At 71.1% G+C, this 56,709-nt stretch carries 51 protein-coding genes and 2 pseudogenes (1 of these 53 running past the window's edge); 32 read left to right on the top strand and 21 right to left on the bottom strand.

The genetic code is table 11. The features are described from left to right. A protein-coding gene (locus ACLZN2_RS01160; protein ID WP_416976400.1) for a helix-turn-helix domain-containing protein crosses the window boundary here: on the bottom strand, positions 1-970 show its 5' portion. The gene continues 143 nt to the left of window position 1, outside the view; 970 of the gene's 1,113 nt are visible here — the first part of the coding sequence; its start codon is at positions 968-970; the stop codon falls past the left edge of the window. Positions 971-1,201: 231 nt separating this feature from the next. On the opposite strand from ACLZN2_RS01160, the gene ACLZN2_RS01155 reads away from it, so the two are divergent. From ACLZN2_RS01155 to ACLZN2_RS01125, 7 genes are all read left to right on the top strand, one after another. After that, entirely contained in the window at positions 1,202-1,660 is a 459-nt protein-coding gene (locus ACLZN2_RS01155) for a hypothetical protein (RefSeq protein ID WP_416976399.1), read from the top strand. 4 nt (positions 1,661-1,664) lie between these two features. Next, a complete protein-coding gene (locus ACLZN2_RS01150) occupies positions 1,665-2,204 on the top strand; it encodes an ATP-binding protein (RefSeq protein WP_416976398.1) in 540 nt (179 codons plus the stop codon). 219 nt (positions 2,205-2,423) lie between these two features. Beyond that, positions 2,424-3,542 carry a radical SAM protein gene (locus ACLZN2_RS01145; protein ID WP_416976397.1) on the top strand — a complete coding sequence of 373 codons (1,119 nt, stop codon included), beginning with the start codon at positions 2,424-2,426 and terminating at the stop codon, positions 3,540-3,542. A gap of 2 nt (positions 3,543-3,544) precedes the next feature. Continuing rightward, positions 3,545-3,745 carry a hypothetical protein gene (locus ACLZN2_RS01140; RefSeq protein ID WP_416976396.1) on the top strand — a complete coding sequence of 67 codons (201 nt, stop codon included), beginning with the start codon at positions 3,545-3,547 and terminating at the stop codon, positions 3,743-3,745. Between the two features lie 94 nt (positions 3,746-3,839). After that, a complete protein-coding gene (locus ACLZN2_RS01135; protein ID WP_416976395.1) occupies positions 3,840-4,709 on the top strand; it encodes a GNAT family N-acetyltransferase in 870 nt (289 codons plus the stop codon). Positions 4,710-5,059: 350 nt separating this feature from the next. Then, a complete protein-coding gene (locus ACLZN2_RS01130) occupies positions 5,060-7,171 on the top strand; it encodes a zinc ribbon domain-containing protein (protein ID WP_416976394.1) in 2,112 nt (703 codons plus the stop codon). A 102-nt stretch (positions 7,172-7,273) separates the two neighbouring features. Then, positions 7,274-7,531 carry a hypothetical protein gene (locus ACLZN2_RS01125; RefSeq protein WP_416976393.1) on the top strand — a complete coding sequence of 86 codons (258 nt, stop codon included), beginning with the start codon at positions 7,274-7,276 and terminating at the stop codon, positions 7,529-7,531. On the opposite strand, the gene ACLZN2_RS01120 is transcribed toward ACLZN2_RS01125, so the two are convergent. Further along, on the bottom strand, positions 7,519-8,142 hold the full coding sequence (locus ACLZN2_RS01120) for an HAD family hydrolase (RefSeq protein WP_416976392.1): 624 nt from the start codon (positions 8,140-8,142) through the stop codon (positions 7,519-7,521). The two genes, ACLZN2_RS01125 and ACLZN2_RS01120, sit on opposite strands and share 13 nt — an antisense overlap. Positions 8,143-8,242: 100 nt before the next feature. Next, positions 8,243-9,163 carry a hypothetical protein gene (locus ACLZN2_RS01115; RefSeq protein ID WP_416976391.1) on the bottom strand — a complete coding sequence of 307 codons (921 nt, stop codon included), beginning with the start codon at positions 9,161-9,163 and terminating at the stop codon, positions 8,243-8,245. A 103-nt stretch (positions 9,164-9,266) separates the two neighbouring features. On the opposite strand from ACLZN2_RS01115, the gene ACLZN2_RS01110 reads away from it, so the two are divergent. Next, positions 9,267-11,807 carry a helicase-associated domain-containing protein gene (locus tag ACLZN2_RS01110; protein WP_416976390.1) on the top strand — a complete coding sequence of 847 codons (2,541 nt, stop codon included), beginning with the start codon at positions 9,267-9,269 and terminating at the stop codon, positions 11,805-11,807. Between the two features lie 89 nt (positions 11,808-11,896). Here ACLZN2_RS01110 and ACLZN2_RS01105 read toward each other — a convergent pair whose 3' ends face one another. The 7 genes from ACLZN2_RS01105 to ACLZN2_RS01075 all read right to left on the bottom strand — a co-directional run bounded on the left by ACLZN2_RS01105 (position 11,897) and on the right by ACLZN2_RS01075 (position 21,454). Further along, a complete protein-coding gene (locus tag ACLZN2_RS01105; protein ID WP_416976389.1) occupies positions 11,897-12,442 on the bottom strand; it encodes a hypothetical protein in 546 nt (181 codons plus the stop codon). Positions 12,443-12,480: 38 nt separating this feature from the next. Further along, entirely contained in the window at positions 12,481-13,578 is a 1,098-nt protein-coding gene (locus ACLZN2_RS01100; RefSeq protein ID WP_416976388.1) for an aKG-HExxH-type peptide beta-hydroxylase, read from the bottom strand. Between the two features lie 69 nt (positions 13,579-13,647). After that, a complete protein-coding gene (locus ACLZN2_RS01095) occupies positions 13,648-14,853 on the bottom strand; it encodes an FxsB family cyclophane-forming radical SAM/SPASM peptide maturase (RefSeq protein ID WP_416976387.1) in 1,206 nt (401 codons plus the stop codon). Between the two features lie 174 nt (positions 14,854-15,027). Beyond that, on the bottom strand, positions 15,028-19,068 hold the full coding sequence (gene fxsT, locus ACLZN2_RS01090; RefSeq protein ID WP_416976386.1) for an FxSxx-COOH system tetratricopeptide repeat protein: 4,041 nt from the start codon (positions 19,066-19,068) through the stop codon (positions 15,028-15,030). Then, positions 19,058-20,467 carry an FxsC protein gene (gene fsxC, locus ACLZN2_RS01085; RefSeq protein WP_416976385.1) on the bottom strand — a complete coding sequence of 470 codons (1,410 nt, stop codon included), beginning with the start codon at positions 20,465-20,467 and terminating at the stop codon, positions 19,058-19,060. Before fsxC ends, fxsT begins: the two co-directional genes overlap by 11 nt. 200 nt (positions 20,468-20,667) lie before the next feature. Beyond that, a complete protein-coding gene (gene fxsA, locus ACLZN2_RS01080) occupies positions 20,668-20,850 on the bottom strand; it encodes an FxSxx-COOH cyclophane-containing RiPP peptide (protein WP_416976384.1) in 183 nt (60 codons plus the stop codon). 214 nt (positions 20,851-21,064) lie between these two features. After that, positions 21,065-21,454, bottom strand: a complete 390-nt coding sequence (locus tag ACLZN2_RS01075; protein ID WP_416976383.1) for a hypothetical protein — start codon at positions 21,452-21,454, stop codon at positions 21,065-21,067. Between the two features lie 311 nt (positions 21,455-21,765). On the opposite strand from ACLZN2_RS01075, the gene ACLZN2_RS01070 reads away from it, so the two are divergent. The 4 genes and pseudogenes from ACLZN2_RS01070 (at position 21,766) to ACLZN2_RS01055 (ending at position 24,238) form a co-directional block, all read left to right on the top strand. Then, entirely contained in the window at positions 21,766-22,662 is an 897-nt protein-coding gene (locus ACLZN2_RS01070; protein WP_416976382.1) for an aminoglycoside phosphotransferase family protein, read from the top strand. A gap of 306 nt (positions 22,663-22,968) precedes the next feature. Further along, positions 22,969-23,350: pseudogene (locus ACLZN2_RS01065) on the top strand (helix-turn-helix domain-containing protein); the annotation flags it as partial. Then, positions 23,340-23,882: pseudogene (locus ACLZN2_RS01060) on the top strand (hypothetical protein); the annotation flags it as partial. The pseudogenes ACLZN2_RS01065 and ACLZN2_RS01060, both read left to right, overlap by 11 nt. Continuing rightward, complete coding sequence (locus tag ACLZN2_RS01055) at positions 23,879-24,238, top strand: ASCH domain-containing protein (protein ID WP_416976381.1); 360 nt, start codon at positions 23,879-23,881, stop codon at positions 24,236-24,238. The pseudogene ACLZN2_RS01060 and the gene ACLZN2_RS01055, both read left to right, overlap by 4 nt. Before the next feature lie 145 nt (positions 24,239-24,383). Here ACLZN2_RS01055 and ACLZN2_RS01050 read toward each other — a convergent pair whose 3' ends face one another. Beyond that, on the bottom strand, positions 24,384-25,592 hold the full coding sequence (locus ACLZN2_RS01050; RefSeq protein WP_416976467.1) for a recombinase family protein: 1,209 nt from the start codon (positions 25,590-25,592) through the stop codon (positions 24,384-24,386). Positions 25,593-25,701: 109 nt separating this feature from the next. Between ACLZN2_RS01050 and ACLZN2_RS01045 the strand changes: the two genes are divergently transcribed. After that, positions 25,702-27,342, top strand: a complete 1,641-nt coding sequence (locus tag ACLZN2_RS01045; protein ID WP_416976380.1) for a DNA repair helicase XPB — start codon at positions 25,702-25,704, stop codon at positions 27,340-27,342. Between the two features lie 251 nt (positions 27,343-27,593). Here the strand turns inward: ACLZN2_RS01045 and ACLZN2_RS01040 are convergent, their stop codons facing one another. Next, complete coding sequence (locus ACLZN2_RS01040; protein WP_416976379.1) at positions 27,594-27,776, bottom strand: hypothetical protein; 183 nt, start codon at positions 27,774-27,776, stop codon at positions 27,594-27,596. Positions 27,777-28,109: 333 nt separating this feature from the next. Between ACLZN2_RS01040 and ACLZN2_RS01035 the strand changes: the two genes are divergently transcribed. The 6 genes from ACLZN2_RS01035 (at position 28,110) to ACLZN2_RS01010 (ending at position 36,667) form a co-directional block, all read left to right on the top strand. After that, positions 28,110-28,820 carry a hypothetical protein gene (locus ACLZN2_RS01035; protein WP_416976378.1) on the top strand — a complete coding sequence of 237 codons (711 nt, stop codon included), beginning with the start codon at positions 28,110-28,112 and terminating at the stop codon, positions 28,818-28,820. Positions 28,821-28,856: 36 nt separating this feature from the next. After that, positions 28,857-29,264: a hypothetical protein gene (locus tag ACLZN2_RS01030; protein ID WP_416976377.1), complete on the top strand. Its 408-nt coding sequence runs from the start codon at positions 28,857-28,859 to the stop codon at positions 29,262-29,264. A 305-nt stretch (positions 29,265-29,569) separates the two neighbouring features. Beyond that, positions 29,570-30,121: a hypothetical protein gene (locus ACLZN2_RS01025; protein ID WP_416976376.1), complete on the top strand. Its 552-nt coding sequence runs from the start codon at positions 29,570-29,572 to the stop codon at positions 30,119-30,121. 168 nt (positions 30,122-30,289) lie between these two features. Beyond that, positions 30,290-32,380 (top strand): HelD family protein, encoded by a 2,091-nt coding sequence (locus ACLZN2_RS01020; RefSeq protein ID WP_416976375.1) that lies wholly within the window; start codon positions 30,290-30,292, stop codon positions 32,378-32,380. Between the two features lie 4 nt (positions 32,381-32,384). Further along, positions 32,385-32,834 carry a hypothetical protein gene (locus ACLZN2_RS01015; RefSeq protein ID WP_416976374.1) on the top strand — a complete coding sequence of 150 codons (450 nt, stop codon included), beginning with the start codon at positions 32,385-32,387 and terminating at the stop codon, positions 32,832-32,834. After that, positions 32,831-36,667, top strand: a complete 3,837-nt coding sequence (locus ACLZN2_RS01010; protein ID WP_416976373.1) for an NACHT and WD repeat domain-containing protein — start codon at positions 32,831-32,833, stop codon at positions 36,665-36,667. Before ACLZN2_RS01015 ends, ACLZN2_RS01010 begins: the two co-directional genes overlap by 4 nt. A 26-nt stretch (positions 36,668-36,693) precedes the next feature. On the opposite strand, the gene ACLZN2_RS01005 is transcribed toward ACLZN2_RS01010, so the two are convergent. After that, positions 36,694-37,374, bottom strand: coding sequence for a copper homeostasis protein CutC (locus ACLZN2_RS01005; protein WP_416976372.1), 681 nt, complete (start codon positions 37,372-37,374; stop codon positions 36,694-36,696). Positions 37,375-37,489: 115 nt separating this feature from the next. Between ACLZN2_RS01005 and ACLZN2_RS01000 the strand changes: the two genes are divergently transcribed. From ACLZN2_RS01000 to ACLZN2_RS00990, 3 genes are all read left to right on the top strand, one after another. Continuing rightward, complete coding sequence (locus tag ACLZN2_RS01000) at positions 37,490-38,137, top strand: hypothetical protein (protein ID WP_416976371.1); 648 nt, start codon at positions 37,490-37,492, stop codon at positions 38,135-38,137. Then, positions 38,134-38,622: a GNAT family N-acetyltransferase gene (locus ACLZN2_RS00995; protein WP_416976370.1), complete on the top strand. Its 489-nt coding sequence runs from the start codon at positions 38,134-38,136 to the stop codon at positions 38,620-38,622. Before ACLZN2_RS01000 ends, ACLZN2_RS00995 begins: the two co-directional genes overlap by 4 nt. A 129-nt stretch (positions 38,623-38,751) precedes the next feature. Next, positions 38,752-39,543, top strand: coding sequence for a hypothetical protein (locus ACLZN2_RS00990; RefSeq protein WP_416976369.1), 792 nt, complete (start codon positions 38,752-38,754; stop codon positions 39,541-39,543). 4 nt (positions 39,544-39,547) lie between these two features. On the opposite strand, the gene ACLZN2_RS00985 is transcribed toward ACLZN2_RS00990, so the two are convergent. Together ACLZN2_RS00985 and ACLZN2_RS00980 are read right to left on the bottom strand one after the other, a co-directional pair. After that, positions 39,548-39,844, bottom strand: coding sequence for a DUF4031 domain-containing protein (locus ACLZN2_RS00985; protein WP_416976368.1), 297 nt, complete (start codon positions 39,842-39,844; stop codon positions 39,548-39,550). A 7-nt stretch (positions 39,845-39,851) separates the two neighbouring features. After that, positions 39,852-40,256 carry a hypothetical protein gene (locus ACLZN2_RS00980; RefSeq protein WP_416976367.1) on the bottom strand — a complete coding sequence of 135 codons (405 nt, stop codon included), beginning with the start codon at positions 40,254-40,256 and terminating at the stop codon, positions 39,852-39,854. Positions 40,257-40,310: 54 nt separating this feature from the next. Here ACLZN2_RS00980 and ACLZN2_RS00975 point away from each other — a divergent pair, with 54 nt between their 5' ends. The 4 genes from ACLZN2_RS00975 to ACLZN2_RS00960 all read left to right on the top strand — a co-directional run bounded on the left by ACLZN2_RS00975 (position 40,311) and on the right by ACLZN2_RS00960 (position 44,079). Then, positions 40,311-41,264: a MurR/RpiR family transcriptional regulator gene (locus ACLZN2_RS00975; protein WP_416976366.1), complete on the top strand. Its 954-nt coding sequence runs from the start codon at positions 40,311-40,313 to the stop codon at positions 41,262-41,264. Between the two features lie 136 nt (positions 41,265-41,400). Further along, positions 41,401-42,333, top strand: a complete 933-nt coding sequence (murQ, locus tag ACLZN2_RS00970) for an N-acetylmuramic acid 6-phosphate etherase (RefSeq protein WP_416976365.1) — start codon at positions 41,401-41,403, stop codon at positions 42,331-42,333. Between the two features lie 16 nt (positions 42,334-42,349). Continuing rightward, positions 42,350-43,765, top strand: a complete 1,416-nt coding sequence (locus ACLZN2_RS00965) for a PTS transporter subunit EIIC (protein WP_416976364.1) — start codon at positions 42,350-42,352, stop codon at positions 43,763-43,765. Then, the gene (locus tag ACLZN2_RS00960) at positions 43,753-44,079 is read left to right on the top strand and encodes a hypothetical protein (RefSeq protein ID WP_416976363.1); all 327 of its coding nucleotides are present in this window, start codon (positions 43,753-43,755) and stop codon (positions 44,077-44,079) included. The genes ACLZN2_RS00965 and ACLZN2_RS00960 overlap by 13 nt, the downstream gene beginning before the upstream one ends. Before the next feature lie 8 nt (positions 44,080-44,087). Here ACLZN2_RS00960 and ACLZN2_RS00955 read toward each other — a convergent pair whose 3' ends face one another. Continuing rightward, entirely contained in the window at positions 44,088-45,611 is a 1,524-nt protein-coding gene (locus tag ACLZN2_RS00955) for a subtype B tannase (protein ID WP_416976466.1), read from the bottom strand. Positions 45,612-45,778: 167 nt separating this feature from the next. Between ACLZN2_RS00955 and ACLZN2_RS00950 the strand changes: the two genes are divergently transcribed. After that, positions 45,779-46,348: a hypothetical protein gene (locus ACLZN2_RS00950; protein WP_416976362.1), complete on the top strand. Its 570-nt coding sequence runs from the start codon at positions 45,779-45,781 to the stop codon at positions 46,346-46,348. A gap of 18 nt (positions 46,349-46,366) precedes the next feature. Here the strand turns inward: ACLZN2_RS00950 and ACLZN2_RS00945 are convergent, their stop codons facing one another. The 3 genes from ACLZN2_RS00945 to ACLZN2_RS00935 all read right to left on the bottom strand — a co-directional run bounded on the left by ACLZN2_RS00945 (position 46,367) and on the right by ACLZN2_RS00935 (position 49,724). Continuing rightward, positions 46,367-46,744, bottom strand: a complete 378-nt coding sequence (locus ACLZN2_RS00945) for a peptidase inhibitor family I36 protein (RefSeq protein WP_416976361.1) — start codon at positions 46,742-46,744, stop codon at positions 46,367-46,369. Positions 46,745-46,853: 109 nt separating this feature from the next. After that, positions 46,854-48,320, bottom strand: a complete 1,467-nt coding sequence (locus ACLZN2_RS00940) for an MFS transporter (RefSeq protein ID WP_416976360.1) — start codon at positions 48,318-48,320, stop codon at positions 46,854-46,856. 270 nt (positions 48,321-48,590) lie between these two features. Then, positions 48,591-49,724 (bottom strand): NADH:flavin oxidoreductase, encoded by a 1,134-nt coding sequence (locus ACLZN2_RS00935; RefSeq protein WP_416976359.1) that lies wholly within the window; start codon positions 49,722-49,724, stop codon positions 48,591-48,593. Positions 49,725-50,053: 329 nt separating this feature from the next. Here ACLZN2_RS00935 and ACLZN2_RS00930 point away from each other — a divergent pair, with 329 nt between their 5' ends. Genes ACLZN2_RS00930 through ACLZN2_RS00920 form a run of 3 tightly spaced genes read left to right on the top strand, consistent with a single transcriptional unit; the run spans position 50,054 to position 53,975 of the window. Then, positions 50,054-50,926: a glycerophosphodiester phosphodiesterase gene (locus ACLZN2_RS00930; protein ID WP_416976358.1), complete on the top strand. Its 873-nt coding sequence runs from the start codon at positions 50,054-50,056 to the stop codon at positions 50,924-50,926. A 47-nt stretch (positions 50,927-50,973) separates the two neighbouring features. Next, positions 50,974-53,265 (top strand): WD40 repeat domain-containing protein, encoded by a 2,292-nt coding sequence (locus ACLZN2_RS00925; RefSeq protein ID WP_416976357.1) that lies wholly within the window; start codon positions 50,974-50,976, stop codon positions 53,263-53,265. Continuing rightward, positions 53,262-53,975, top strand: coding sequence for a class I SAM-dependent methyltransferase (locus ACLZN2_RS00920; RefSeq protein WP_416976356.1), 714 nt, complete (start codon positions 53,262-53,264; stop codon positions 53,973-53,975). The genes ACLZN2_RS00925 and ACLZN2_RS00920 overlap by 4 nt, the downstream gene beginning before the upstream one ends. Here ACLZN2_RS00920 and ACLZN2_RS00915 read toward each other — a convergent pair. Together ACLZN2_RS00915 and ACLZN2_RS00910 are read right to left on the bottom strand one after the other, a co-directional pair. Then, on the bottom strand, positions 53,956-54,330 hold the full coding sequence (locus ACLZN2_RS00915) for a VOC family protein (RefSeq protein WP_416976355.1): 375 nt from the start codon (positions 54,328-54,330) through the stop codon (positions 53,956-53,958). The two genes, ACLZN2_RS00920 and ACLZN2_RS00915, sit on opposite strands and share 20 nt — an antisense overlap. A 342-nt stretch (positions 54,331-54,672) precedes the next feature. Further along, positions 54,673-54,900 carry a hypothetical protein gene (locus ACLZN2_RS00910; protein WP_416976354.1) on the bottom strand — a complete coding sequence of 76 codons (228 nt, stop codon included), beginning with the start codon at positions 54,898-54,900 and terminating at the stop codon, positions 54,673-54,675. Between the two features lie 114 nt (positions 54,901-55,014). Between ACLZN2_RS00910 and ACLZN2_RS00905 the strand changes: the two genes are divergently transcribed. Continuing rightward, positions 55,015-55,851, top strand: coding sequence for a helix-turn-helix domain-containing protein (locus tag ACLZN2_RS00905; RefSeq protein WP_416976353.1), 837 nt, complete (start codon positions 55,015-55,017; stop codon positions 55,849-55,851). Then, entirely contained in the window at positions 55,838-56,089 is a 252-nt protein-coding gene (locus ACLZN2_RS00900; protein WP_416976352.1) for a DUF397 domain-containing protein, read from the top strand. The genes ACLZN2_RS00905 and ACLZN2_RS00900 overlap by 14 nt, the downstream gene beginning before the upstream one ends. The last annotated feature ends 620 nt before the right edge of the window (positions 56,090-56,709 follow it).

Raw genomic sequence — 56,709 nt, 5'->3', positions numbered from 1 at the left:
GGATCTGGAGCAGTGCCCACACGCTGTGGATGTTCAGGTCCACGTAGCCGTGCTCGGGCGCGATGCCGTCCACCAGGTGGGCAAGGAGCTTGCCCCCGTGCCAGGGGCCCAGGGAGCCGTCGGCAATGAAGTCGTCGGACAGCTGCGGGAGGGGCGCCTCGCCCACCCAGTACGCCCAGTAGGCGAGGTTCGCGGCCTCGCCGGCGTCGTCCTGGAGCGCGGCGCCGATGAACCATTCCATGCGGTCCCGGTCGCCGTGCCGGGCGGCCACCGCGGCCACCGAACGGTTGTTGAGCCAGGCGGTCAGCCAGTCGTCAGGGCGCTCGGTGCGCTGCTGGTGGGCAAGCCAGTCCCCGGTGTCCGCCTCCCGGTCGTAGCCGGACAGGTAGAGCGCCTGGCGGCGCAGCAGAAACTGTTCGTGCCCGCGCGCCTGCTCGGCCGTGACGCGCATGCGCGTGAAGAAGGTGCGCAACTCCGTCGCGGTCAGCCGCGGCCCGGACGCGGCCGGCCCTCGGCGCGAGCGGGGCGGCGTGGGCAGCTCCCGCAGAGGGCGCGGAGCCACCTGGTTGAGCGGCCAGACCAGGACCTCCGCGAGTTCCCGCTGCATGACCATCGCACCCAGCGGGCTCTGCTCGACGCTAGCGTCCTCGTCCAGTGCACTGGCCAACAGGACGTCCGCCTCCAGGGCGCGCTCCAGCGCCTGAAGCAGGGCGGGGGAGGTGCCCATCTGCATGAGCCGGTGCCGTAACCCGAGCATCTGGCCGACCGGCACGGCCGTGAGCGGGCGTCGGCCGGTCTCCCACCCGGCGATCGTGTCCGGGGAGACCCTGAGCTGTTCGGCGGCCTCGTCCTGGGTGTAACCCTGCTGCTCACGGATCACCCGCAGGACGTAGCCGCTGAGCAGGCCCGTCCGGGGCCGCGAGCCCCGACCCGTACCAGCGGTCAGGGTATTGCGCGAGGTCGGCCGCATGGGGAGTCCAATCCCGGTGGTTTGCCCAAAACCACCTGTACTCACGGTCACTTCAGGGGCGGCATCCGACTACGTACGGTCGTGGGTGTCCCTGATGTGAGACTACTTGGGAGGCCGCGAGACATGGGCCCCGTTCAGCATGTTCACCACCCGACGGTGTCACCGCCTGCTACCAGAACCGACGTTGCGAGGGCCGTTGAGCGGCGCCTGGCCGTCGAGCACTGGCTACTTATGGCGACCGAGGACCGAGACCGGTCCCGGCGGGAGTGGCAGGAGGACGGCAAGGCGCTGCTGCGCTGCGGGGGCGTGTCTGGCGCCGTCCGTGTCAGGGCGGACCTGGTCCACGCTGCGGCCGGGACCGACGAGCCGGCGGCCGTGGGCCACTACCTGAGGCGGGCCCTGCTCGGCAGCGCCGTCTTCGCGGACCTGACGAACCAGCAGCACTACGTGCTGGTGGGCAACACGACCGGCCTGCGCGAGGAATGGGAACGGCCTCGGGACGATGCGGAGTTCATGGGCCGCGGCCACTTCCTGGGCGTGCCGCCAGCGGGGGCCACCAGCGCGGACAGCCGCTGTTACTGGGCTGTGGAGATGGAGAGCCTCGGTGTCCTGGCCGACCCGAATGCCGTGTCACAGCTCGTCCGGGATGGCCGCAAGGCGGTGCATCGTGAGAGGCCGCTCAGTGGGTGACACCGTGCTCAGTAGCCGCAGCCCGTCCAAGGCCCTGGTGGCCGCAGATGAGAAGCCGTCAGTCAGCCAGAGCCTGCCCCGGCGGGCGGAGTCCGTGCCCGCCGCCCGTCGCCTGGTACAGGCCGCCCTCGCCGACTGGGGGCTGCCCGAGTTGAGCGACGCAGCCGAACTCGTCGTCGCCGAGCTGGTGGCCAACACCGTCCGCCACGCGCGCGCCACCACGATCCGGGTGACCGTCCGCCGCCTGGCCGACACCACCGTGCAGGTGGCCGTCGTCGACATGAGCCGCGACATGCCAGTGCTGCTCCTCCCGACGGAGGACGCCCTAAGCGGCCGGGGGCTGGCCATTATCGACGCCGTCTCGGTCCGATGGGGCACGGACCGCCTGCCATGGGGCAAACGCGTCTGGGTCGACCTGCAGCCGGAGCGCCGAGAGCCCGTCCCCGTAGTCCCCGTATTCGCCACCCTGCGGGGCCAGGCGATCTACGTACTCACAGTGCTGGCGCTCGTGGCGCTGCTCGTCGCGTCCGTAGCGCACGGCTAGCTGCGCCTTCCCAGACACCCGCCCCGGGCCGGTCGTGGCACACGATCGGCTCCCCCTGCCCGGACCCGCGCCTCGCTCGCGTGGTCCCCGGCCCGGGGCGGGCACCACGTCCCGGCTGTCCCTCCGTGGGGGAGTGAAGGGAGCCCGGGACACCGGTCCTGGCCCCTGGTGGCCGGGATCAACACCCCAGACTCCGCCCGTCGACCGATGGAGCCCGCCATGCATGCCCTGATCGCCAGCCCATTCCTGGACCACCACGTGCTCGTCCGGCCGGGAAGCCGCGGCGGCGCCCTCCTGCCCGTCGACCGGTACGAGGAACTGCGCGCCCTCGACCCGGACGGGCCGCTCCCCGCCTGGCTCGCCGACGCCGTCCGCGAACAGTGGGACGACCTGGACGTGACCGGTGGCCCGGCCGGTGACTTCCTGCTCATCCGGCAGCCGTCCGCCTGGGGCTACTCCAAGGCGAGCTGGGAGGTCAACCTCGGCTGCAACTACGCCTGCAAACACTGCTACCTGGGGCTCAAGGTGAACTCGGGCATGCCGCTGGCGGACAAGCTTCGCTGCCTGGACCTGATGGCCGAGGCCGGCGTGCTGTGGCTCCAGATCACGGGCGGCGAGCCCACCGTGGACAAGGACTTCATGCGCTCGTACCGCCATGCGTTCGAGCTGGGCATGATGCTCACGGTCTCCACCAACGGCTCCCTGCTGTGGCGGGAGAACCTGTTGAAGCTCTTCAAGGAGTGCCCTCCGTACCGCGTGACGGTGTCCATGTACGGGGCGAGAAAGGCCAGTTACGACGAGCTGACCCAGCGGGAAGGCGCCTGGGACCTGTTCGTCCAGGGCATGAACGCCGCCCGCAGGGAGCGGCTGCCGCTGCGCATGAGCGTGATCGTGACGGAGGACAACGCCCACGAAGAGCAGGCGATGGTCGAGCTGTGCGACCGGTGGGGCGTGGAGCGCGAGATCTACACGAACATGACGCCCACTATCTACGGCGGCGGTGAAGTCCTCACCGCGCAGTCCAAGGAGCACCTGCGGGTGCGGAAGCCGTTCCAGGGCTGCAACGCCGGACACACCTTCTTCCATATGGACCCGCACGGGCTGGTGTCCATCTGCAAGATCGGCCGCGACGACCAGATCAGCCTTCCCCAGGAGGGGATCGAGGGCCTTGCCCGGCTGGGTGCGATCGCGGACCGCCTGATGCTTCGCACCGGAGGCTGCTCGGGATGCACGCTCTCCGGTTCCTGCCGAGTGTGCAGGCCCCTGGCAAAGCACTACCAGGAGGCGAAGGCCCCGCTGGCGGCTTACTGCCAGCACGGAGATGAGAAAGCAGGGTGAAGATGACCGCAGTAGCAGTCGAGATCTCCCCGAGGCGCCCCTTGCCCAGTGACGGGCCCGGGCGCACCGGAGAGCCGTACTTCACGCGGCCGGTCCTGACCCCGGCGCCGGTGGTGATGTCCATCACCGGCGTCCCCGACCTGGACGCGCTGATGGAGAGCGCGAAGTGCTCGTGCAGCGCGGGCGACGACAACCCGCACTGACCTGATCTGTGCCTGATCCGGTCGTGACCGCAGGCCCCGGCGGCACCTCGCGTCGGGGCCTGCGGCGCGTGAGAGACATGAGTAGCGTGCGGCCATGCGCTTTCACTGGGGCTGGATCGAGCCCGTGATGCCCGTGCCGTACGTGCCGACCCTTGGCCCTGTCCACCAGGGCGATCCGCTGTCTGACCTGTTCGAGGCCGTCGTGGAGATCGCGGGAACCGGCCGTTTCCTCCCGTACGACAAAGACAGCCGCTGGTCCGACACCAAGCCGGAGCGCGTCCTGGTCGACGCGATCGAGCATGACCAGCGGCAGACCCTCGTACCCACGCTTACCGGGCGCGGCGCCGGGACGGTCAAGGTCCACGTGTACGGATCGGCGCCCGACAGCCTGTCCGCCGGCGCCTACCTGGCCCGCAAGCTCGCCGCCGTTCATGGCGCCGCCAAGGCCCGGGTTGTCTGGTTCCTCGCCCCCGACCAGCCCGAGCCGTGTGCCCAGGGCGCGACCCGCGTCCAGTTCAAGGACTTCAACGACGGGCCCGGGCAGGCCCCGGACGCTCGGGTGCTGGACTGCAAGCAGCTCCCCGAGCCCGAGCGGTTCGCCGTCTTCGCCGAGCTGATGGCCGCAGATGGCTTCGCCTTCCTCTACGAGCAGATGCGGGCCGGGACGGTCGGCCCGGTGCTCACCGTGCTCGACGAGGGCCGCGTGGCCGGCGCCATCGGACCCATGGAGATGATGAGCGACCCCAGCGGACGGGCCCGGCTGCTGCCCCAGTACTTCTGTGTCCTGCCGGAATACCGCGGCCTCGGCTACGGGCGGGCCCTGTGGCGCGGTGCGATGCATTGGGGCCACCTGCACGGCGCGGCGTACCAGCTCCTCCAGACCGAGGTAGGGGGCGCATCTGACCGCCTGTGTTTGGCCGAGGGGCTGACGTCGCTCGGATTCGTCAACCAAAGGACCGCCTGACCACCGCTTGCTGTCCGCACTGGTCTGGTTGGCCATTGCAGGCGGTTGCAGCGGAGAGACATACGCCCTGTGTCCGCACCTAATTTCAGGTCGCTCGCTTGAGTGACGTACAGCAAGCTCTCGCATACACCTGGTCATCCGGGTCCTTAACGGGGTTGATTAACATACGCGTTTCGGCCATATGGCCCTGAGTGCGTCGCAATCCCGTCGTGCGCGTGGCGGGGTTTGACTGCGGTTTCGTCGTCGGCGTGCGTGCCTTTGCGTGGTGGTCGATCGTTAGGTCGATCGGATGCGGGAAGCGTGTTCGGTTCACCGTCGTACGGGAGGGCGTCGTGGGTGTGGGTCGGGTAATGGCGACGGCACCGTGCACCGCCTTCCGCGGTGTGGTCGAGGGCAATGGTGAGCGCGTGGGTGGGCGGCTCCTGTTGGAGCGGGTGTCCTTCCTGACCGGGCTGTGCCAGGACCTCACCCGGCAGTTGGTGGCGTCCCGGTGGGACGAGGGCTCGTTGGAGGTGCTGGCTGCCGGGGTCGACGGGCAGGGTGAATCACTGCCGTCGAAGGGGTGGATGGCGCTGCGGCGACTTGGCTGGGCGCAGGCCGTCGTCCCGGCTGCGGGAGTGTATGTGTCGGATCGGGTACGCCGGGCTGCGGAGGAGTACGCGGCGCGCATGCTGCGGCTGGCCGTGCACCGGCGGACCCTGGTCGCGGCCATCCTGGCAACCTGGCCCGCCGATGCCCGCCGCCGCACGGAGGCGGAGTGGACGGCGCTACGGGCTGCTCTGCCGACGGGGGCGAGCAACGCGGAGATCCGTAACCGCACCCGGCAGGTGAGCGCCTGTCTGCGCGAGTACGGACGCCTTCCGGTGGGGTTGTGTGAGCTGGAGGATCCGCCGGAGGCGGCGGGTCTGGTGTTGTTGGCGGCGATGGACCGCCAGCAGGTCACCTTGGAGCGGGTGGATGGGGTCACGGCCCGGCTGCGGGTGAAACTCCCCCTGTGTGCAGTGCCGGTCTCTGCGCGCGACTGGGCCTGGCATGTGATCGACATCCGCCTGCCGGGCACCGTGGCTGCGGATGCGGTCCTGCACACCCCGACGCTGCGCCCCACCCGTGGTGGGCGGATCGCGGTGGACCTTCCCCACTCACACCCCGCCCCCACCACCACAGCCTCCGGTCACCGGGTGGCCATCGGGTTCGACTGGGGCGTCAACACTCTCCTCACTGGCACGGTGGGCCGCCTGACCGGCCACGGCCCAGACCGCCGTGTGGTCACCGACGGCCGCCCCCTGGTCTTCGACGCCACCGCGGTCAGTGGGAAGCTGCACCGGCTGCGCGCCCATCGCGAGCACCTGGCCGCCAAACGTGACCACTGCCAGCAGCTCGCCGACGGACTCGGCGCCCCGCACCGCACATGGGCCGAACTACTGGACAAGGCCACGGTGTTGGAGGTGGAACATCAGCGGGTGTGCGCCCGCATCCGGCACCTCAACCAGGCACTGGTCTGGTCGGCGGCCCGCTGGGCCGTCGACCAGGCCACCGCGCTCGGCGCGAGGGTCATCTATCTGGAAGACCTCGCCACGCTGGAGGCGCGCGGCCGCAGGCGCGGTAACGCCCGGCTGTCCGGACAGGTCCGCGGCGCACTCGCCGCAGCGATCCGGCACCTGGCCACCAAGGCGGGTATCGCGATGGTCACCGTCCCGGCACGCGGCACCTCCGCCCGCTGCCCCGCATGCCTGCACCCGTTGGGCCACCACCCGGCACCGGACCGGCTCGCAGAGCGCGGCTGGACCTGGGCCCACTGCACTCGCTGCGGCCTGTCGATGAACCGCGACCACGCCGCCGCCCGGCGGATCGTCGCACGCGGCCTGCTCGCCCAAGCGGACACCGTCACCGAACGCGCCACCGGCACCCGCACCATCCGCACCACGGTGGAGGGCACAGTCCGCCCGGTGCGCCGGAACAAGAAGACCACTCGCAGCCTGCGCCGCGCCCGCCAGGCATCCACGGCCCCGGCCCGGCCACACGGGCCGAAGACCACGCCCGGCAAGGGCCACCCCACCGCCGGCAGGCCGCTCGGCCCGCACCGAAGGCGGCACACCCCACCCAGAGCAGGACAGCATGCCGCAACCTCGGCTGCGGCTGTGAAGGCTTCCCGCCGTCTGCCCGATGTGCGTACGGTTCCCGCCACCACCCCTACCGGGGTGGTCCAGCGTCCGGCGGGACATGACATCCAGACACCAGCCCATCCCGGACCGGTGTCAGGTCATGGAGTACCCACCCCAGCCCACCCGGAGACTCCTCCGGCAGGGCGAAGGCGGCTCTCCCGCGGAACCTGTCGACGGCGTACCCACGCCGCCGAGCGGACCGGCTTCCACCACCTGCACGCCACCGAAGTCCACACCCTCACCCCGAGGTTCGGACCCCACGTCGGCGACAGACGGCCACGCCGCGCCCGAAAAGCCTGAAACCCACAGGCACACACAGAGTTCCAGAGACGCTAATGGTCTTGGGGCGGCTGACAAGACGTCGCCCGGTTGTTCCTTCGCGGTGGGAACTACCCTGGTCCGGTGCGTGACAAAACCCAAACGAATTCCGCCGCTCCCGGTGACCGACTGATCCGTGCCGGTGCCATCGTCTTCTTCGTCGGCGCCGTGGCCACCCTCGTCACGGTCGCCCCGTTGTTCCTCGGTTCGACACCTTTTCCGACCTACATGTTCGGACTGAGCATGCTCATGGGCGTCGGATTCCTCGTCGCGGGCGCGGGGGTGCTGCGGTCGATCGCGGCGGGCCGGCGTCAGGCGCGGGCGGGAACTCAGCCCTCGTAGTCGGCGAACCACTCGGCGAACCGGGTCAGGTCGTCGAGCACGACGTCCGCCCCGGCCTCGGTGAGTTCCGCCGCGCTGCACGGCCCCGTGGCCACGGCCACCGAGAACGCATCGGCGACCTGAGCCCCGCGCACGTCCCCGACATGGTCGCCGACGTACACGGACGCGCCGTGCTCGCGCAGCGCGTCCGCCTTCTGCGCCGCCCACAGGCCGCCGATCACCGCGTCGGGCCGCATGCCCAGGTGCTCCATGTGCAGCCTGGCGTTCGGCTCCCACTTCGCGGTGACGACGATCGCCTTCCCGCCGGCCCGCTGCACCGCCGCGACCGCCTCATGGGCGCCGGGCATCGCGAGCGTGCCCGCGACCGCGTACGCCGGGTAGAGCTCGCGGTAGAGGTCGGCCACGGCCGGTATGTCCTCGGCCGGGAACCAGTGGGCGATCTCCTCCACCAGCGGCGGCCCCAGCCGCGTGACCACCAGGTCGGCGTCGACGTACGTCCCCGTCCGCGCGGACAGCTCCACCCAGCAGGCGTGGATACCGGGCCGGGAGTCGATGAGGGTCATGTCCAGGTCGAAGCCGACGGTGCGGGCGGGAGCCGGGGTGGCGGTCATGGGGGACATTGTGCCGGTTCGGCGCGGTCGGCCGTGCGGCTTGTTTCCGCCGCTTGCAGGCTACTTCTGCCGCTTGCCGGCTACTTCTGCCGCTTGCCGGCTACTTCTGTCGCTGCGAGCGCCAGACCAGGAACAGCGCCGAGGCCACGGCCGCGCCCCGCACGACCCACGGCCAGGTCTGGGCGATCGCGTCGTTCATGTGTCCCTCGACGATGGGCGCGCCCCAGCGGCCCTCGCCGCGGCCCCACAGCCACACCAGCCCGGCGGCGACGGACAGCCCCGGCAGCCACATGACCGCCAGCTTGGTCTCCCGGTCGCTCAGCCGACGCGAGGCATAGGCGATGGCCCAGCCCGCGACCAGCAGCAACAGATTCCCGAGCACGGCACCGACGAGGAGGGCGACGGCGGCGAGGAGCAGCAGGGGGTTGCTCCAGCTGCCGCCGCCGGGGAGGGCGGGCAGAAACCGCCGCCGCCCCTTCGGCGCCGCCTCGGCCTCGGGCTCGGCCTCGGCGGCAACCGGCTCCTCCTCCGGCTCCCGTTCCTCCTCGGGCTGCGGAAGTCTGAGCATCTCCGGGATCTCGACCCCGCCGACGAACCCGGGCACCTCGTCGCCGACCCCGAACGGGTCGGACTCCCGCTGCCACCAGTCGGGCACCTGTACGTCGTCGGCGGGCGAGCCCGACCGGGGCCCGGGCACCTTGCGCAGCCCCTTCGGAGTCGGCGGCGGCCGGTCCTCGTCGTCCCGCTGTACGGGCACGGAGGGCGTCGGCGCCTGCGGGGCAGCACCCCCACCGCTGTCGGCCGCGGCGGCGACGACGTCGTCCGGGCTGCCGAGGCGGTCGATGATGCGGCGGACGGCGGCGGGCGAGTCGACGGGCGCCTTGGACCGGCGCCGGTCGATCTCGTTGCGCAGCTCGGACACGAGCCGCATCCGCGTGGCCGACGACAACTGCTGTTGCTGCGCGATGTCCCCGACGCGGCTCAGATACTCGTAGACGACCTGGTCGCTCTCGATCCCCACGGGGAGGACGCTATCGCGGGGGCCCGACGATCCGGCCCAGCCCGGCCGAAGCGGGGATCCGGGGCGCGGCCCCCGGCGACGGCGACCCGCTAACGTGGGCAAGATGAGCACCGAGGACCACCCGGCCCCCCGGTCCCTCGCGGAAGCGCTCCGCGGCAGGGACGACGCCTCGCTGGCCGCCCTCCTGCGCAGCCGCCCCGACCTCATCACCCCGGTCCCCACCGACCTCACCCAGCTCGCCACCCGCGCCGGCACCCGTGCCTCGGTCGTACGGGCGCTGGAGCGGCTCGACCGGTTCGCCCTGCAGACCGCGGAGGCGCTGGCGGTGGCGGGCGATCCGTCGTCGTACGACGAACTGCTCGGCCTGATGGCCGGGGACGCCCGTGAACCGGAGGTGTCGGCCGCGCTGCCCGCCGCCCTGGCGGCCCTGCGCGAGCAGGCCCTGGTGTGGGGCGCCGACGACCGCCTCCGTCTGGTCCGCACCGCCCGTGAGCTGCTCGCCCCGTCGCCGCAGCACCCGTCGCCCACCGGGCTCGGCCCGAGTGTGCGGGAGGCGACGGCGGGGATGTCGCCGGGCCGGATCCAGGAGATCGTGGCGACGGCGGGGCTGCCGTCCACGCACGACTCCGTGTCCGCCGTGGACGGGCTGACCGCGCTCTTCACGCACCGCAGGAAGATGAAGTCCCTGCTGGCCAAGGCCCCGGCGGAGTCCCTGGAGGTGCTGGAGCGGCTGGTGTGGGGCCCGCCGTACGGCCAGGTCACGCACGATCCGGCGCCCCGGCTGCGCTGGCTGCTGGACCGCGGCCTGCTGCTGCCGACGACGCCCGGCACCGTCGTACTCCCCCGCGAGGTCGCGCTGCATCTGCGGGCGGGCCGCGCGCACCGGGTGCCGGAGCCGCTGCCGCCCGCCGTGGAGCCGGCTGCCACACACCGTCCACAGGTTGTGGACAGTACGGCGGCCGGGCAGGCGTACACCGCGCTGGCGACGGTGGAGGAGCTGCTGAAGGACTGGGACGAGGGCGGCCCCGCGGTGCTGCGGGCCGGCGGGCTGAGCGTGCGGGACCTGAAGCGGACCGCCGTCGCCCTCGACGTACCGGAGCCGGTCGCGGCGTTCTGGGTGGAGCTGGCGTACGCGGCCGGGCTGATCGCCTCCGACGGCGAGGCCGACGAGCGGTACGCGGCGACCCCGGCGTACGACGAGTGGCTGGAGCGGCCCGCCGCCGAACGCTGGGTGCGGCTCGCTCAGGCATGGCTGGCGGCGACGCGCACGTCCGGGGTGGTCGGCGGCCGGGACGCGAAGGAGCGGGCACTGTCGGCGCTCGGCCCGGGCCTGGACCGCTCGGCGGCGCCCGAAGTACGCCACCGGGTGCTGTCGCTCCTGGCCGGGCTGCCGGAGGGCGCCGCTCCGGCCCCGGAGGCGGTGCTGGCCCGGCTGCGCTGGGAGCGCCCCCTGCGCGGCCCCCAGGCCGAGGACGATCTCCGCTCCCGGCTGGCCCGCTGGACGCTCACCGAGGCCGAACTGCTCGGCGTGACCGGACGCGGCGCGCTGTCGGCACAGGCCCGCGCCCTGATCGGCGCGTCACCGACCGACCCCGACAAGCGCCCGGAACCGGAGGGCCCCGGCGACAAACTGCCGGTCCACCACCACCGTACGGCCGCTTCGCTCGCCTCTCTGACGGCACCCGAGCAGGCGGTGGCCGCCGCGGCCGCCACCCGTCTGCTGGCCCCGCTGCTGCCCGAGCCCCTGGACCACGTCCTCCTCCAGGCCGACCTGACGGCGGTGGCGCCCGGCCCGCTGCGGCGCCCGCTCGCCGAGGTGCTGGGCGTGCTCGCCGACGTGGAGTCCAAGGGCGGCGCGACCGTCTACCGCTTCACCCCCGGCTCCGTACGCCGCGCCCTGGACGCCGGCCGCAGCGCCTCCGACCTGCACGCCTTCCTCGTCCAGCACTCGCGTACGCCGGTTCCGCAGCCGCTCGCCTATCTGATCGACGACGTGGCGCGCAAACACGGCCATCTGCGGGTGGGCGCGGCCTCGGCGTACGTCCGCTGCGACGACGACACCGTGCTGAACGAGATCCTCGCCGACAAGCGGGCCGACGCCCTGCGGCTGCGCCGCCTGGCCCCGACGGTCCTGGCCGCCCAGGCCGACCCGGCGACGCTCCTCGAAGGCCTGCGCGCGATGGGATACGCCCCCGCCGCCGAGTCCGCCGAGGGCGACGTCCTGATCACCCGCGCCCACGCCCACGCCCACCGTACCCCGCCCCGCACGGCCCCCGAGCCGGTCCCCGAGGGCCCCCCGATCCCCGACGCGACCCTCCTCACGGCGGCGATCCGAGCGATCCGGGCCGGCGACCTGGCGTCCACGGCCCCCCGCAAGCCCACGGACACGGCGTCCCCCCTGGCCCCCGGCGAACTCCCCCGCACCAGCTCGGCCGAGACCCTCGCCACCATGCAGGCGGCCGTCCTGACGGGCGATGCCCTCTGGATCGGCTACGTCAACGCCGAGGGCGCCGCCAGCCAACGCGTCATCGCCCCGGTACGAGTGGAGGGCGGCTTCGTCACGGCATACGACCACACGGCGGACGAGGTGAGGACGTACCCGCTGCACAGAATCACGGGGGTGGCGGAACTAGCGGACGACTGAAAACCCCGGCAAGCGGCAGCGCCCCGATAGGGGCGCGGGGAACTGCGCGACCAGCCCAAACGGCGCGGCAGCCGAACGACAACAAACCCCTAACAGTCGCCGACAGGCACACCAGAGGCCACTCCGAAGTGGACACGCGCCGCACTCTCCAGCCCCGCCGAACTCACCGCGTCCCCCAGCCGGGACTCGGCGAAAACCGAGAAGTGGTCCTTCTCCCAGTCCGCGTACCCGGCGCCGTCCGGCGGCTCCTCCTGAGCGACGACGCGATACCCCTCGCCGTCCCGCTCCAACCGCATCACCTGCGGATAGTGCGAGCCGCCGCACTCCAGCAGGGCGCCCTCACGCACCCCGTACTCCACGCACAGGGTGTCGACGCCCGCCCGTACCCGGCCGTCGTCCTCGCGCAGGTCCAGTGCCGACGCCTCGCAGAACCACTTCGCCCTGAGGGCGGGCTCGCTCTCGCCGTACCCGTCCCCCTTGGACTGTGCCACCAGCCGCGCCTCGATCGCGGGCCGTACGTCCGCCCACAGCCCGGCGTCCACGGCGGCACCGGTCGTCCCCCGCGCCCACGCCCCGGTCGCCACCAGCACCACCACGGCCCCCACACCGGGACCCCAGACACGTACGGAAGTCACCAACCCCCTCCTCCCCCGGCCGCGCGGCCGCCGAAGGACTAGACAGCCATGGGCCGCTCATGGTTGCCCGGCTCTGCCCCCGGACGTGCCAGAGTCCGCCCCATCTCCTCGGTGAACCGGCGCCCGGCCGGAAGGAGTTCACCGCTGCCGAGGAGGGTGTCGACGGCGCCCCGGGTGTGTCCGTGCCAGGTGGTGTACTCACGCTCGGCCCGGGGGTCGGGTGGGGTGAGGGTCCGTTCGGTGTGCCAGAAGTCGCAGACGCCCAGATGGGCGTACGTCCCCTGGAGGAGCGCGTCCAGCGGGCGGGGGTCGGGGCGCCAGGGGGCGTGGTAGCGGGCCGGTGACACCGGGCCGTGCAGCGGGACCAGGTCGAGCAGGGCGCCGAGCTGGACGTGCAGGAACTCATGGACCAGGGTCAGGGCGAACAGCACCGGATCGCCGGGCGGGGAGAGGGCGACGGCGCCGTAGGCCCGGCGGGCCGCCGAACTCACCGAGGTACCGCCGGGGCCGGGGCGCAGCGGCACCAGGGTGGTCAGACAGGCGGCGACGGCCCTGGCGTGCCAGGGGTGGCGGCGGACGAGGACCTGCCAGGCGCCGTCCAGCGCCCGCTGCCAGCGCTGCACCTCGTCGGCGGTCTGCGCGGCGGCCGGTGGGTGACCGTGGCTGTCGCGGAAGGGGCCGCGGTCGGCCAGCCGTACCCGCAGCACGGCGCCGTCGCACTCGGTGTGGAGCAGGTGCGGGCCGGACAGCGCGGCCGGTCCGCCGTGGACGAGTTCGCCGAACCAGGAGAGGGCGGGCCGGCCGCCGCCCGCGCAGTCGGCCAGTGCGCGGGCCAGGCCCTCGTCCAGGTAGGGGTGGAGCATCGTCTCCTCCCAGCGGTCCGGGTCCTCGCGGTGCATCCGGGTGAGTCTCCGGTACGGCTCCTCGAAGTCCGCGACCGCGGCTGCGGGCAGTGAACGGCGTACGGCCACTGTCAGGAGCATGCGTTTGCTGAGCTGGCCGCGCCGCAGCGCTGCCACGGCCGCGGCGCCGCCCCGGGCGCGGGCGACGGCGTCGAACATCTCCGGCGCGAGGGCGTGCACGGGGAGGGCGTCGGCGGAGGCGGAGGCGGAGGATTCAGGGTGCGATACAGGCACTGCCGGCTTGCTCCTCGCGGGTGGGACGGGTGGGACGGGTGGGGCGGTGGGACGGTTGGGGCACCGCCGTCAGCCCGGGACCGGGTGTGCCGCCGCGCCGAGTGCCGTGACGTCCCGGCGGAGGCGGTCGGCGACATGGTCGACGAGGACGGCGAGGTCCGGGCAGTAGACGGACGGGGCGGCGAACGGGTTCGGCGCGGCCCCGGGGTGGTAGCGGTGCGCGTACAGCCCGCCCCCGCAGACCGCCGAGCGGGGGCAGGCCGCGCAGACGGGGGCGAGACCGGCGCGCCCGCGCTGGCGGGCCCGGAACGCCTCGTGCCGTGCGGCGTCGGCGAAGGTGTGACGGAAGACGTCCAGACCGGTGGCGGGGGCTCCCGGGTAGGTCACCTTCAGCGAGTCGGCCTGTTCGATGGTGCCGTCGGTCTCGACCACGACGAGGTCGACGGGGGCAAGGCCCACGGCCTCGCTGTTGGCGGTGCCGCCGAGCAGCAGGACCGCGATCTCCTCGAAGAGGCGGATCCCGGTCTCCCGGCGGGGCGCGTCGGCCCAGCGGTCGAACACCGCGCACAGCCACCGCGCGTAGGGCACCGGCCCGGCCGGGGCGGCGCCGGGTGGCGTGCGGGGCGGGACGGCACGGGTGGTCACGCCGGGCGGCGGGGTGTGCCACGTGGCGTGCGGCAGGAGCAGGTCCAGCCGGGGCGGGGTGAACTCCAGCAGGGCCTCGTAGGTCTCCACCGGGTCGGCGGCCAGGTCGATGGTGCACAGCACGCCCGCGTACACCTCGCGGTAGGGGCCGGCGAGGAGTCGTAGCGCCCGTGCGACGTCGGCGTGACTGCCCCGGCCGTCGGGGCGCCGCCGGTGGCGGTCGTGGGTGGCGGCGGTGCCGTCCATGCTGACGCCGACGCTCACCGAGTGGCTCCTCAGGACCGGCAGCAGGGCCGGGTCCTCGGCCAGCCGTAAGCCGTTGGTCTGGAGCTTGAACACCGGGCGCGCCACCCCGCGAACGGCGGCGGTGAGCTCGTGCAGGATGGCGTCCAGCCGCGCGGCCCCCACCAGCAGCGGTTCGCCGCCGTGCAGCACGACATGGACCTCGGACAGGTCGTGGGCGCGGGCGTGTTCGGCGATGAGTCCGGCGGCGCGGCGCACGGTGCCGGGGTCCATGAACCGGGGGCGGTCGCGCCAGCTCTGGTCCGCGGACTCGTAGACGTAGCAGTAGTCGCAGGCGAGGTTGCAGCGGCTGTGGATCTTCAGCAGGAACTGCCGGAAGGGAACCATGGGCCAGCCTCGCTCGATCGCGCCGGTGCCGGAGCCGCTCCCGCCGACGGCCGGGTCGACGGGAACGGCGACACGGGAACGGGGGGCTTGGCGGGTGGCGGCATCCTACAGCCCGTCAGCAGCCGGGCACGCCCGGTCGCGGAACGGCCGGACCCCGCCGGCGGCCACAGGCTCTCAGGTGGTCGGCGGTTCGATGTCCGAGTCCAGGCGGACTCCGTGGGTGATCGCCAGTGTCGTCGGGTGCTCGGCGCCCAGGGTGCGTCTGGCGCGTTCCAGGGCGTCCCGGTGCAGTGCGTCCGCCTCCGCGGTACGGCCCAGGGCGCGCAGGCTGAGCGAGAGGTTGGAGGTGATGCCGATGACGTCGTAGTGGTCGGGCTCCAGCGCGGCCAGCAGTCCCTGCCGTGCCCTGGTCTCCAGGTCGGCGGCCTCCCGGGTGCGGCCTGCGGTCACGAGGTCGTTGGCGTGGTTGAGCATGCAGATGAGGGTGTGCGGATGGGACTCGCTGAGGACGGTGCGGAGTTGTTCCGTGGTGCGGCCGGAGAACGCGAGGGCCTCCTCGGTGCGGCCGATGAGTCTCAAGTACACCGCCATGTTGCTGGCGCAGACCAGGGTGACCGGGTGTTCCTCGCCCAGGTAGTCCTTGTAGCGGGCGAGGGCCCGGTCGGCCAGTTCCAGGGCCTGTGCGGTGTCGTCGAGCGCGGCGAGGTCGCCGGCCAGGCTGCAGGCGGCGGCGAGGGTGTCGTAGTGGTCGGGGCCGTGGGCCACGAGGTACCGGTTGTAGATGTCCTGGTTGATGTCGCGGGCCTCGGCGTAGCGGCCGGCCCGGCGCAGGGCGACGGCCAGGTTCTTGCGGGCCCGCAGGGTGTCGCTGTGTCCGTCGCCGAGGACCTGCTGGTAGAGGCGGGTGGTCGTCTCCAGCAGGTGCAGCGCCTCGCCCAGTTGTCCGGTCTCGCGCAGGTCGCGGGCCAGGTTGTTGGCCAGGTTCAGGGTGCGCGGCTTCATGCTGCCCTGGTTCTGCCGCTGGCGGTCGTAGGCCGTGCGGTGCAGCTCCAGGGCGGCCCTGCGGTCGCCGGCCAGGTACTCGGACATGCCCAGGTTGTTGGTGTACATCAGGGTCCGCTGGTGGTCCTCGCCGAACTCGCGGAGCGCCACCTGGCAGGTGATGCGGTCCAGTTCGCGGGCCTCCTGGTAGCGGCCGAGGGCGCGCAGGTCGGCACCGACGTTGCAGGCCGCGGCGAGTGTGGCGGGGTACTCGTCCCCCTTGGTGGCGGTGAACCGCCGCAGTACGTCGGAGTCGAGCTCGTACGCCTCCACGAACTGTCCCTGTGAGCGCAGCACGTTGCCGAGCTGGGTGCGCAGCAGCAGGGTGTGGACGTCGTCGGAGCCGCCGCCGGGGAAGTCCGGCCGCGCCCAGCGGGCCAGGGTGCGGGTGGCGAGGTCGTACGCGGTGCCGTAGAGGCTGCGTTTCCACAGGTAGCGCACCGAGTCGATGATCAGTTTGCGGACCTCGGGGTGGGCGTCGGCGGACGCGCGTGAGGGCTCCAGGTGCGGGAGGAGTTCGTCGTACTCGTCCCAGTCGGCGATGGCCTCCGGGTTGCCGGGGTTGGCGCCCGCGAGTGCGGCGTGCACCACGGTGCGCAGTTCCACCCAGCGCCGGCTGGAGACTCCGTCCCGGATGACCGCCTGGACCAGCCGGTGCACGGTGAGGGTCTCGCTGCCCTGGTCACTGCGGGCCAGCCCGAAGCGGTTGAGGGCGCGCAGCAGTTGGGCGACGGCCATCTCGTCGCGGGGTTCGTCGGTGTCCATGGTGAGGGCCTGGGTGACGGCCCGGCTGTAGAGCAGCCGCATGGGGATCGGGTCGGGGCCGAAGAAGGCGCAGATCTCCAGCATCTCGACGGCGGCATGGTTGCGTTCGCGCAGTTCCTCCACCGCGATCTGCCAGGTGCGGGCGGCTGAGTTGGGGTACTCGCGGGGCGGCAGCGGGGTGTGGTCGAGGATGTCGATGGGGCGCTCGCGCAGCCGGGCGAGGTAGATGTCGACGGGCATGCTGCTCTGGCTCAGCCAGACCGCGGCCTGGCCCACGGCGAGCGGCAGGTCGCCGAGTTCGAGGGCGATCTGGTCCGCGTCCTCGGGAGCGAGCAACGGGCTGAATCTGCGCAGCAGTTCGACGCTCTCCTCGCGGGCGAACACCTCCACCTCGGCTCGGCCCGCGCTGTTGACCCAGGCCCGGTCCCGGGAGGTGATCAGCACATGTCCGCCGGGCGGCCCCTCGGGGAGGAGGCCGTCGAGTTCGGTGGGGTTGCCGGCGTTGTCGTACACCAGGAGCCAGCGGTCGTACGGCCGGCCCTGTCCGAGGGCGCGCAGCACGGCCTCGGCGGTGGAGCCCACGTCCTCGCCCTCCTCCAGGTCGAGGTAGGGGGCGAGGTCGGCGAGGGCGGAGCGGATCAGGCCGGGCTGGGCGGCGTTCATCCACCAGACCACGTCGTAGGCGGATTTGTAGCGGTGCGCGTATTCCAGGGCGGTCTGGGTCTTTCCCATACCGCCGAGGCCGTACAGCACCTGGCTGGGTACGGCGGCGCCCGGTCCGGCGGTGAAGTGGTCGCGCAGCCGCTCCAGGAGGGGCCCGCGGCCGGTGAAGGACAGGTTGCGCGACGGCAGGCGCTGGGCCGCCGGGATCGAGCCGGGGAAGCTGGGCAGGGCGGTGCCGACGGGTGGGGTGGTGCCGTCCGGGAGGCGGCGGCCGGGGGGCGTTCCGAGGACGGCGAGGAGTTGGTCGGCGGCCTCGGCCGGGCCGCTGCGGCCGAGGTCGGCGAGGGTGCTGTCGAGGTAGGGCTCCGCGGCGGCCGGGTCGAGGTCCTGGAGGCGGACGGCGACCAGTCCGGGGCCGCCGGGCGTCTCGTGCCCGGTCAGCTGGAAGCGGATCGCCGCGGCCCGCGGCTGGGCCGCGTACTCCGGCGACAGCAGGGCCAGCACCCGGCCCTGACCGCCGAGGGTGCCGGTCACCTCGGGCAGGTCGGCGCCGTCGGCGGCGACCGTGCTGTGCAGGGAGACCTGGTAGCCGGCCGCCTCCAGGGTCTCGGCCGCCCACTCCGCCCACATGCGGCCCAGCGGGGCGTAGCTGACGAAGATCTGGGTGGGCAGGGTGCGGGGAACGCGCAGGTAGGCGGCGCGCAGTTCGGCGCGCCGGTCCGCGGGCAGCGGGGAGAGCCGTCGTACCCGGCCGTCCGAGATCCACTCCGTGAGCCGCTCGAACGCGGTGAGCAGCGAGCGCTCCTGGCGGGGCCGGTCGGCGACGGTGGCGGGAATCTCCTCGTAGGCGTAGAAGGCCTTGTACGGGATCTCGATCTCGCCCCAGTAGCGGCTGCGCTCCTCCTGCGCCAGCCAGGCGAGGAAGGGGTCGAACTCGGTGCGGGAGAAGTCCCGTCCGGCCTCCAGCCGTTCGGTCTCGGCCTCCTCGACGCGCATCGGGACGGGCAGCACCTTGATGGGCCGGGGCGCGGAACGCTGGACGGCGGCCGCCGCGTCCACGCCGCCGCGGATGCTCTGGACACTCAGGGTGAAGCAGTCGACCAGGATGTCGGGCAGCAGGATGGTGCAGATGCCGGATGTGTCGCTGACGCCCGTACGGCTGTCGATCAGCACATAGTCGTAGGAGGAGATCATCTCCTCGCGCAACGCCTGGAGGAAGTGCCCGCCGCCGTGCCGGTCGTAGAAACTGTGCCAGTTGAAGCTGGTGACGGCGGCCGAGTAGGCGGCCGACTGGCGTCCGGCGGGCAGGAAGTCCAACCGGCCGCCGGAGGGGAGCTCCAGCAGGAGTCCGATGGTGTAGGGCGTCGGGTCCGCGGCGGTGCGCAGCCAGTCGTCGGTCTCGGTGGCCCGGTCGGTCCCGGTGGCCGCCGCGGCGGATCGCGGCTCCGGGCCCTGGGCGGCGGCGGCCGTGCGGACCGGGGGCTCCTGGGGGCTCAGCACGGTCCGGACGTAGGCCTGCACCATGTTGATCAGGCCGTTGGACGAGCGCAGCTCCGGATCGACCAGCAGCGGGTGCAGATAGCGGTGCAGGCCGGGAGCCTCCAGGTCCCAGTCGACCAGCAGCACCCGGTGGCCGCCGGCGGCGAGGATCCAGCCCACGTTGGCCAGCGCCATGGTGCGTCCGGTACCACCCTTGTACGAGTAGAACGTGACGATCTTGCCCGGTCCGGTGGGCCTACTGGTCATCGTCGGTGTCCTTAGCAGCGGGCGGTCCGCCGGGCGGCTCCCCCGGGCCGCCGGCCACCGGCCCGCCGAAGCCCGGGGGCGGCTCCTGCGGCGGAGGGACGGCGTCCGGACGGAAGACGGGTAAGGCGCCGGGGAACGGGGGCGGGGGAAGCGGGCCGCCGGGGTCGGGCGGCGGGCCCGGGACGGTGAGACCGCCCAGCGGAGGCGGGGGCGGGCCACCGGGGAGCCGGAAGGGGGTGGTGCTCTCCATCTCCATCAGCCGGTTCTGCGCCACCGCCAGCATCACGGCGAGCTGGGCGTCGAACTCGTCCGCGGCCACCCTCACCCGGAACAGCTGGTCGTGCGGATCGTTCTGCCGGCGCCAGTTGCGCCAGAAGACCTGGCTCAGTTCCTGCCAGATCGCGTCGCCGCCGGATTCCTCGTCGGCCTCGTGGCAGGGCACCAGGACGCCCGTGGCCGGGCGGTTCTGACCGTCGTAGTCGGCGAGCGCGTCCCGGTAGGCCGCGGTGCGCACGGCCCACGGGTCGACCAGCAGGATGCTCGTCTGGTTGTTCACCATCGTCTCGTCGAGACGGCCGCTCAGTCCCGGGTCGACGACGTCGATGTTGCTGGTGTACCCCTCCTCCGCGATCACCTTCTGCGCCCGGAGGGCGACCGTGGGGTGCCGGGGCGGGTGGTACGGCGTCCACTCGCGCGGTGAGCGTCCGTAGTACTCCGGCCGGTGCCGCCCTTCCGGCAGCGGGTCGGCGACACCGGCGGCGAGGAAGACCTGGACGTGCCCGGTGCCCGATCCGGTGGCCCGCTGCTGCTCGGCCACCGGGAACAGCCCGCGTACGTCGGCGAGGTCGAGGCCGTGCGTGAACGGCAGCCGGAACCGGTCGGCGGCGATCCGCACCCGGGCGGCGACCTTCTCGACCACCCTGCGGTACACCGGGCCGGTGGGATCGGTGCGCAGGATCTGCATCAGCCCCTGCGCGGCGTACTCCTCGCCCATGCCCGCCTCGTGGTACTGGAAGCGGGCGATCTCCGCCGGGATGTCCCCCTCCATGGGGGTCCACAGCACCGGGACCAGCGCCGGTACGTCGATCTCCGTCTCCCGGCGGTACTCCTGCAGCCGGTCCCAGAACGCCGTCCACTCCTTGCCGCAGAACTCGCTGTTGAGATACGCGGGGGAGTACAGCGCGACGAAGGCGCGGCAGTGCCCGACCGCCGCGCCGAGCACCCGCGCCCAGTTCGAGCCCAGCCCCAGCCGCTCGACGTCACGGAACGGCGGCTGCGCGGCCGGGTCGGCACCGATCCGGCGGAGCTCCAGCACGAGGTCGTCGTAGAACCGCTTCACGAACTCGTCGCGGTCGTCCTTCCGCGCATAGCTGAGGAAGAAGTACGGCTCCTGTACCAAGGCGTCCCCCGATACCTCCCTGGCCGACCTGCCTGCATGCCACATGTATGCCGGAGCACGTACGGGTCATACCCACAGCCGTGAGGCCTCAAGCTGTCGGCTTCGGACATCCGCCCGGGGACCGTCCGGGTGCCCGGGGACGGCCCGGGACCTGCTCGGATGAAGGACCAGGAGAGGACCAGGAGAGGACCAGCGGAGGATCAGATGGAGGAGTCGAAGGCGGCGAACGGTTCCCCGACGGGGTGGACCGCCTCATCGACCACGCGACGCAACACGGCACCCAGGGCGGTGTCGGGCAGTCCTTCGAGCAGCTTGTCCAGCGCGTCCATGCCCAGGCCTGTGACGTCCAGCAGGCATGAGTCGATCCGGGCGCTCGCGTCCATCGGCATCCTTCGTACACACGCGTGCTCGGGTCGGTCCTGGGCACGCGAAACCTACCGCACCCTATAGGGATCCGACCGCCCGATTCCAGGCACCACAGCCCACCCCGCGCGGCCCCCTCACCCGGGATCCGCGGCTCTTGGACCGTATGGGGCACACTGGACGTTTGGCCGCCTCGGAAAGGATGGCCCTGGTTGTCGAGGTGGCAGCGGGCGGTCAGGCGTCAGGGTCGACTTCGGGGTGCGTGAACCGCACGGGCTTGCTCAGCGACCGGGCGTAGGCGATTTCGGCTCGGGTGCTGTCTCCGATGTAGTCGCCGACTACGAGCACCTCATCAGCGAGCCGGATCTTCGCCCGGTGCAGATCGTCGAGTCGAACCTTCAGCGCCTCGGCCTCGCCAGGATCGGACCAAAGTTCGTGCGGCGACTTCATGTCACAGCCCGGTTTGACGACAATCCTTCCGGCTCTGGTCTCCCGCAGATCGGCCTCGTTCATCTCGGTCATGAAGCGGGTGGAGCCGCAGATCACGACGATACGCGGGAGGCTCAACAGCTTCTTCGCGTCGGCGAGCTTCTCCTCAGGGGTGAGCAGTTGCGGGTATGACACTGGTTCCTCCTGGTGGTGTGGTCCAAGGGGTGCCTGCGGAGACGAGAACGAGGGTGTCCAAGAACGTTTCGTGATGAACGACGTGCCCACCTTCACGGGGGGAAGGCCCGTCCATCCTTGACGATCCGCACCGTCCGCTTCGCCGGCCTCGTGCCGCGACCAGCCGGAAACTGGCCTACCCCGGATGGGGTTCCATGATCTACTCCCGGTCATGCCGTTGTTGCCGCTGGACCTCGACAACACCCTTGTCGACCGGGACGCAGCCTTCCGCGCAGCCGTTTCGAATTGGACCAGTGGAAAGCCCTTCGAGAATGACCATGCACGATGACCAAGTGGACGTGACCACCGAAATCGTTGCGACCTTGATCCAAGAACAGTTCCCTCAGTGGAGCGGCAAGGCGATCCAACTCGTGTCGTCGACCGGGACGGTCCACGCCATCTTCCGCATTGGGAACGACCTCTCTGCCCGATTTCCACTGCGTCTGGCCGATGCTGCCGAGGCTCTGGCGGTTCTGGAACAGGAAGCCCAGGCGAGCGCGGAGTTGGCTCAGGTGTCTCGGTTCCCCGCCCCGGAACCCGTCGCCTTGGGAAAGCCTGGAGCGGGTTACCCCATGCCGTGGTCGGTCCAGACATGGCTGCCGGGAACGGTCGCCTCTGATGCCGACCCGAGTGGGTCGGACGCCTTCGCCGAGGACCTTGCGGCCTTCATCGCATCCCTCCGGGACGCCGAGACGCGGGGACGATTTTTCAGCGGCGAAAATCGGGGCGGCGTTCTCACTCACCACGACGATTGGATGACGAAGTGCTTCGAGGAGAGTGAGGAACTACTCGACGTACCCCGGCTGCGCCAGGTGTGGAGCTACTTTCGGGAGTTGCCACGCACGGGTGCCGACGTGATGAGCCATGGTGACCTGATTCCCGGCAATGTACTGGTGGCGGGAGACCGGCTCAGCGGCGTACTCGACACCGGCGGCTTCGGCCCGGCCGACCCCTCGCTGGATCTGGTCAGCGCCTGGCACCTGTTGCAACCAGGCCCGCGGGAAGTGCTCCGGCGGACACTGGTCTGTGACGATCTGGAGTGGGAGCGCGGCAAGGCATGGGCGTTCGAACAGGCCATGGGTCTTGTCTGGTACTACGTCGAGAGCAATCCGACGATGAGCAGAATGGGGCGCCGGACACTCGACCGCATTCTGGAGTCGATGGAGTGATCATGAGGCTTTCCACCTCATCGCTCCGGCGCCCGTACACGTCTACGTAGCTCTCTACGCGCTTGAGTAAGAGCCGATACTCAGTGATCCAGTCCTGCTCAGATGAGCTCACCTCGGACAGGCTTCTCCCCCTCGCTGGCATGCACCGCCGGTACCGTACAAGCATGAGACGGACTTCCTGACCTGTACCACTGCACATGCGCCACGCGGCCTGGGTACCGTCAAGGGGACAAGCCCTGATGGATGGAGCACGATGCCTCGCCGCCCGCTGGAATGCCGGCGCCTCACCCCTAGGGGGGCGCGCTGATGCTGGAAGAAGCCGAAGAGATCGGCCGTCGCGCACGCCGCGCACGGCTCCGCCTCGGCATGACGCAGGCCGACCTCGCTGCCGCCCTGGGCAAGACACAGGGCTGGGTGTCCAAGATGGAACGCGGGCACATCGAACTCGACCGCGTCGGCCTGCTCAACGTGCTCGCCTCGGAACTGCACGTACACCCGAACGACCTGATCGGGCGTCCGTACAACAGCACCGCCCCGGCCGAGAACCAGTGGCAGGTGTCTGCCGCCGCGATCATGCGAGAGCTGCGCCGTTACGACCTCGCTCCCGTCTTCGACGGCACCCCCCGCCCAGCCGGTCAGCTATGGCAGGAAACCACCCGCCTGCACCGCCTCCGCGACGCACCCACGTCCGTGACGACGGTTTCGAGCGGGCAACCATCTCGGCTGTGTGCCTGCACCACGGCGAATACGAGGTCGTCATCGAACCCGCGACGGGCGGATACCTCGACCTCGCCACGCTGTACCGGAACCTCGTCAAGGAACTGGCGAACGTTGGAGCACGCGGCACGCTGTACGTCATGGTCAAGGGCGGCGACTGGATGCCCGGCTGTCTTCTCGTCGACGGCGCCCTACAGGCTGTGGGCCTCGCTCGCGGACAGATGACCGCCCGGCTCTTCTGCCCCCAGGTCGTCACGGAGACGGGCGCGAAGCTGTCCAAGTCCCTCATCCGCGAGGGGTGCGCGCCCTTGCCCGACGGTGCGGCCCCGTGGATGCTCGACACCCGCGAGTGGCCCGGCTCGTTGGGAGAGTACGTCGATCGCTTGCTCGGTCTGACCGACGTGCTACTTGCCGACCCACGCCATTTCTTCCGCTCGTACTCGGCCGGTGAGCTCGGCCGGCTCATGTCCGCTGCAACAGCAAGGAGCGTTCCCGCCCCATGACGGAGACTGCCGCCGCGCACGTCCGTGAACTGAACCTCTACCGCCGTTACTTCGACCTCGTTGCCGCTGGTCAGAAGACGATCGAGGTGCGAGTGAAGTATCGCCACCTCGAAGACCTGGCCGCTGGAGACATCATCCGCTTCCGCATCAAGGGCACCGAAGAGACGTGTGACGTCCTGGTGAAGCGGGTCACGGAGTACAAGACGTTCGAGGAACTGCTTGACGGGGAGGGCCCGGCGAACGTCAACCCGGCCTCCCCCCGCGAGCAACAGCTCGCCAACATCCGCGACATCTACCCGGCGGAGAAGGAAGCGCTCGGCGCGCTCGCCATCGAAATCGAGCCGGCGCCCCGGTAAGCCCGCCGCACGGTCCTCGCTCCCCCTTGGTCAGGACCCCGGTGCCGATGGTGCCGAGGCGGTCGGCGTGCCAGAACGCGGCAGCAGCGCCCCCACCTCGTCCGTCCGGTGGGGGCGCCACTGCGTGTGTCCGGTGACGTCGGCGTCAGCCCTGGCTGTCAGCCGCCTGGGGCTCCTGTTCGCTCTCCTTCGCCGCTGCCGCCCGCCGCATGTGTCCCTCCTCACCGAAGTACACCGACAGACGCGACGTGTCGAGCTTCTTGCCGCCGCGCCGCGCGGGTGCCACCTCCACGTAGCCACCCGCGTTCAACAGCAAATCTCGCTTACCGGCCACGTCCGAGCGCTTCCACTGCTCGGCGTGCGTCTCTCCGGTCGGCTCCGCCTTCACGCCGCCCGGCTTCGCCGTTCGCTGCCTCTCCTTGAGGGTCGCCAGTCGCTCTTCCAGCTTGGCGTACTGCTCCGCGTACCGAATCGCTCCGTCGTCGCCCCTGAACAGGCCCCGGTCGTAGCGGCGGCGCTCCAACTCGTCCTGGAGCGCCTGCCAGGTGTCCGTGTCGAGGATCGGCGGCCGGTTGACCAGCGGCAGGCCGTCCGTCCGCAGGATCGGCTTGCCGTCCTCGATGACCTGGCCGAGCAACTGGGGGCTGCCCAGCAAGCTCCGCAGCGTCGTCGTGTACCACTGCTTGGAGTCGCTGCGCTTGCCCGTGGTCTGGCGTGAGGAGTGGCCGGGCGACGGGGCGCCCTCCTTGTTGAGGTCGTTGATGATCTGCATGAGCGAGTCCTTGGCCAGGACCCGCTCCACGATCCGCTTGATCGTCTTGGCCTCGACCTCGTTGACCGCGAGGACCTTGCCCGCACCGTTGGGATTGGAGACGACCAAGTACCCGTACGGGACCCGTCCGCCGGTGTAGCGACCCTCGCGGCGCAGGTGCTCATGTGCGCTGGACACCCGCATGCCGATGGTGTCGGATTCCAGCTCCGCGAAAACCGCGATGACCTTCGCCATGGCTCGGCCCATGGACGACGTAAGGTCGAGCGGTTCCGTCGCCGACGCGAGCGCCACGCTCTGGTGCTCGGCGAGTCGCATGATCTCCGCGAAGTCGACCGTCGAGCGTGCAAGCCGGTCGATCTTGAAGAACACGATCACGTCCAGCTCCGCGAGCCTGGTCAGAATGCGTTGCAGACCTGGCCGGTCGAGGCCCCGCGAGAAGCTGGAGACATCGATGTCTTCCTCGACGACTATGACGTTCCAGCCACGTGCCTCACACAACGCCTCGCAAGCCGCTCTCTGGCGCTCAGGAGAAGTCGTCTCGTCCGTTTCACGCGATAGGCGAACATAGATAGCGGCGCGCATCCCCGGCGCGCTGGCCGGTACGCCCTTTCGGCGCCGGGCATGGGGCATGGCCCGAGCCGTGGCAGGTGTGGTGTCTGTCACGCTGACGATCCTATCTGCGGAGGTATGCGTGTCCTGCCTAATCGTCCAGTCGGACAAAACCCTGCTCCTGGAAGTGGACCATGAGCAGGCCGACGACTGCCGACGCGCCATCGCGCCGTTCGCCGAGCTGGAGCGGGCGCCCGAGCACATCCACACCTACCGGGTGACCCCGCTCGGCCTGTGGAACGCGCGGGCGGCCGGGCACGACGCCGAGCAGGTGGTGGACGCGCTGGTGCAGTACAGCCGCTACCCGGTGCCGCACGCGCTGCTCGTGGACATCGCGGAGACGATGGACCGCTACGGTCGGCTGACGCTCAGCAAGCACCCGGCGCACGGGCTGGTGCTCACCACCACCGACCGGCCGGTGCTCGAGGAGATCCTGCGCTCCAAGCGGATCACCCCGCTGGTCGGCGCCCGGATCGACCCGGACACGGTCGTGGTGCATCCCTCGGAGCGCGGGCAGATCAAGCAGACCCTGCTGAAGCTGGGCTGGCCGGCCGAGGACCTCGCCGGGTACGTGGACGGCGAGGCGCATCCGATCGAGCTGGCCGAGGACGGCTGGGCGCTCAGGCCGTACCAGAAGCAGGCGGTGGAGAACTTCTGGCACGGCGGGAGCGGGGTCGTGGTCCTGCCCTGCGGCGCGGGCAAGACGCTGGTGGGGGCCGGATCGATGGCCCAGGCGAAGTCGACCACGCTGATCCTCGTCACGAACACGGTCTCGGCGCGGCAGTGGAAGCACGAGCTGGTGAAGCGGACCTCGCTGACCGAGGACGAGATCGGCGAGTACAGCGGGACGAGGAAGGAGATCCGCCCGGTCACGATCGCCACCTACCAGGTGCTGACGACCCGGCGGAAGGGCGTCTACCCGCATCTGGAGCTGTTCGACTCCCGGGACTGGGGGCTCATCGTCTACGACGAGGTGCACCTGCTGCCCGCGCCCGTCTTCAAGTTCACCGCCGACCTCCAGGCCCGCCGCCGCCTCGGCCTGACCGCGACGCTCGTCCGGGAGGACGGCCGTGAGTCGGACGTGTTCTCGCTCATCGGCCCGAAGCGGTTCGACGCGCCGTGGAAGGAGATCGAGGCGCAGGGCTACATCGCGCCGGCGGACTGTGTGGAGGTACGGGTCAATCTCACCGACTCCGAGCGGCTGGCGTACGCGACCGCCGAGACGGAGGAGAAGTACCGCTTCTGTGCGACGACCGCGACCAAGCGGAAGGTGACGGAGGCGATCGTGCGGCGCTTCGCGGGCCAGCAGATCCTCGTCATCGGCCAGTACATCGACCAGCTGGACGAGCTGGGCGAACACCTCGGGGCGCCGGTCATCAAGGGCGAGACGTCCAACGCGCAGCGCGAGAAGCTCTTCGACGCATTCCGGGAGGGCGAGATCAGCGTGCTGGTGGTGTCGAAGGTGGCGAACTTCTCGATCGACCTGCCCGAGGCGACGGTCGCCGTCCAGGTGTCCGGCACCTTCGGCTCCCGTCAGGAGGAGGCCCAGCGCCTCGGCCGCGTGCTGCGTCCGAAGGCGGACGGTCACCAGGCCCACTTCTACTCGGTCGTCGCCCGCGACACCATCGACCAGGACTTCGCCGCGCACCGGCAGCGGTTCCTGGCGGAGCAGGGGTACGCGTACCGGATCATGGACGCGGACGAACTGCTCGCCGAGGGCTGACCCGGCGGCCACCGGCTAGGACCTGTCCGGCCGATCAAGTCGCAGGAAAGCGACGGCGCCTTGGCAGCGCCGGGGAGCGTGCAGCTGCAAGGCGGAGGAGGGCGTCGACGCGATGGGGGTCCCTCCCGCGCGAGCGCAGCCGAGCGTGGGGGAGTCGGCAACCGACGACAACGCGGCTGGGGGCACCCCCTCTGGGGGAGGGCGTACCAGACCCCGCGTCTGCGGCATGATCGGCCGGACAGGTCCTGGGGTCACCGCCTGCGGCGGACTCCGGCCTCCTCGCCGTACTCACCGAGGACGATCACGTCGAAGGCGGCGCCCACGAACACCCTGATCGCGTGCAGGGCGTCGCCGACGGTGTGGCGGTGGACATCGGACAGGGGGGTCGCGCCGGACGGGCGACCGGGGGCTGGGGTGATGGTCGCTGCACTCATGTATCCATGGTGCGCCGCGAGGCATAAAGGGGGCATCGGTCTGGCGGGCGAACCTGCCCTGAACCCACGTACGACTCCCGACCGACGGACCCCCCTCAGGGAGGACGCGGATCCCCTAGGGGGGCCGTCGGGGGGCGGCCGGGGTCCGTCGGGGAGCGGCCGGGGGCCGTCGTGCTGACGGCACGTCATCCACCGATCGCCGCAACAGGCCAGTGAATGCTGGCGATATGCGTTCCGACCTGGTCCGCTCCGCTTTTTTGAGGCTCCGTTTTCCGGTGGGAGTAGCTTCCTTACCGAGCTCCCATCGGAAACTTGAGTACCAGGAGGCCCCTGTTGTCGGCGAGCCGTTCTTCGCAGGATCTGTCGGGCCTGCTGAACCCTCACGCAGCCCGGCTGAAGCTCGAGATCTGGCCGCAGTACGGGCACCCCTGGTGGCCTTTCGATCCATGGCTCAGCGCGTGCCTGCAGGAGGCGTTCGTCGGCGGCCGGTACAGGGCACGCCCCCGCCGTCCGCCCGTACGGAAGAACCCGCTGGTCAGGAGATGGCCGGAGCGATCACCGGAGGAGAGGCTCAAGGAAGAGCTCATGGAAAAGGCCGCCCAGAAGCGGAAGTCGCTGCTCGACCCCGCGTACGACGGCCCGAAGGAAATGACCTGGGAACCCTTCTTCGATCTTCTGGCTCCCGAGGTCGAACCGTGGCTGATCGGCGAGGCCACCGACGAAAGGCAGAACGTGAATCAGCGAAGGGATTACATCCTGGGCGCACTCGAGTTCGCCCAGAACAAGCTCACCAAACGACGGAAGCAGGTATTCCACCTGAGGGGAATTCTCGATCTTCCGGAAGCGCACTGCGCCACGCTTCTCAAGGTGGAGAAGAAGACGGTCGGCTCCCACCTGTGCCAGGCCTGGGGCCAGCTGAAGACCGAGGGGTGCGACACCGACGGCCTGGCCGCGTTCCTGAAGGACATGGGCATCGGAGCCAGGCGCCCGGAACCGCCCAGCCGTCCGGAACCGAGGCACGACTCCGTCCCGCAGGGGGTCTGAGGTGCACAGGACCGGAACCGAAGGGACGGGGAACTGATGGCCAGGGCCTGCGGCACCGAGACGGAGAGCAGTTCCCGTGAGTACCAGGCGTACACCGGGCCGGCCGTGAGCCGGGAAGTCTACCGGGAGCGGTATGCGGACGGACTGGCCGCCGACATGCGGGCCCGGCGCCAGGTCGAACGGGAGACCACCCGCCGTCGGGCCGAGCGGGTGCCGGCCGCGGGCCTCCACCTCGGCGCGGCCGCCATCGGGCTGACCGGCACGCTGATCCTGCTGGACCGGATCGGGGTGGCGTCGGCGATCGCGGCCAATGTGGGCGGGGCCCTGGCCTCGGCCTACTCGATCGCCCTCGATCTGCTGCGGTCCATGCAGCGGAACGACTCCGGCTGGCGGGACCGCCACCGGATCATCTCGCGGCTGGTGCCGCCTCATCCACTGGACTGACGGCGGGACCGGCCCGGTGCTCTCCAGGATTCCCAGCCTATTGAGAGCACCGAGCGGACCCGGCGTTCCCCCATCCCCTCCGCTGTCACGGAAAGTCACGAAGGATCAACCCATGGTGCACGTTCTCATGTGCCGCCCCCATCTCGGCGAAGAAGAGCGAAACGCTACACAACGGGTCGACAAATGCACGGATCAGACACATCGGACTGCGAGGCGTGACATACGACTTCCGGATCGCCCCCTACCCGGCAGCGACCGGGCCTGTCCGTAGCACACCGCGCGACCCTCAGATCCAGGACGGCACCATGACGGCCTCACTTCAGGCGTTTCCGGTACAAGACATCACATATTCCCCGCTGGGGCCCGACGTCGCGGTCGGCGGTCCCACCCTGCTGGGCGGCATCGACGGGCCGATGTGGGCGGCGATCGCGACGATCGTCGGCGCCCTCGTCACCGTGGCCGTCTTCGCCCTGCAGCTGCGCAAGCGCCGCATCGAGCGGGAGGCCGAGGAGCTGCTGCCCCTGCGCGACCTCCTCTGCTCCGTCCTCCTGCTCCTGGACGACCTCGATCGCAGGGAGGCCACCAGGGCCGACCTCGCCCTGCTGCTGGAGATGCGCAGCCGGATAGAGCACGCGGTGGAGGCCTGGCCGGACATCCCGCTCGCCCCCATCGTGGCCCTCATCACCGCCTACGAGACCACCGCCCTGCCCGACCGCCATCACCGGCTCCGTCCCCGCAGGGACCGCGTGGGCCAACTGCTCCAGCTCTCCCGCAAGCAGGGTGCGGCCATCGGCGCACTGCGCACGGCACTCCTGGAGGCGAAACGGGTGACGGAGGAACTCCGCAGACGCCGATGAGGCAGCCGGCGGGAGCCGGGCACGGGCGCCGAAAACACGTTGGCCGCGGCTGCCTCGTTCCCCTAAAATCTCCGCTCTTGCCCGCCTCCCTTCACGGAGTGCCGCCGTCCGGACGGAAACCGGACGGCATCGCCGTAGCCCATCCCCAGCAGGCCCGGAGGCACCTCCTTGTCCACGTCCGTCCACGACGACCCCCTCGGCCGCGAGCGCGCGCACCTCACTTCCTCCCGGGCCGCCCTGCGGGCCATGCGGGAGGACGTCGAGGCGCTCGACATCAGTGACGTCACCGCGAACTGGGTGAACGCCGAGGTGTTGTCCCGCCAGATCGAGGAGCGCATCAAGGCGCTCGCCGATCTCAGCGACACCCCGCTGTTCTTCGGCCGCCTCGACTATCTGCACGCCCCGGGCGCCGAGCGGGCGGAGGGCGCGGAAGGGGAGCGCTTCTACATTGGGCGGCGGCATGTGCACGACGGGGACGGCGACCCCATGGTCATCGACTGGCGCGCGCCGGTCTCGCAGCCGTTCTACCGGGCCTCGAAGAAGGACCCGATGGACGTCGGGTTGCGGCGCCGCTTCGGGTACACCGGCGGCGACCTCACGGCGTACGAGGACGAACACCTCTCCGACCCTCAGGAGGCGGCCCGCACCAGCAAGTTGCTCCAGCAGGAGATCGAGCGGCCACGTGTCGGTCCCATGCGGGACATCGTCGCCACCATCCAGCCCGAGCAGGACGAGATCGTCAGGTCCGGGCTGGGTGGGACCGTGTGCGTCCAGGGCGGTCCGGGCACCGGGAAGACCGCCGTCGGCCTGCACCGGGTCGCCTACCTCCTGTACGCCCACCGGGAGCGGCTGGCCCGCACCGGCACCCTCGTCATCGGCCCGAACAAGTCCTTCCTCCACTACATCGAGCAAGTACTGCCCGCTCTCGGTGAGCTGACGGTCCGCCAGGCCACCGTCGACGACCTGGTCGCACATGTCGAGGTGCGCGGCAGCGACGAGGCGGCCACCGCGGTGACCAAGGGCGACGCGAGGATGGCGGAGGTCCTGAGGCGGGCCGTCTACTCCCATGTACGGATGCCCACCGAGCCGGTCGTCGTCGTGCGCGGCTCCCGCCGCTGGCGCGTCCCGGCGTACGAACTGGAGGACATCGTCCGCGAGTTGCTGGACAGGGACATCCGCTACGGCGCCGCCCGCGAGGCCCTGCCGCAGCGCATCGCGCATGCCGTGCTGGTGCAGATGGAGCGGTCCGGGGAGGCCCCGGACGACCGGGTGCAGGACGCGGTGGCCCGCAACAGCGCGGTCAAGGCGGCGGTGAAGGAGGTCTGGCCGCCCGTCGACCCGGCCAAGCTGGTGCTGCGCCTGCTCACCGACGCCGATTTCCTCGCCGTCCACGCGGACGGGATCCTCGACGAGGACGAGCAGAAGACGATCCTGTGGGCGAAGCCCGTGCGGAGTGTGAAGTCCGCGAAGTGGTCGGCCGCCGACGCCGTGCTGATCGACGAGACGGCCGACATCGTGGAGCGCACGCACTCGCTGGGGCATGTGGTGCTGGACGAGGCGCAGGACCTCTCCCCGATGCAGTACCGGGCGGTGGGGCGGCGCTGCACCACGGGTTCGGCGACCGTCCTCGGCGATCTGGCGCAGGGCACCACGCCCTGGGCGACGAGGAGTTGGGCCGAGGCCCTGGCCCACCTCGGCAAGACGGACGGCGTGATCGAGGAACTGACGGCCGGTTTCCGTGTTCCGACGGACGTGATCACGTATGCCTCCCGCCTGCTCCCGCACATCGCGCCCGGTCTCACTCCGGTCGCCTCGGTCCGTGAGAACCCCGGGTTCTTCGACCTCCGCCCGGTCACGGACACCGCCGAAGTCGTCGCCGCCTGCGAGGAGTTGCTCCGCAACGAGGGGTCGACGGGCCTGATCGCCGCCGACGCCCGTATCCCCGTACTGGCGGAAGCGCTGGGCGCGGCGGGGATCGGCCATCTGAACCCCGGCGAGGAGACGACCGCCGAGACCCGGCTGACGCTGGTGCCCGCGTCGCTGGCCAAGGGTCTGGAGTACGACTATGTGGTGCTGGACGAGCCTCGGGCGGTGGTGGACGGGGAGCCGGACGAGCGGACGGGGTTGCGGCGGTTGTATGTGGCGCTGACTCGGGCGGTGTCGGGGTTGATCGTGACTCATGCCACTCCGCTGCCGTCGCAGCTCACCCAGACGCTCCTTTCAAATTCAACCGAAATGCCCCAAATCCCCAGTAATTGATACAATGAAACCCGGCCTGGTGACGGGGTTGATGGCGATGGACGCGTTCATATCGTCGGCAGCCACAGCGTTGGTGGGGATCATGACCACCGACGCATGGCAACAGGCACGAACGATCCTCGTCACCTGGTGGCGTCGCGTCCGTCCGCGGCAGGCGGGGCGGGTGGATGCGGCGCTCGTGGAGTGTCGCCACCGTGCGCTGGCGGCCCGCGGAGCGGGTGACGAGAACGCGGAATCCCGCCTGGTGGAAGCCTGGGAATCCCGCCTGATAACACTCCTGCGGGAGGAACCCGCGCTGGCGGACGGGCTACGGCAACTCATCGACGAGGAGATCGTTCCGCTCCTCCGGCATGAGGGCGGCACTCGCACCGGATCACACGATTTCCGGGCCGAGGCATCCGGACACGGCCGGGTGTACCAGGCCGGGCACGACCAGCACATCCACGAGCCATGACTCCCGCCGACGGACTGCCCACGCGCGGAGAGGAGATCCGGCTGGAGGCTCACGCCTCGGACCGGGCCAGGGTCTACCAGGCTCGACGTGACCTCTACATGTCGGAACGGGACCTGCATCTGCACTATGAGGACGGCGTGCGATCGGCTCGCCGTGTGCGCACCGCCGAGATCTCCCAGCAGTGTCCGTATCCCGGTCTGGCCCCTTTCAGCGACGAACAGGCCCAGTGGTTCTTCGGCAGGGACGCCCTGGTCGCCAAGCTGCTGGTCCGGCTGGACGCCTGCCTCGCGGTGGGCGGGGCACTCGTCGTCGTGGCACCCTCGGGTGCCGGAAAGTCCTCGCTGCTTCGAGCAGGACTCCTGGCCGAGCTCGCACGGGGCGCACTGCCTGGCTCCGCGCACTGGCCCCAGCTGTGGATGACTCCGACGGCCCATCCGTTGGCAGCCCTGTGCAGCCGCTTGTCCAAGGTCACGTGCCAAAGCGGGGAAGGATCCGGCAAGGACTCCGACAGTCCCGTGTGGCAGCAGGCCGCACTACGACGCGCGCTCGCGACAGGGGATGGCGGGACCGCCCCGCGGCGGCCCCTTGTCCTGATCGTCGACCAGTTGGAAGAACTGTTCACGCTCTGCGCCGACGAGCGGGAGCGGAAGAAGTTCCTGGACGCCGTTCTCGGCCTGACGGAGCCGGGCCCGGACGGCGAACCGCCCGTCGGCCTGGTGGTCTTCGGCCTGCGCTCCGACTTCTACACCCAGTGCGCCGCCCATCCCGGCCTCCTCGACGCCGTGGAGCGCAACCAGGTGATCGTGGGGCCGCTGACCCGGACCGGGGTACGGGAGGCGATCCGCCACCCCGCCCGTGTGGCCGGGCTGGACGTCGAACCAGGCCTCGTGCACGTTCTGCTGCGCGACCTCGGTGCGGCGGAGCCGAGTGACGAGCCGGGAAAGGCCGGCGAAGCCGATGCCTACGAGACCGGACGGCTGCCACTCCTCGCCCACGCCTTGCGGGCCACCTGGCTGTGCCGGGCAGGTCACACCCTCACCGTGGACGGTTACGAGTCGACCGGAGGCATCGCGCACAGCGTCAGAGTCGAAGCGGACCGCTGCTTCGACCGACTGGACGCCCAGGCTCAGCAGACGGCTCAGCGTGTGTTCCTGCGGCTGGTCAAGTTCGGCGTCAACACCGACGACACACGCCGTCCGGTCCGGTACGCCGAGCTCCTCGGCCACGGCTCACGCTCCGGCGAAGCCGCAGACGTCATCGAGACGTTCACCCGGGGGCGGCTGCTGACCCGGGAGCAGGACACGGTCACCATCACCCATGAGGTGCTCCTGCAGGCCTGGCCGCGCCTGCGACAGTGGACCGAGGCCCACCGCGCCCGGTACATGGCCCGCCAGCGGCTGGACGACGCGGCCGCCGCATGGCAGGAAGCCGGTCACGACCCGGGGTTGTTGTACCGGGGCCACAGACTGGACGAGGCGCGTGCCCTGGCCTCCGACAAGGACACCGGCGAACTCGCTGCGGATACGTCCATGTTCCTGGCGGCATCGGTACGGCAGAGGCACCGCGCGCGGCGTATTCGCCAGGGTGTCGTGGCCGGTCTGACGGTGCTGGCCGTACTGGCCGCTCTGTCCGCGATCATCGCCTTCCAGCAACGCAACACGGCACAGCACGAACGCAACACCGCGATCCTCGGCGAGATCACGGCCAAGGCCGATCAGATCCGTGAGACCGACCCGTCCCTGGCGGCTCAACTCGATCTGGTCGCGCACCGGATGTCACCGGCCGACGCCACGGAGACCCGGCTGCTCAGCGCCCAGAACATACCGCTGGCCAACACACTGACCGGTCACACGGACCGGGTGAACGCGGTGGACTTCAGCCCGGACGGACGCGTGCTGGCCAGCGCGGGCGGCGACGGCACCGTCCGGCTCTGGAACACTGCTCGTGCGGACCACCCCGTCGCGCTGGGCGACCCCCTGCGCGGACCCCGCGGCCCCGTACTGGCATTGGCCTTCAGCCCCCACGGGCACCTGCTCGCGGTAGCCGGAAGGGACGGCACCGTCCGTCTCTGGGACGTCAGCCGCCCCCGCGCACCGGACCGGGTGGGCGCCGCCGTCCGCGAGGGCACCGGCGCGGTGAGGACGCTCGCCTTCAGCCCGGACGGACAGGCTCTGGCCGCGGCCGGCCAGGACGGCCGGATCCGTCTGTGGGACACCTCCGACCCTGGGCGTCTGCAGCTCCTCGCCAAGCCACTCCCCGCCTCCGCGGACGAGGTTAACGGCGTGGCTTTCAGCCCGGACGGCAAGCTGATGGCGTCCGCGGGGAACGAATCGAGAGTGCGGTTGTGGAAAGTGGTGGATCGTCGGCATCCGTCGGCGGTCGGACAAACGGACGAAATTCCCTACTTCGCCGGCCTCGAGCCCTTCGCCCAGGCGGTTGCCTTCAGCCCGGACAGCCACACCCTGGCCGCGGCCGGGAGCGACCAGAAAACCCATCTCTGGAACGTCACCGACCCGGCCAGGCCGATCCCGCTCACCGGCCCGTTCAGCAACAACGTCGTCAACACCGTCGACTTCTCCCCCGCCGGTCCTCTCATGGCTTACGGCGGAGACGACAACACCATCTGGCTCGAGAACGTGACGGCTCCAAACGACGTCCGGGATTTCAGCCCAGCCCTCAACGGCCACACTGGGCATGTGCTGGCGCTGGCCTTCGACCCCAAGGGCAGAGTGCTGGCGAGTGCGGGCGCCGACCACACCGTCCGGCTCTGGACGATCCCCCGCACCGTCCTGACCGGACACAACAGTTACGTCGACACCGTAGCCGTGAGCCCCGACGGGCGGTTGCTCGCCTCAGGCTCCGAGGACAACACCGTCCGGCTCTGGGACGTCGGGAACCCGGCCTCCCCCCGCCCGCTCAGCGCGTCGATCCGCGGGGACACCCCGTACGTCAACTGGGTCGCCTTCAGCCCGGACGGAAAGGTGCTGGCCGTCGCAGTCGGCCCGGACATCCGGCTGTGGGACGTCACCACCCCGGCCAGACCCAAGCCTCTGGGCAAGCCGCTCCACAACCCCCGGAACAACTTCCTCGCCGTCGAGTTCACCCCGGACGGGCGCACACTGGCAACCGGCAACGGCGACGGCACCGTCGCCTTGTGGGACGTCTCCGATCCGTCCCGTCCCACCGCTCTCGGGTCGCCGTTGAATCCTCGGGCCGGCCAGATGAACCGCCTGGCCGTCAGCCCGGACGGCCACACACTCGCCGCTGCGGCGGACGAGGGCAGCCTCCACCTGTGGGACATCTCCCGGCCGGCCCGGCCGACTTCCCTGGGCGAACCCCTGCAGGCCAGTGTGGACCCACTCCAGACGGTCGCCTTCAGCCCGGACGGCCGCACCCTCGCCGCCTCCGGCAACGACGCCACCATCAGCCTGTGGAACCTCAGCGACCGCGCGCACCCGGCACCGTTGAGACCGCCTCTCACGGGCCACAAGGACACCGTCTACACCCTGGCCTTCAGTCCCGCCGGGGACACCCTGGTCAGCGGCAGCTTCGACAGGACGCTTCGCCTGTGGGACGTGGACGGCCAGGGTCGAGCGCGTGCCCATGGGTCGGCGGTGACCGGCGTCGTCGACTATGTCAACGCCGTCGTGTTCTCCCCGGACGGGCGCTTCCTCTTCATCGGGGACGGCGAGAAAACGGTACGCATCCTGCCGCTCTCCATCCGGGCCGCAGTCGACTATGTGTGCCGGACGACAGGAAACCTGCTGACACCCGCGCTCTGGCACACGTACATGCCCCAACTGCGCTACGACCCGCCCTGTGCCCGGCGGTAGGAACGCCGCCCCGGGGCGACGCAGGGTCAGTGGCTGTCCAGAACCCGCCGCCACTCCTTCACGGCCTCCACCGACACCCTCTGCCCCCAGCCCCCCGGCCGGGCCGCCCCGCCGATGTGGAACGCGTCGATGCCGGCGGCCCTCAGCTGTGGCACATGGTCCAGGCGCAGCCCCCCGCCCACCAGGAGTTGCTGGTCGCCTCCGCGGGCTGCCTCCGCCAGCAGGGTCGGCAGGCCCTCGTCGACGCCTGTCGGGGAGCCTGCCGTGAGGTAGGTGTCCAGGCCGGGGAGGTCGGCGAGTTGCTTGCGGAGGGCTTCGCGGTCGGTCGCGTGGTCGATCGCGCGGTGGAACGTCCAGCGGCAGCCGGCCAGCTCCGCCACGACCCGTTCCACCGCGTCCAGGTCGGCCTGGCCGTCGGCGTCGAGGAAGCCGAGGACGAACTCCTCGGCGCCGGCGGCCCGCAGTTCGCGGGCGGTCCGTACGAGACGGTCGACGTCCCCCGCCGCGAAGCCCTCCGTCAGGCGCAGCATCACGCGCAGCGGGATGTCCACGGCGGACCGGATGGCGGTGAAGGTCGTCACCGGTGGGGTCAGGCCGTCCGCCGCGATGTCGGTGATCAGTTCGAGGCGGTCCGCGCCTCCGGTCCGGGCCGCGATCGCGTCCTCGGCATCGAGGGCGATCACCTCCAGCACTGCACGCTCACTCATGGGACCCCATTCATCGAGAATCATCACGACAGGTCTAGTCCAGTTGTCTAGTCCAATTGCACCATACGCCCGCCCCTGCGTCCCCGCCCGCGCGTTCACGCGGGAGAATGAGCCCATGGCCGACCTCGACGCCCTGCGCACCCGCTTCGCCCACGCCCTGGAGGCAGCCCGGGACGAGGCCACCGGCGGCCCCGACCCCGCGCCCTACGCCGACGACCTCCTCTCCCGTTGGCAGGAGCCCCAGCGCCGCTACCACACGCTCGCCCACCTCACAGCGGTCCTGGACCACATCGACGTACTGGAGGAGCACGCGGAAGACCCGGCCGCCGTACGCCTCGCCGCCTGGTTCCACGACGCCGTCTATCTGCCCGACCGCTCCGAGAACGAGGAGCGGTCCGCCCGGCTGGCCGAGCGGGCCCTGCCCGAGGCGGGCGTGGGGGAAGCCACGACCGCCGAGGTCGCGCGGCTGGTGCGGCTGACCGTGACGCACGATCCCGCGGGCGACGACCGCGACGGCCAGGTCCTGTGCGACGCCGACCTCGCGATCCTCGCCGCGCCGCCCTCCGCGTACGCCGCCTACACGGCCGCCGTCCGCGAGGAGTACCACTTCGTGCCGGGCGACGCCTTCCGCACCGGCCGTGCCGCGATCCTGCGTCAGCTCCTGGACCTGCCCAGACTGTTCAGAACGCCGTACGGGGCGGAGCGGTGGGAGACGACCGCGCGCTACAACCTGCGGTCCGAGCTGGAGCTGCTGGCGTCGTGACCCGCATACCCGGCCCCCGCCTCACCCTCGAAAGCGCCGCCCCCACCGCCCTCGCCGATCTGTGGTCGGGCGGCGACGGCGGCTACGACTGGCTCGGGGGCGCACCGTACGGCGGGACGCGCGACGCCGCCGGAATGGTGTTCCGGGCCCACGAAAACGGCGTACTGCGGCCCGACTTCGGGCTCTACGTCGTCGTACGGCGGGACGACGGGCGGGCAATCGGAAGCATGGGATTCCACGCCGCCCCGGATCAGGACGGGCGCACCGAGATCGGCTACGACCTCGTCCCGGCCGCCCGGGGACACGGCTACGCCACCGAGGCACTGCGCGCGCTGGCCGGCTGGGCGCTCGCCCGGGACGACGTACGACGCCTGTTCGCCACGGTCGAACAGGGCAACGCCCCCTCCCGCGCCGTACTCGAACGGACCGGGTTCGTCCAGGTCGGGGAGGGCGAGGGCATGTACGCGTATGAGCTGCTCGGCTGACCTGGACCTGACGTAGCGTGGGGCGATCTTCCGTCCTACGGCTCCCCTCCCACCCCACGCGCTTCGGATAATTCCGGCACGGCCGCGCCGCGCACGGGCCGTGTACGCCGGGGGAAGCGGGGAAGCGTCATGAGTCAGAACGGCCCGACCACGCCACCGCAGCCACCCGGACCACCGCTGCCCGACCCGCATGCCGGTCGCGCTCTGCGCTGGACCATCATCGGCGTGGTGATCAGTACGGTGATCGCCCTGGTGAGCCTCTATTTCCAGGCCCAGCAGTCCCAGGGGGACAGCGGGGACCGGCCCACCGTCGGCAGCAGCGTGCCCGTCGACCCCGTCCGCTCCCACTCCGGAGAGAGCCCGGGCAGTGACCCGCCCTCCCCCACCCCGGACGACCCCGGCACGGACGACCCCGGCGCGGACGACCCGGGCGCGGACGACTCCAGCCCCACCCCGCGCTCCGGCGCCGACGACGGCCTCACCCCCGCCGAGCACGAACTGCGCGACTCGCTCAACACCGACCAGTGGTCGCGCGAGAGCTGCTCCCACACCCTGTGGCAGGGCGCCACGGCCGCCCTGTACTGCACGGTCACCACCGTCGACCAGTTCGGCGTCACCGGCACCGGCAAGGCCAGCGTCGTGATGTACGAGACGAAGACCGACCGGGACGCCGTCTTCCAGAGCTACGCCGGCAACCTCCCGGAGGGGAACTGCGAGGCCGGGATCAACGTGCGCGGCAGCTGGTCCGAGAACAACACCGGCCAGGCGGCGGGCGACGTCGTCTGCTTCCTGTCGACGACCGGGCTGTACGTCTTCCTGTGCAGCTACTACGACCGTCCCGCCCTGGTCCAGATCACCGGTCCCGACCAGAGCGGCCTCACCGCCTGGTGGCACACCATGGAGCCGGTGTTCACCGACTGATCGTTCACCGACCGATTCCGTCGGCGTCCCGGACTCTGTCGACCCCGCCCTTCCTCCGGCGCAGCCCCGCCCCGTGCAGCAGCCGCACCACCTCACGGCTGCTCACCTCGGCCGCGCCCGCGGCCACCACGTCGGCGTACCGGTGCGAGGGGATGTCGTAGTGGTCGCGCTCGAAGGCGCGCCGGGGCACGCCCAGCCTCTCGGCGAACGCGTGCAGTTCGTCGTACGAGACATCGCTGACGAGGTGGGACCACATCCGGCCGTGGCCGGGCCAGTTCGGCGGGTCGATGTAGATCGTCACCAGGGCCTCACGAGGGCCTCGCCCCGCCCGTCGCCGACCCCAGCGTGCCCACCGCCGCGACCTTCACGCCCGCCTGGTGGCACACCCAGTGCGGGTCGGGGCCCAGTTCGGGCTCGACGTCGAGGGCGTGCGGATCGCCGGAGCCGCAGACCGGGCACAGCGGCCAGCGGCCGTACCGTTCGAGGAGGGCGTCCTGTACGTCCTGGGCGACCAGCCCGGCCAGATACGCCACCCCGTCCGGCCACTGCTCCACCCACCAGCGGCGCTGTACGACGGACTCCTCCACCATCGACACCACGTCCGCGGCGGAAACCTCACCCGCGGCCAGGTCGGCGAGCACGAGGGCCCGAGCGGTGTGCAGCGCCTGTTCGAGGACGGTCACGGGGATGCCGGGAGGGTCGGAGGGATCCATGACTCCATTGTGCGCGTGCTTGACCCCGGCCCGGCGCGAAAATATCTTTCAATCGTGACCCAGGAAGCGAAGGAAACCTTCAAATCGGAGACCTTCGGTCCGGAAGGCTCCAGTCCGAAAGCCTTCAGTCCGGAAGCCTTCCGTCCGGCGCCCGCCGCGCTCGCCAGCAAAGTCCGTACGCTCGCGCCCTCCATGACCCGCTCCATGCAGCGCGTCGCCGAGGCCGTCGCGAACGACCCCGCCCGCTGTGCCGCCCTCACCGTCACCGGCCTCGCCGAACGGACCGGCACCAGCGAGGCGACCGTCGTACGCACCGCCCGCGCCCTCGGTTACCCCGGCTACCGCGATCTGCGGCTCGCCCTCGCCGGGCTCGCGGCCCAGCAGCAGTCCGGCCGCGCGCCCGCCCTCACCACCGACATCGCCGTCGACGACTCCCTCACGGATGTCGTCGCCAAACTCGCCTACGACGAGCAGCAGACCCTCGCCGACACCGCCGCCGGACTCGACACCACCCAGCTGGAGGCCGCGGTCACCGCGGCGGCGGGTGCGCGGCGGATCGACGTGTACGGCGTCGGCGCGAGCGGGCTGGTCGCCCAGGACCTCACCCAGAAGCTGCTGCGGATCGGGCGCGTGGCGCACGCCCACAGCGACCCGCACCTCGCGGTGACGAACGCGGTGCAGTTGGGGGCCGGGGACGTCGCCGTCGCCATCACGCACTCCGGGTCGACCGGGGATGTCATCGAGCCACTGCGGGTGGCGTTCGAGCGGGGGGCGACCACGGTCGCCATCACGGGGCGGCCGGAGAGTGCGGTCACCCAGTACGCCGATCACGTCCTGACCACGTCGACGGCACGGGAGAGCGAGCTGCGGCCCGCGGCGATGTCCTCCCGGACGGGGCAGTTGCTGGTCGTGGACTGTCTGTTCGTGGGGGTGGCCCAGCGGACGTACGAGGTGGCGGGGCCCGCGTTGGCCGCGAGTTACGAGGCGCTGGCTCATCGGCACCGGTAGACCGTGGAGAGAGCCGTTTCGTCGGGGGCTGCGGGTCCGTTGTGGCTGGTCGCGCCCACGCGGCGCAGCCGCATATCGACACAGCCCCGCGCCCCTAGCAGCTGCACTGGACCCGTATCAGGAAGAACCGTCTGCCATGACCTCCACCTCCTCCGACGATCTGCGCCGTCAGCTCTTCTCCCTCACCACCGAGACCTTCCGGCCCGAACTCGCCGACATCGACCGGTTGCCCACCCTCGACCTCGCCCGGCTGATGAACGGTGAGGACGCCGGGGTTCCGGCGGCCGTCGCGGCGCAGTTGCCGCGGATCGCCGCCGCCATCGATGCCGTCGCCGAACGCATGGGCCGCGGGGGCCGGTTGGTCTACGCCGGGGCCGGGACCGCCGGGCGGCTCGGGGTGCTCGACGCCTCCGAGTGCCCGCCGACCTTCAACACCGCGCCCGGGCAGGTCGTCGGGATCGTCGCGGGCGGGCCGGAGGCGATGGTGACCTCGGTGGAGGGCGCGGAGGACTCGCGGGAGCTGGCCCGCGCCGACCTCGAGGCGCTCGGCCTCACCCACGACGACACGGTGATCGGCGTCTCCGCCTCCGGCCGTACCCCGTACGCGGTCGGCGCCGTGGAGTACGCCCGGGCCCGGGGTGCGCTGACCGTGGGGCTGTCCTGCAACGCGGGCAGCGCGCTGGCGGCTGCCGCCGAGCACGGGATCGAGGTCGTGGTCGGGCCGGAGCTGCTCACCGGGTCCACCAGACTGAAGGCCGGCACCGCGCAGAAGCTGGTGCTCAACATGGTGTCGACGATCACGATGATCAGGCTGGGCAAGACGTACGGGAACCTGATGGTCGACGTCCGGGCCTCCAACGACAAGCTGCGCGCCCGCTCGCGGCACATCGTCGCGCTCGCGACCGGCGCCGGGGACCGCGAGATCGAGGCGGCGCTCACGGCCACCGACGGCGAGGCCAAGCACGCGATCCTGGTGCTGCTCGCCGGGGTGGACGGGGCGACGGCCGCCCGCCTTCTGGAGGAGTCCGGCGGTCATCTGCGTGCCGCGCTGGCCGCGGCGGCCGGCTGAGCCGCACGCTCGGTGGGTGAGCATCCCCAAGGACAGCGCCGGCGTCGGCGCCCATGAGCTCGCCGCCGCGATCCTCCCCCTGGTCGGCGGCCCCGCGAACGTCACCTCCGTCACCCACTGCATGACCCGGCTGCGGCTGTGCCTCGCCGCCCCGTCCCGGGCGGACGGGGACGCGCTACGGGCGCTGCCCGGCGTACTCGGGCTCGTCGTGGCCGACGGCACCTGGCAGGTGGTGCTGGGGCCGGGGGTGGTGACGCGGGTGACGGAGGAGTTCGAACGGCTGACAGCGCCGGAGCGGAGGGGGCGTGACGCGACCCCCTTCAAGACCACCTTCCGCCGACTCGCCGCCGTGTTCGTCCCGCTCATCCCCGCCCTGATCGGCTGCGGCATCCTCGCGGGCATCAACGGTCTGCTCGTCAACGCGGGCCTGCTGCCGGGCCTGACCCCCGCCCTGGCCGCCGTCGCCTCCGCCTTCATGGCGCTGATCCCCGTGTTCGTCGGCCACAACACGGCGAAGGAGTTCGGCGGCACACCCGTCCTCGGCGGTGCGGTCGCGGCGATCGTCGTCTTCCCCGGGGTGGCGAAGGTGACGGCGTCCGGGGTGCATCTCTCCCCCGGCCAGGGCGGTGTACTCGGTGCCCTCGCCGCGGCCCTGCTGGCGACCCGTGTCGAACGGTGGGTCCGGGGCAGGGTCCCGGACGCCCTGGACGTCCTCCTCACCCCCACCCTGACCGTCCTCGTCGCGGGCCTCGGCACGCTGTACGGGATCATGTACGCGGCCGGTGCGGTCTCCTCCGCGATCGGTACGGCGGCGAACTGGCTGCTGGCCACCACGGGCGCCGTCGCCGGCCTGGCCCTGGGAGGTCTCTTCCTCCCCCTGGTGATGCTCGGCCTCCACCAGGCCCTGATCCCCATCCACACCACCCTCATCGACCAGCAGGGCTACACGGTCCTGCTCCCCGTCCTGGCGATGGCGGGCGCGGGCCAGGTCGGCGCGGCGGTCGCGGTGTACGTCCGGCTGCGCCACGACACCTCCCTCGGCACCTCTCTTCGTACGACGATCAGATCGGCGCTCCCGGCGGGCCTGCTGGGTGTCGGCGAACCCCTCATCTACGGCGTCTCCCTCCCCCTCGGCCGCCCCTTCCTGACCGCCTGCGCGGGCGGCGCGGCCGGCGGCGCCTTCATCGGCTTCTTCGCGATGCTCGGCGACCGTGTCGGCGCCACCGCCATCGGCCCCTCGGGGTGGGCCCTGTTCCCCCTGCTCGCGGGGAACAGGGGGCTGGGCGTCACCGCCGCGATCTACGCGGGCGGCCTGCTCACGGGCTACGCGGTCGGCTTCGCGGCGACCTATGCCTTCGGCGGTGTGCGAAGGGCGGCGGCGGCCGGGCTCCGTACAGGTCCCGAGGGGAGGATGGGCAGATGGTCGTCGTAGAGATCCATGTACCGCTGTCCCCCGCCCCGGATCTGGCGGAGGGCGCCTACCCGTTCCCCTGGATCGACGCCGTCGAGGACTTCCTGGCCGTGTTGGAGGACGAGGGCGGCGCGGAGGTCTTCGACGAGGGCGTGGAGGACGAGGACCGTTACGTCTTCTTCGTCACCGGGGCCGAGGAGCGGACCCTGCTGGAGGTGGCCTCCCGGGTGGCGACCCTGCCGGGGGTTCCGACCGGGGCGTTCGCAGTCGTGAGCGACGAGCCGGGCGAGGAGATCGGGCGCGGCAGGCGGGTGGAGCTGCCGGCCGCACCCTGAACCGTCGGCTACCGCTTGTTCCGCTTCCGGTGGCCCGACACCTTCCCGATCCAGGCGATGAAGTCGCCGGGATCCAGGTCGGCGCCGTGGCCCGCGTCCCAGTAGTACGCCGTGTTCACGTCGTCGCCGAGGTCGGTCAGCCGGGTGGCGAGGTTGGCGACGACGGAGTGCGAGGTGTCGGTGTCCTTGGTGCCGACGCGTATCCACCAGTGCTTCGCGCGGTGCGGGTTGACCTTGTCGACCAGGTGGTACATCGGGTTCATCAGCTGCAGCTTGGCCGGGATGTCGGCGTCCAGGCGGGCGCTGTCCCCGGCCTCGTGGCGGAGGCTGTAGAGGGTGAAGTGGCGGGCCCTGGTGGTGCCGGTGCCGTAGAGGTTGCACTCGGGTGTGGACATGTCGAACGCGTCGAACGACGGGGCGTTCTTCCTGCGCGCGCCGACATGGGTGAGGAAGTCGGCCCAGGTGAAGGTCGCCTTCCCGGCGGACCAGGTGAGGAAGGGGTGCGCGGCGAGATAGGCGGAGCGGGCCGTGTCCGACAGGGCCGACAGGTACTTCGTGGCGGACGGCTGGATGAACGTCTCCAGGATGTACGTGTCCAGATTGCGCGTCGTGAGGGTGCCGTAGCCCCGGGCGCGCAGCTTGAGAGAGGCGAGGTAGTCCGTGTACTGGGCCCTGAGGTCGGCGGAGATCGTGGCGTCCACGGTCGCGCCGGAGGCGAGGTGGTTGGCGCCCCAGTTCCACTCGTAGGCGGCGTCGGCGTGCTCCAGGTCGGTGATCGGGCACCAGTCGCCGCTGGCGAAGATGGCGTCGCTCGCGTCGGCCGCGCCGATCTCCTCCAGATACGGCTCGTAGAGCGGGCTGTCGCCGGAGGCTCCGAGGAGGGCGGAGAGGGCGCCGCCCGCGCTGACACCGGAGGAGACGATCCGGTCCACGTTCCCGGGCACCCGGCCCCGGTTGGACTTCAGATACCGCACCGCCGCCTTGAGGTCGACGATCGCGGCGGGCGCCGTGCCGTAGTAGACGCCGTTCGCGTCGACGAGCGTACGGCCGCGCGCCCCTGGCTCCACGACCACGTACCCGGCGGCCAGCGCGAGCGCCTGCCGGCTGGTGCCGCCGCCCATGCCGGACGCGCTGATCCCGGTGGCGTTGGCCACGGACGAGGGCATGTACCCGCCGATGGCGTTGGCGAGCAGCACGGGCGCGTCGGAGGCGTCCACGGCGGCCCCGTCGATCGCGACCGGGACGCTGACGTTGAGGGACTGGTAGGCGGCGTTGACCGGACTGGCCACATAGCTCGCGACCTTGAAGAAGCGGTAGGTCACGCTGCGGGCGGTGCCGGTGGTGTCGGTGATCGTGATCGTCTGCTCGGTGTAGGCGGACGGGTCGAAGACCAGGGAGGAGTCGGCGGCCGCCTTCTTCGCGGTCCCGCTCGCCGCCCGGGCGCTGCTCGCGGCGAGCCCGACGACGGGCACCACGGTTGCGGTGGCGGTGGCGGTGGCGGTGAGTCCCTTGACCACAGTTCTGCGCTTCACTCGCTTCACTTGAGTCTCTCCTCTGGGCAGCTCTGTCAGCTCTTGCCGACGGCCCTTGCTATCACCGCCCGCCCCGAATCGTCATCAAAATTGTCAACAATCACAGGCTGCACCTCACAACTTGGCCGAGAGCCGCCGTCCGCCGCGCCCGCCCTACCCTGGGTGCCATGAACCACGCCCAGTCCACCGCCCTGGGCCGTGCCCTCCGACTGCTCGGGGAGCACGGCGAGGCCCTGTCCGCCGACACCCCCGACGCCCGGTTGCACGAGGTCAAGGCCGATCTACGGCGCGCGCTGGAGCTGTTGGACGAGAGCGTCACCAGCGCCGCCCCCACCACCCGGTGCGCCGAGCACCCGAACGGCCCCGTCGACGAGGCCGCCCCCGACCTGTGCCTGCTCTGCGAGACCCGGCGGCGGGCGGCCCGCCGGGCCGAGTACAACGGCCCCGCCCCGCAGAGCGCGCCCGCCTCCCACGCCCCCTCCCGCTACGGCAGCCGCGGCGACCGCCCCCAGCCCCAGCAGCGCTGGCTGCCCGAACTGTGGAACGGGCAGGAGTGGCAGCTGTGCGGGACACCGCGCCGCGACCGCCACGAGGCCGAGCTGTACCTCGCCGCCCTGCGCCGCGGCTCCCGCCCCGCCATGGCCTACCGCCTGGTCCACGAGTTCACCGACTACGAGGTCCTGCGCATCTGGGGCACCCCGGTGAAGGTCGACATCGAGCCGCTGGGCAATCTGTGACAGCCCGCGGGGTCGCGGCTACCAGCAGGGCTTGAACGAGCTGATGCGGTCGTTGTTGTTGTCCCCGACCCATTCGGTCGCCTTGCCCGCGGGGACCCAGGTGAGCATCTCGCCGCCGTAGTCCGCGTTCTGGTAGAAGCAGATGTCACGGTTCGTCCAGTTGACGATCGAACTGGTCCGGTCGTTCATGAGGTCACCGACGTTGGGGCGGTACGGATCGGTCTGACCGATCCAGATGCCGCCGAAGTTGGCGTTCTGGAAAATGCACACCATGGCCGCCGGGCAGTCGCCCGAAGCGGCACCGGCCGTGGGCGCCACGGCCACGGTACCGCCGGTCACGGCAGCCGCCATCGCCACCGGTACCGCCACTCGCCGGAGAAGTCCCTTGTAGGTCACTGGTTCCGTCCTTCCTTCGCAGGGGGTTTCGCGGGGGAAGTCAAGCAGCGCTTTGTTGGCTGATCGTTGTCCGCACACCATGGCCGCCCGGACCCTCCCGCCCGGCCTCTCACGCCTTCACCGGTTCGGCGTGCTCCACCTCCTCGACGGCCGCGACCGCCGTCTTCCGCTTCGGGATGAAGCTCGCCAGGAGGAAGGCGAGGAGCGCGGCCCCCGCCCCGATGGCCATGACGACCTTGAAGCCGTTCTCGGAGGGCAGCGCGTACCCGCCGAAGTCGGTCGTCATCTGGGCGAGGATGACGCCGGCGATGGCGCTGGCGAAGGACGTGCCCAGGGACCGCATCAGGGTGTTGAGGCTGTTCGCGGCGCCCGTCTGGGTGGGGTCGACCGCGGCCATGATCAGGGCGGGCATGGCGCCGTAGGTGAAGCCGACACCGGCGCCGATGACGCAGGACGCCAGGACGATGTGCCAGACCTCGCTCATGAGGACGATGTTCAGGCCGTAGCCGGCGGCGACGATGAGCGCGCCGATCATCAGGGTGACCTTGGGGCCCCTGGCCCGGGTGATCGCGGCGGACACCGCCGACATGACCATCATCACCAGGCCCTGCGGGGCCAGCAGCAGACCGGCGGCGAGCATCGACTTGCCGAGGCCGTACCCGGTCTGCGAGGGCAGCTGGAGAACCTGCGGCAGCACCAGCGACATCGCGAACATCGAGAAGCCGAGGGCGACCGAGGCGAGGTTGGTGAACAGGACCTGCCGCTTGGCGGTGGTGCGCAGGTCGACCAGCGGCTGCTTCGCCTTCAGCTCCCACCAGCCCCAGGCCGGCAGGATCACCAGGGCGGCGGCACCCAGACCCAGCGTGGTGGCGGAGGTCCAGCCCCAGTCGGCGCCCTTGGACACGGCCAGTAGCAGCGTGACGAGCCCGGCCGACAGACCGAGCGAGCCGACCAGGTCGAAGCGGCCACCGGTGCGGTTCTTCGACTCGGGGATGAAGATCAGGACGAGGATCAGGGAGACGACCCCGAGGGCGGCGGAGGTCCAGAACAGGACGTGCCAGTTCCAGTTGTCCGCGATGAACGCGGCGGTCGGCAGGCCGAGCGCACCGCCGACACCGAGCGAGGCGCTCATCACGGCCGTCGACCCGGCGAGCTTCTCGGCGGGCACGGTGTCCCGCAGGATGCTGATGCCGAGCGGCACCACGGCGGCCGACAGGCCCTGCAGCACCCGGCCGACGATCAACGGTACGAGGGAGTCGGCGACCGCGCAGACCAGCGAGCCGACGATCAGCATCAGGATGCTGACGACCAGCATCCTGCGCTTGCCGATCATGTCCCCGAGCCGGCCGACGACCGGAGTGGCCACAGCGGCGGCGAGGAGGGTCGCGGTGACCGCCCAGGCGGTGTCGGACGCGGGTGCGTCGAGCAGCCTCGGCAGCTCGGAGACGATCGGGATGACCAGGGTCTGCATCAGCGAGACGACGATCCCGGCCAGGGCCAGCACCGCCACCACGGCGTTCGGCCGCGGCGGGGCGGATGTCCCCGCCGCGGCGGGTCGGGCAAGGGCGTCGGACATGACAGGGCCTCCGTGGAATGGACAGGGTGAACTGCTTGACTCAAGCAAGCTTATGCAGATTGATTGAGTTAAGCAAGCGAAATCCCCCGCGCGCGGATGCCCCTATAACCGGCGCAGCTGCGGGCAGTCGTGCCGCTGGGGCGGCACGGGTGGGCGCAGCGGCACCCGCCCCCCGGCAGCACCCGAGCCCACTGCGCCCACCAGAAGGGAAGGGGAGGCGGCCGGAAACCGCCTCCCCGAACAGGAGAACTCGGGAGAACTCGGGAGAACTCAGCTCAGAGTGCGCAGGGCAGCCGCGTCGTACGCCTTCAGCTCGTCCGTGCGTCCCGCGAGGACCTTCGCCGCCCACTCCGGGTCCTGGAGCAGCGCACGCCCGACGGCGACGATGTCGAACTCGTCGCGCTCCAGGCTGTCGAGGAGGTCGTCGATGCCCTTGACCGGGGAACCCTCACCGGCGAAGCCCCGGATGAAGTCACCGTCGAGACCCACCGAACCCACCGTGATGGTGGTCTTGCCGGTGAGCTTCTTCGTCCAGCCCGCCAGGTTGAGGTCGGAGTCCTCGAACTCCGGGAGCCAGTAGCGGCGCGTGGAGGCGTGGAAGGCGTCGACACCGGCGGCGGCCAGCGGCGCGAGGATGGCCTCCAGCTCCTCCGGGGTCTCGGCGAGCCGCGCACGGTAGGCCTCCTGCTTCCACTGCGAGAAGCGGAAGATGACCGGGAACTCGGCCGAGACGGTCTCACGGACGGCCGCGACGACCTCGGCGGCGAACTTCGTACGGGCCACGGCGTCACCGCCGTAGGCGTCGGTACGGCGGTTCGTGCCGGCCCACAGGAACTGGTCGACCAGGTAGCCGTGGGCGCCGTGGATCTCGACACCGTCGAAGCCGATGCGCTCGGCGGCGGCCGCGGCCTCGGCGAACGCACCGATGACGTCGTCCAGGTCGCGCTGGGTCATCGCCTTGCCGGTGCCCTCGGTGCCGTCGACGCGCAGCCCGGACGGACCGACGGCCGGGGCGTCCGCGTACGGCGGCTCGCCCTGCTTGCGGACCATGCCGATGTGCCACAGCTGCGGCACGATCGTCCCGCCCGCCGCGTGCACGCCCTCGGCGACCTTCGCCCACCCCGCGAGCTGCTCCTCACCGTGGAACCGGGGCACGCGGTCACTCTGCCCGGCCGACTCGTGCCCGACGTACGTCCCCTCGGTCACGATCAGACCGACACCGGCCGCGGCACGCCGCGCGTAGTACGACACCACGTCCTCGCCCGGGATGCCGTCCGGGGAGAACATCCGGGTCATGGGCGCCATGGCGATCCGGTTCGGGACGGTCAGACCGTTGATACTCACCGGTCGCGAAAGGATCTCGGCGGCACGGGTGGGGGCGGCGGTGGGCTCGGTGACGCTCACGCGGGGGCTCCTCGTGAAGTGGTGAGGGATGAAACCGATCGGTATGTGCACATGCATCGAGTGCTTGCGAACGGTTCAACCCCACCGGGCCTGCCCGGCATTCCGACTCCGCCCTCGCCAACCATGTGATCCCGCCCACCCCCGCCCCCGCACCCACTCCCGCGCACTCACCCTTCCCTCCCATTAGCGGAGATTTCACCATCATTTCCCCCTCCGTTTCGCGGAGTCGCCGCGGCTTCCCGCATGGCGCACCACCGCTGGGCACCGGCTGGCCGACCAGCCAAAACTCGTGGTGCAACCACCCGAGAACCCTGGGAAAGGCCACACCCATGCTCGAACGCGCCCTCACCACGGCGTCCGCCGCCCTCGCTCTCACGCTCTGCGTCCTCACCCCCTCCGCCCTGGCGGACGCCGGCACTCCGCTCGTCATAGGCCATCGCGGCGCCGCGGGGCTGGCCCCCGAGAACACCCTGGAAGCCGTGGACCGGGCGGCCCGGGCCGGCATCGGCTGGGTCGAGGTGGACGTGCAGCGCAGCAAGGACGGTGTGCTGGTCGTCCTGCACGACCAGGACCTCGCCCGTACGACCGACGCGCGCACCGTCTTCCCGCGGCGCGCCCCGTGGAAGGTGGGCGACTTCACCGTCGCGGAACTGACCGGACTCCGCGCCGGCGCCGAGCCCCGGTGGAAGGGGTCCGGCTACGAGAACGCCCGCGTCCCGACCCTCGGACAACTCCTCGACCGTCTCGACCGCACCGGCCAGGGCCTGCTCCTGGAGGTGAAGTGGCCGCAGAACCACCCCGGCGTCACCCGGGACATCCTCGCCGTCCTCGGCCGCAAGGGCTGGCTGGACCGCCGGCACGTCGACAGCCGACTCCACATCATCAGTTTCCAGGCAGCGGCCCTGCGCGAGGTGCGCGCGTTGCGGCCCGCCATCAAGCTCGGCATCTGCCAGGAGGGGGCGTCCGCGGGCAAACTGGCGTCGTACGCGAAATTCGTCGACTCGGTGAACCCTCAACAAGGGGCCGTCACCCGGGACTTCGTACGCCGGGCCCACGCGTTGAAGGGCCCGCACGGCAAACCTCTGAAGGTGTGGCCCTACACGGTGAACACCGCCACCCAGGCCCGCCGCCTCCGCGCCCTGGGCGTGGACGGCTTCACCAGCGACGTCCCCGACGCGATGCGGAGAACACTCGGACGTTGAGCGCATGAGGAAACGGCGTTGTCAGTGGGGCCGGTTAGCGTTTTGGCATGGGAGACGCGATGTGGGTGGGGACATGGACGACGGACGGCTCTTCGGGGGATCCGCGCCTGCTGGGGACGCTGACGGGGCACGAGGGCTGGGTGACGGCGGTCGAGACGGCGGTCGTGGAAGGCCGCGCGGTGGCGGTCACGGGCAGCAGGGACCACACCGTACGGACCTGGGACCTGACCACCGGCAGCGAACTCCACGCCCCGCTCGTCTGCCGCGCGGACGCGTGGACCTCGACGACCGCCGAGGTGGAGCACATAGCCATGGCCACGCTGGACGACCGCCCGCTCGCCCTCCTGCTGGAGCGCCTCGGCCGCGAGAAGCGGGTGCTGCTGCTCGATCCGGCGACGGGGCTGCCGGCCGGGGAGTGCGTGCGAGTGGTGGAGACGGCGGAGATGGATGGCCTCGGCCGGGTGCTGCTGACGGTCGAGGAGGAGCGGACTCTACGGCTGTGGAGCGTGGCCACGGGCGAGGAGATCGGCTCGGCGGTACCGGCCCGGATAGTCGTCGGGGCCTACGACGAACCGGTCGCGGTGAGGGCCGAACTCGAGGAACTCGAGGGCGGGGTGGTGCGGACCTGGGACATGGAGGGGCGCCCAGTCGACAAGGGGGGCGATACGCGGGGCGCGGCGGCTGTCGTGGTCGACGGGCGGCTGGTCGCCGTCGCGTTCAACGCGGTGGGCATCAACGGTTTCTTCGACGGGGAGACCGCGGTGGCCGTGGTGGGCGAGCTGGCGGTTGCCTGTGGTCGGCGGTCGGGCGAGGTGGTGCCGGTCTCGCAGGTCGCGGAGGTGGAGGGGCGGCCGGTGAGCGTGGTACGGGAGCCGGGTGGTGGCGGGCTGCGCCTGTGGGAGCGGGGGGTGGCGTCCTGCCGGGCTGACGAGGAGGAGGCAGTGGTGACCACCTCCGCCCTGCACGGACAGCCGGTCCGCCGACCCCGGGACGTCGACATACAGCAGGAGTGGACCTGGCAACTGGTCCACCCGACGGCCACCTTGGGCTCCTCCGACGGGGTGGCGGCGGGCATCCTGGCAGGCCGGGCGATACGGCTCACCGCGGACACGGATCACACGGTACGGCTGTGGGACGCGGCCACGGGAGCGGCACTGGGCGAGCCGCTCGTGGGACACACGGACAGGGTCAGGGCGGGCTCGGTGGCGACGGTGGCGACGGTGGCGACGGTGGCCGAGCAGACCGTCGCCGTGACCAGCGGGCTGGACCGGACCGTACGGCTGTGGGACGTGACCACCGGCAGGCAACTGGGTGAGCCGTTGGACGGGCACACGGCACAGGTGTGGGATGTGGCGACCGCGATGGTGGACGGACGCCCGGTCGCCGTGACGGCCGGGGCCGACCACACCGTACGGATCTGGGACCTCGGCAAGACCGGCGCCTCCCCTCTCCCCGCCGGTCACGGGGACGCGATAGTGGCGGCGGCCACGGCGGTCCTCCAGGGCAGGCCCGTCGTCGTCACGGCCGGAGCCGACCGGACCGTACGCACGTGGGACGCGGCCACCGGGGCACCGGTCGGCGAGCCCATCACCGCCGAAGTCGCCCTGATGGCCACGGCGGAGGTCGACGGCTCCCCGGTCGTGGTGACCGCCGCCCCGGACGCGACGCTGCACCGCTGGGACCTGGCCTCGGGCAAGGAGACCGGAGAACCGATCGCCCTGCCCAGCGGCAGGATCCTGGCCCTGGCGACCGGGCGGGTGGAGGGACGGGCGGTCGCGGTGACCGGCGGCTCGGACGGAACTGCGCAGGTCTGGGACCTCACGACCGGCACGTCCGTGGGTGCACCCCTCACCGGCCACACCAGCCGTATCACCGCCGTGGCCACGGCCGAGGTGGACGGCAGGGCGATGGCGGTGACCGGCGGCTGGGACAAGACCGTACGGCTGTGGGACCTGGCGACCGGCACGCCCGTGGGCGAACCCCTCACCGGCCACTCCGACTGGGTGACGTCGGTGATCACGACGGTGGCGGACGGTCACCCGGTGGCGTTGACCGCCGCGCGGGACGCCACCGTCCGGGTCTGGAGCCTGCGTGACGGGGAGGAACGGGACCAGCCGCTGTCCACCGGCGCGATACGCGCCATGACGGCGCAGGGCACGCACCTGATCACGACGGACGGCACCGAGACGGTCGCGCTCCACGACCTGACGACCGGCGCCCCCGTGGGTGAGCCCCTCACGTTCCCCTCCCCCGTCCATGCCCTCGCGACCACGGCGGACGGCGACCTGGTGGTGGGCCACGGCCGGGAGGTCGCGGTACTGGTCCGGGTGACCGTATGACGGGGCAGCAGCGCGGGCTGGTCTCGCTGACCGAGCTGGAGCGGTCCTCCGTGGTCGCCAACAACACGATGAACCGCGAACGCGGCCTGGCGGGCGTGAACAGTTACGCCCGCGAACTGGGCGTCGATCCGCTGGCTTGGCTGTCGGACCGCAGCCCCGGGGCGCGTTCCTGGCTGGACCTGTGCAGCGGCGAGGGCCGGGCCCTGCGGGAGGCGGCCTCGGCGCTGCCTCCCGACGCGGTCCTCACGGGCGTGGACCTGGTCGGCCCGCTGGTTCCGCTGCCGACGCCGCCCGCCATGGAGGAGATCACCGCGTCGGTCTCGACATGGGCGCCGACACGGCCGTACGACCTGATCACGTGCGTGCACGGCCTGCACTACGTGGGCGACCAGTTGGGCCTGCTCACCCGGGCCGCCTCCTGGCTGACGGAGGACGGGCTGCTCCTGGCCCACTTCGACCCGGAGTCGATCCGCTGGGCGGACGGCGGCGGGACGGCGGGGAGGGCGGTGGTTGCCGAGCTTCGGGCGACGGGGTTCGCGTACGACTCGCGTCGCCATCTGCTGACTCTCCAGGGCGCCCGGCTGACCACCGCCACCACCGCCCTCCCCTTCACCTACATGGGCGCCGACCCGACGGCCGGCCCCAACTACACGGGCCAGCCGGCGGTCGGCTCCCACTACTCCCGGACGATCACAGATACGGCTGAGTGATCAGCTCGATGGCGTGACCGGCGGGGTCCTTGAAGTAGACGCCCCGGCCGCCGTGTCCGTGGTTGATCTCACCGGGCCGCTGCATCTGCGGGTCGGCCCAGTGCACGACACCGCGCTCGCAAAGGCGCCGGTACGCCCGGTCGAACAGTTCGTCGTCGATGAGAAAGGCGTAGTGCTGCATCTGGATCTCGACCGGGGGCTCGGCGAACTGGAGCAGCACGCCGTCGTCGAGCTGGATGTTGATGAAGGGTCCCCACGACGGGGCTTCCGCCAGCTCCAGCAGTTCCCGGAAGAACAGGGCCGACTCATTGCGGTCCTTGGCGGCGATGATGGTGTGGTTGAAGGTGACTGACATGCGGTTGACCTCGCTTTGCGCTCGACACGGAGATGGGCTTCTCGGTGCGTGAGCGCGGGAGGGCCGCGGGCGGTCAGCTCTCCACCGGATCGCCTGTCCGTGTGTGGCGCGAGGCCGGTCCGGTGTTCATGTCAGGAACCCTACCGGTAATGCGGCCCGCCCTGTTCAACGAACGCACGCGCTCGCGCAGTACGTCGGCGGCGGGCGCCTCTGCCAGATCCTCCGGCCGGCAGTCCCACTCCCGCCCGCCACCGACCGGCCGCAACTGCACCCGCCCGCCCTCCCGCCCCATGACCTCGCCGATCCACCCGGTCCGCGTGTCGACGGCGTACGACGCCCTGCTCACCGGCGTCCCCGCAGGGTGTCTGCGAGCTGCGAGGCCACGACGAAGTTGCAGCGGCCCAGGTCGATGAGGGCGAACCGTTCGTCCTGTGCGGCGGACACGGGGTCGAGCCGCACGGAGGGGAGGCGGATCCCCGCGTCCCGCAGAGCGGCGTGCAGCCGCTCCAGAGCCTCGGGGGCGGTCCGGGCGGGCCGCTGCTCCTCGGGGGCCGTCTCTGTCGTCTCCATCGCGCCGCTTCCTCCACGCTGAGTATTCGGTTTCACCACACAGCGTGGCCAACACGGCTCTAACCTGGCCAGAGTCGGCGCCTCAACAACCTCTGCTGTCGGACCGGAGTTGCCATGGCAGGACCGAAGGACCTCGACCCGTCGTCATCGCCCCGCGCCCTGCTGGGCGCGGAACTGCGCCACGCGAGAGAGAAGGCGGGGCTGAGCCAGGAGGAGTTGGGCGGGCGGTTGTTCGTGAGCGGGTCGTTCATCGGGCAACTGGAGGCGGGGACGCGGAGGATGCAGCCGGAGTATGCGCGGTTACTGGATGAGGTGTTGGGGACGGGGGGCTTCTTCCAGCGGAATTGCGGGGCGGCGGCCAAGTCGAAGTACGAGGAGCACTTCGCCGAGGCGGCGGAGGCAGAGGCGCAGGCCACGGCAATCAGACAGTACGCGCCGCTCCTCATCCCCGGCCTGCTGCAGACGCCCGCGTACGCACGGGCCGTAAACCGCGCGTACGACCCGACGGCGCCAGAGGAAATCATCGACGAGTGGGTGGAAGGCCGGTTGGAGCGGATCCGTCTGCTTGACCACCCAACAAAGCCGGTGTTGTGGGTGGTACTTGACGAGGCGGCGTTGCACCGGGAGACCGGCGGCCGGACGGTGATGGCGGAGGCACTGCGCCACATTGCCGGTCTGGCCCGCCGAAGCCGGGTCATCGTGCAAGTCCTGCCGTTCAGCGCGGGGGCGCACGCGGCGGTGCAGGGTGCCCTGAAGCTGATGGAGTTTGAGGACGCCCCTCCGCTGGTCTACTACGAGGGGGTGCGCACCGGACGGTTGGAGGACGACCCGGCCACGGTCGCCCAACTGAGGTTCACATTCGATCTTCTCGTGGCCTCCGCGCTCTCGCAGGAGAAGTCCCTGGCCCTGATCGAGGCGTTGACGCAGGATTACACCCATGAGGAGCCCTGACTACGCCCTGAGCAAGGCTGTATGGATCAAGTCCAGCTACAGCGCCGGCGGCAACGACTGCCTGGAAGTCGCCCGCTGGCGCAAGTCGACGTACAGCGGAGGCGAGGGCGGCAACTGCCTCGAAGCCGCCCTCGGCCACCCCGCCCTCATCCGTGACTCCAAGGCACCGCACGGCCCGAAGCTCGCGTTCCGGCCGGAGGCCTGGGCGGCGTTCGTGGGGGGTCTGAAGAGCACCTAGTTTCCAAGTGACCGTTGGGCCGCCCGCTTCTTGGGCAGTGTCGTGCTTCCACGGCCCGCGTCAAGGGCGCTTCGCGTCGCCTGACGGCGATGGGCCTACGGCCCACCCTTGACACGGTCCGCTCCAGCACGGGTTGGAAGCGAGCGGGCGGCCGGGGGAGGAACGGGTGGCCCGGGTGGGCAGCCCTTCAGGCCGGTTGCGTTCTCGCCCGGGGTCGGGGGCGCGGTCGCGCCTCGCCAGCACGCCGGGCGGGCTCAGCGGCTTGCGGCCCGGTGGGCGGAGGGCCCCAATCGACGGATTAGTGAGCGTTGAGTCTCACGGGCCGACAACGCGACCTGGGGTTTCGGTGACTTCCGTTGAGACTCAGCGCACAATTACCACCCCGAGCCGTACACCCCGTCCGTTTCCGGCCCAGAACGCAGCCGACCCAAGACGCGAACCCACCTGGGCCACCCGTTCCTCCCCCGGCCGCCCGCTCGCGGAAGCACGACACTGACAAAGAAGCGGGCGGCCCCACGTTCACCAATAAGCCTCCCGGAGCTCAAGCGCCCAGCTCCGAGCGCTCTTTGCATGGAATGGGTAGTGGGCTTCAACCCACCCTCCCACCCTTGGAGTTGACT

Origin of the sequence: Streptomyces sp. T028, from assembly GCF_048159505.1 — a bacterium.
Lineage (GTDB): Bacteria > Actinomycetota > Actinomycetes > Streptomycetales > Streptomycetaceae > Streptomyces.
The sequence above is the reverse complement of the archived record's forward strand: the minus strand, read 5'-3'. Positions and strand labels throughout refer to the sequence as shown.

What these genes read in the sequence shown, in the direction of transcription:
- ACLZN2_RS00980 (WP_416976367.1), bottom strand. Translation starts at nt 40,256, where the DNA reads ATGGATCCCTCCGACCCTCCCGGCATCCCCGTGACCGTCCTCGAACAG.
- ACLZN2_RS01155 (WP_416976399.1), top strand. Translation starts at nt 1,202, where the DNA reads ATGGCGACCGAGGACCGAGACCGGTCCCGGCGGGAGTGGCAGGAGGAC.
- ACLZN2_RS00960 (WP_416976363.1), top strand. Translation starts at nt 43,753, where the DNA reads ATGGTCGTCGTAGAGATCCATGTACCGCTGTCCCCCGCCCCGGATCTG.
- ACLZN2_RS01030 (WP_416976377.1), top strand. Translation starts at nt 28,857, where the DNA reads ATGGCCAGGGCCTGCGGCACCGAGACGGAGAGCAGTTCCCGTGAGTAC.
- ACLZN2_RS01145 (WP_416976397.1), top strand. Translation starts at nt 2,424, where the DNA reads ATGCATGCCCTGATCGCCAGCCCATTCCTGGACCACCACGTGCTCGTC.
- murQ (WP_416976365.1), top strand. Translation starts at nt 41,401, where the DNA reads ATGACCTCCACCTCCTCCGACGATCTGCGCCGTCAGCTCTTCTCCCTC.
- ACLZN2_RS01110 (WP_416976390.1), top strand. Translation starts at nt 9,267, where the DNA reads ATGAGCACCGAGGACCACCCGGCCCCCCGGTCCCTCGCGGAAGCGCTC.
- fxsA (WP_416976384.1), bottom strand. Translation starts at nt 20,850, where the DNA reads ATGGACGCGAGCGCCCGGATCGACTCATGCCTGCTGGACGTCACAGGC.
- ACLZN2_RS00905 (WP_416976353.1), top strand. Translation starts at nt 55,015, where the DNA reads ATGGCAGGACCGAAGGACCTCGACCCGTCGTCATCGCCCCGCGCCCTG.
- ACLZN2_RS01025 (WP_416976376.1), top strand. Translation starts at nt 29,570, where the DNA reads ATGACGGCCTCACTTCAGGCGTTTCCGGTACAAGACATCACATATTCC.
- ACLZN2_RS01130 (WP_416976394.1), top strand. Translation starts at nt 5,060, where the DNA reads ATGGCGACGGCACCGTGCACCGCCTTCCGCGGTGTGGTCGAGGGCAAT.
- ACLZN2_RS00920 (WP_416976356.1), top strand. Translation starts at nt 53,262, where the DNA reads ATGACGGGGCAGCAGCGCGGGCTGGTCTCGCTGACCGAGCTGGAGCGG.
- ACLZN2_RS00950 (WP_416976362.1), top strand. Translation starts at nt 45,779, where the DNA reads ATGAACCACGCCCAGTCCACCGCCCTGGGCCGTGCCCTCCGACTGCTC.
- ACLZN2_RS00990 (WP_416976369.1), top strand. Translation starts at nt 38,752, where the DNA reads ATGAGTCAGAACGGCCCGACCACGCCACCGCAGCCACCCGGACCACCG.
- ACLZN2_RS01000 (WP_416976371.1), top strand. Translation starts at nt 37,490, where the DNA reads ATGGCCGACCTCGACGCCCTGCGCACCCGCTTCGCCCACGCCCTGGAG.
- fxsT (WP_416976386.1), bottom strand. Translation starts at nt 19,068, where the DNA reads ATGACCAGTAGGCCCACCGGACCGGGCAAGATCGTCACGTTCTACTCG.
- ACLZN2_RS00940 (WP_416976360.1), bottom strand. Translation starts at nt 48,320, where the DNA reads ATGTCCGACGCCCTTGCCCGACCCGCCGCGGCGGGGACATCCGCCCCG.
- ACLZN2_RS01120 (WP_416976392.1), bottom strand. Translation starts at nt 8,142, where the DNA reads ATGACCGCCACCCCGGCTCCCGCCCGCACCGTCGGCTTCGACCTGGAC.
- ACLZN2_RS00930 (WP_416976358.1), top strand. Translation starts at nt 50,054, where the DNA reads ATGCTCGAACGCGCCCTCACCACGGCGTCCGCCGCCCTCGCTCTCACG.
- ACLZN2_RS00915 (WP_416976355.1), bottom strand. Translation starts at nt 54,330, where the DNA reads ATGTCAGTCACCTTCAACCACACCATCATCGCCGCCAAGGACCGCAAT.
- ACLZN2_RS00910 (WP_416976354.1), bottom strand. Translation starts at nt 54,900, where the DNA reads ATGGAGACGACAGAGACGGCCCCCGAGGAGCAGCGGCCCGCCCGGACC.
- ACLZN2_RS01010 (WP_416976373.1), top strand. Translation starts at nt 32,831, where the DNA reads ATGACTCCCGCCGACGGACTGCCCACGCGCGGAGAGGAGATCCGGCTG.
- ACLZN2_RS00900 (WP_416976352.1), top strand. Translation starts at nt 55,838, where the DNA reads ATGAGGAGCCCTGACTACGCCCTGAGCAAGGCTGTATGGATCAAGTCC.
- ACLZN2_RS01040 (WP_416976379.1), bottom strand. Translation starts at nt 27,776, where the DNA reads ATGAGTGCAGCGACCATCACCCCAGCCCCCGGTCGCCCGTCCGGCGCG.
- ACLZN2_RS01140 (WP_416976396.1), top strand. Translation starts at nt 3,545, where the DNA reads ATGACCGCAGTAGCAGTCGAGATCTCCCCGAGGCGCCCCTTGCCCAGT.
- ACLZN2_RS01135 (WP_416976395.1), top strand. Translation starts at nt 3,840, where the DNA reads ATGCGCTTTCACTGGGGCTGGATCGAGCCCGTGATGCCCGTGCCGTAC.
- ACLZN2_RS01005 (WP_416976372.1), bottom strand. Translation starts at nt 37,374, where the DNA reads ATGAGTGAGCGTGCAGTGCTGGAGGTGATCGCCCTCGATGCCGAGGAC.
- ACLZN2_RS00925 (WP_416976357.1), top strand. Translation starts at nt 50,974, where the DNA reads ATGGGAGACGCGATGTGGGTGGGGACATGGACGACGGACGGCTCTTCG.
- ACLZN2_RS01095 (WP_416976387.1), bottom strand. Translation starts at nt 14,853, where the DNA reads ATGGTTCCCTTCCGGCAGTTCCTGCTGAAGATCCACAGCCGCTGCAAC.
- ACLZN2_RS01055 (WP_416976381.1), top strand. Translation starts at nt 23,879, where the DNA reads ATGACGGAGACTGCCGCCGCGCACGTCCGTGAACTGAACCTCTACCGC.
- ACLZN2_RS01070 (WP_416976382.1), top strand. Translation starts at nt 21,766, where the DNA reads ATGACCATGCACGATGACCAAGTGGACGTGACCACCGAAATCGTTGCG.
- ACLZN2_RS01050 (WP_416976467.1), bottom strand. Translation starts at nt 25,592, where the DNA reads ATGCGCGCCGCTATCTATGTTCGCCTATCGCGTGAAACGGACGAGACG.
- ACLZN2_RS01015 (WP_416976374.1), top strand. Translation starts at nt 32,385, where the DNA reads ATGAAACCCGGCCTGGTGACGGGGTTGATGGCGATGGACGCGTTCATA.